Annotated in this window: 41 protein-coding genes and 1 pseudogene (1 of these 42 running past the window's edge); 27 read left to right on the top strand and 15 right to left on the bottom strand. The window is 70.7% G+C overall.

What is annotated here, in order from left to right; translation table 11 throughout:
• Positions 1-2,607, top strand: the 3' portion of a protein-coding gene (locus J7E96_RS26695) for an NACHT domain-containing NTPase (protein WP_215134663.1). It extends 729 nt beyond the left edge of the window; the window shows 2,607 of its 3,336 coding nt (coding positions 730-3,336); its start codon lies off the left edge, out of view; its stop codon occupies positions 2,605-2,607.
• A gap of 6 nt (positions 2,608-2,613) precedes the next feature.
• Here J7E96_RS26695 and J7E96_RS26690 read toward each other — a convergent pair whose 3' ends face one another.
• Positions 2,614-4,389: an FAD-dependent oxidoreductase gene (locus tag J7E96_RS26690; protein WP_215134661.1), complete on the bottom strand. Its 1,776-nt coding sequence runs from the start codon at positions 4,387-4,389 to the stop codon at positions 2,614-2,616.
• Positions 4,390-4,546: 157 nt separating this feature from the next.
• Here J7E96_RS26690 and J7E96_RS26685 point away from each other — a divergent pair, with 157 nt between their 5' ends.
• From J7E96_RS26685 to J7E96_RS26655, 7 genes and pseudogenes are all read left to right on the top strand, one after another.
• Positions 4,547-5,008 (top strand): YchJ family protein, encoded by a 462-nt coding sequence (locus J7E96_RS26685; protein ID WP_215134659.1) that lies wholly within the window; start codon positions 4,547-4,549, stop codon positions 5,006-5,008.
• A 100-nt stretch (positions 5,009-5,108) separates the two neighbouring features.
• A complete protein-coding gene (locus tag J7E96_RS26680) occupies positions 5,109-5,450 on the top strand; it encodes a DUF3140 domain-containing protein (protein WP_251070474.1) in 342 nt (113 codons plus the stop codon).
• Positions 5,447-6,151, top strand: coding sequence for an endonuclease (locus tag J7E96_RS26675; RefSeq protein ID WP_251070473.1), 705 nt, complete (start codon positions 5,447-5,449; stop codon positions 6,149-6,151). The genes J7E96_RS26680 and J7E96_RS26675 overlap by 4 nt, the downstream gene beginning before the upstream one ends.
• 86 nt (positions 6,152-6,237) lie before the next feature.
• Positions 6,238-6,438: a hypothetical protein gene (locus tag J7E96_RS26670; protein WP_215134656.1), complete on the top strand. Its 201-nt coding sequence runs from the start codon at positions 6,238-6,240 to the stop codon at positions 6,436-6,438.
• A 33-nt stretch (positions 6,439-6,471) separates the two neighbouring features.
• Positions 6,472-6,744 (top strand): hypothetical protein, encoded by a 273-nt coding sequence (locus J7E96_RS26665; RefSeq protein WP_215134654.1) that lies wholly within the window; start codon positions 6,472-6,474, stop codon positions 6,742-6,744.
• Positions 6,745-6,980: 236 nt separating this feature from the next.
• Positions 6,981-8,952, top strand: a pseudogene (locus tag J7E96_RS26660) (NAD-binding protein).
• Between the two features lie 270 nt (positions 8,953-9,222).
• The gene (locus tag J7E96_RS26655; RefSeq protein ID WP_251070472.1) at positions 9,223-10,266 is read left to right on the top strand and encodes a helix-turn-helix domain-containing protein; all 1,044 of its coding nucleotides are present in this window, start codon (positions 9,223-9,225) and stop codon (positions 10,264-10,266) included.
• Positions 10,267-10,330: 64 nt separating this feature from the next.
• On the opposite strand, the gene J7E96_RS26650 is transcribed toward J7E96_RS26655, so the two are convergent.
• Positions 10,331-12,415: an MDR family MFS transporter gene (locus J7E96_RS26650; RefSeq protein WP_215134650.1), complete on the bottom strand. Its 2,085-nt coding sequence runs from the start codon at positions 12,413-12,415 to the stop codon at positions 10,331-10,333.
• 154 nt (positions 12,416-12,569) lie between these two features.
• On the opposite strand from J7E96_RS26650, the gene J7E96_RS26645 reads away from it, so the two are divergent.
• Positions 12,570-13,982 (top strand): NAD(P)-binding protein, encoded by a 1,413-nt coding sequence (locus J7E96_RS26645; protein WP_215134648.1) that lies wholly within the window; start codon positions 12,570-12,572, stop codon positions 13,980-13,982.
• Here J7E96_RS26645 and J7E96_RS26640 read toward each other — a convergent pair.
• Positions 13,969-15,045: an ATP-dependent DNA ligase gene (locus J7E96_RS26640; RefSeq protein WP_215134647.1), complete on the bottom strand. Its 1,077-nt coding sequence runs from the start codon at positions 15,043-15,045 to the stop codon at positions 13,969-13,971. The two genes, J7E96_RS26645 and J7E96_RS26640, sit on opposite strands and share 14 nt — an antisense overlap.
• Positions 15,046-15,140: 95 nt before the next feature.
• Between J7E96_RS26640 and ligD the strand changes: the two genes are divergently transcribed.
• Both ligD and J7E96_RS26630 read left to right on the top strand, forming a co-directional pair.
• Positions 15,141-16,154 (top strand): non-homologous end-joining DNA ligase, encoded by a 1,014-nt coding sequence (ligD, locus tag J7E96_RS26635; RefSeq protein ID WP_215134645.1) that lies wholly within the window; start codon positions 15,141-15,143, stop codon positions 16,152-16,154.
• A 7-nt stretch (positions 16,155-16,161) separates the two neighbouring features.
• Complete coding sequence (locus tag J7E96_RS26630; RefSeq protein WP_215134643.1) at positions 16,162-17,247, top strand: ABC transporter permease; 1,086 nt, start codon at positions 16,162-16,164, stop codon at positions 17,245-17,247.
• Between the two features lie 7 nt (positions 17,248-17,254).
• On the opposite strand, the gene J7E96_RS26625 is transcribed toward J7E96_RS26630, so the two are convergent.
• The gene (locus tag J7E96_RS26625) at positions 17,255-19,414 is read right to left on the bottom strand and encodes an OmpL47-type beta-barrel domain-containing protein (protein ID WP_215134699.1); all 2,160 of its coding nucleotides are present in this window, start codon (positions 19,412-19,414) and stop codon (positions 17,255-17,257) included.
• Positions 19,415-19,474: 60 nt separating this feature from the next.
• Positions 19,475-21,970 carry a ThuA domain-containing protein gene (locus tag J7E96_RS26620; protein ID WP_215134641.1) on the bottom strand — a complete coding sequence of 832 codons (2,496 nt, stop codon included), beginning with the start codon at positions 21,968-21,970 and terminating at the stop codon, positions 19,475-19,477.
• Between the two features lie 174 nt (positions 21,971-22,144).
• Between J7E96_RS26620 and J7E96_RS26615 the strand changes: the two genes are divergently transcribed.
• The 4 genes from J7E96_RS26615 to J7E96_RS26600 all read left to right on the top strand — a co-directional run bounded on the left by J7E96_RS26615 (position 22,145) and on the right by J7E96_RS26600 (position 28,671).
• Entirely contained in the window at positions 22,145-23,122 is a 978-nt protein-coding gene (locus J7E96_RS26615) for a multicopper oxidase domain-containing protein (protein ID WP_215134639.1), read from the top strand.
• Positions 23,123-23,220: 98 nt separating this feature from the next.
• Positions 23,221-23,466, top strand: a complete 246-nt coding sequence (locus tag J7E96_RS26610; protein ID WP_215134637.1) for a WhiB family transcriptional regulator — start codon at positions 23,221-23,223, stop codon at positions 23,464-23,466.
• Between the two features lie 80 nt (positions 23,467-23,546).
• Positions 23,547-25,157 carry a GMC family oxidoreductase gene (locus tag J7E96_RS26605; protein ID WP_215134635.1) on the top strand — a complete coding sequence of 537 codons (1,611 nt, stop codon included), beginning with the start codon at positions 23,547-23,549 and terminating at the stop codon, positions 25,155-25,157.
• Positions 25,158-25,266: 109 nt separating this feature from the next.
• Positions 25,267-28,671 carry a hypothetical protein gene (locus J7E96_RS26600; protein ID WP_251070471.1) on the top strand — a complete coding sequence of 1,135 codons (3,405 nt, stop codon included), beginning with the start codon at positions 25,267-25,269 and terminating at the stop codon, positions 28,669-28,671.
• A 17-nt stretch (positions 28,672-28,688) separates the two neighbouring features.
• Here the strand turns inward: J7E96_RS26600 and J7E96_RS26595 are convergent, their stop codons facing one another.
• The 3 genes from J7E96_RS26595 to J7E96_RS26585 form a co-directional block, all read right to left on the bottom strand.
• Entirely contained in the window at positions 28,689-29,666 is a 978-nt protein-coding gene (locus tag J7E96_RS26595) for an acyl-ACP desaturase (protein WP_215134633.1), read from the bottom strand.
• A gap of 173 nt (positions 29,667-29,839) precedes the next feature.
• Complete coding sequence (locus tag J7E96_RS26590; RefSeq protein WP_215134631.1) at positions 29,840-31,501, bottom strand: ABC-F family ATP-binding cassette domain-containing protein; 1,662 nt, start codon at positions 31,499-31,501, stop codon at positions 29,840-29,842.
• Positions 31,502-31,762: 261 nt separating this feature from the next.
• Positions 31,763-32,179: an SsgA family sporulation/cell division regulator gene (locus J7E96_RS26585; RefSeq protein WP_215134630.1), complete on the bottom strand. Its 417-nt coding sequence runs from the start codon at positions 32,177-32,179 to the stop codon at positions 31,763-31,765.
• Positions 32,180-32,321: 142 nt separating this feature from the next.
• Here J7E96_RS26585 and J7E96_RS26580 point away from each other — a divergent pair, with 142 nt between their 5' ends.
• Complete coding sequence (locus J7E96_RS26580) at positions 32,322-33,425, top strand: oxidoreductase (protein WP_215134628.1); 1,104 nt, start codon at positions 32,322-32,324, stop codon at positions 33,423-33,425.
• Between the two features lie 391 nt (positions 33,426-33,816).
• Here J7E96_RS26580 and J7E96_RS26575 read toward each other — a convergent pair whose 3' ends face one another.
• Complete coding sequence (locus tag J7E96_RS26575; RefSeq protein ID WP_215134626.1) at positions 33,817-34,116, bottom strand: YciI family protein; 300 nt, start codon at positions 34,114-34,116, stop codon at positions 33,817-33,819.
• A 33-nt stretch (positions 34,117-34,149) separates the two neighbouring features.
• Here J7E96_RS26575 and J7E96_RS26570 point away from each other — a divergent pair, with 33 nt between their 5' ends.
• Together J7E96_RS26570 and mmpA are read left to right on the top strand one after the other, a co-directional pair.
• Entirely contained in the window at positions 34,150-34,851 is a 702-nt protein-coding gene (locus tag J7E96_RS26570; RefSeq protein ID WP_215134623.1) for an endonuclease V, read from the top strand.
• 51 nt (positions 34,852-34,902) lie between these two features.
• A complete protein-coding gene (gene mmpA / locus J7E96_RS26565) occupies positions 34,903-35,115 on the top strand; it encodes a morphogenic membrane protein MmpA (protein ID WP_215134621.1) in 213 nt (70 codons plus the stop codon).
• A gap of 16 nt (positions 35,116-35,131) precedes the next feature.
• Here mmpA and J7E96_RS26560 read toward each other — a convergent pair whose 3' ends face one another.
• Complete coding sequence (locus J7E96_RS26560; protein ID WP_215134620.1) at positions 35,132-36,319, bottom strand: trans-acting enoyl reductase family protein; 1,188 nt, start codon at positions 36,317-36,319, stop codon at positions 35,132-35,134.
• 132 nt (positions 36,320-36,451) lie between these two features.
• Here J7E96_RS26560 and J7E96_RS26555 point away from each other — a divergent pair, with 132 nt between their 5' ends.
• From J7E96_RS26555 to J7E96_RS26540, 4 genes are read left to right on the top strand one after another with little or no spacing between them, the layout of a single operon-like run.
• Positions 36,452-37,600 (top strand): CaiB/BaiF CoA-transferase family protein, encoded by a 1,149-nt coding sequence (locus tag J7E96_RS26555; RefSeq protein WP_251070470.1) that lies wholly within the window; start codon positions 36,452-36,454, stop codon positions 37,598-37,600.
• Between the two features lie 28 nt (positions 37,601-37,628).
• A complete protein-coding gene (locus tag J7E96_RS26550; RefSeq protein WP_215134617.1) occupies positions 37,629-38,771 on the top strand; it encodes an acyl-CoA dehydrogenase family protein in 1,143 nt (380 codons plus the stop codon).
• A gap of 55 nt (positions 38,772-38,826) precedes the next feature.
• A complete protein-coding gene (locus J7E96_RS26545; protein ID WP_215134615.1) occupies positions 38,827-40,041 on the top strand; it encodes an acetyl-CoA C-acetyltransferase in 1,215 nt (404 codons plus the stop codon).
• Between the two features lie 36 nt (positions 40,042-40,077).
• Entirely contained in the window at positions 40,078-42,252 is a 2,175-nt protein-coding gene (locus J7E96_RS26540) for a 3-hydroxyacyl-CoA dehydrogenase NAD-binding domain-containing protein (RefSeq protein ID WP_215134613.1), read from the top strand.
• A gap of 197 nt (positions 42,253-42,449) precedes the next feature.
• Here J7E96_RS26540 and J7E96_RS26535 read toward each other — a convergent pair whose 3' ends face one another.
• The 3 genes from J7E96_RS26535 to sph form a co-directional block, all read right to left on the bottom strand.
• Positions 42,450-43,178 (bottom strand): MerR family transcriptional regulator, encoded by a 729-nt coding sequence (locus J7E96_RS26535; protein ID WP_215134611.1) that lies wholly within the window; start codon positions 43,176-43,178, stop codon positions 42,450-42,452.
• 168 nt (positions 43,179-43,346) lie between these two features.
• Complete coding sequence (locus tag J7E96_RS26530) at positions 43,347-44,330, bottom strand: cation diffusion facilitator family transporter (RefSeq protein WP_215134609.1); 984 nt, start codon at positions 44,328-44,330, stop codon at positions 43,347-43,349.
• Positions 44,331-44,382: 52 nt separating this feature from the next.
• Positions 44,383-45,372, bottom strand: a complete 990-nt coding sequence (gene sph / locus J7E96_RS26525) for a sphingomyelin phosphodiesterase (protein WP_215134607.1) — start codon at positions 45,370-45,372, stop codon at positions 44,383-44,385.
• A gap of 240 nt (positions 45,373-45,612) precedes the next feature.
• On the opposite strand from sph, the gene J7E96_RS26520 reads away from it, so the two are divergent.
• A complete protein-coding gene (locus J7E96_RS26520) occupies positions 45,613-46,482 on the top strand; it encodes an oxygenase MpaB family protein (RefSeq protein WP_215134604.1) in 870 nt (289 codons plus the stop codon).
• A gap of 200 nt (positions 46,483-46,682) precedes the next feature.
• The gene (locus tag J7E96_RS26515) at positions 46,683-49,454 is read left to right on the top strand and encodes a glycosyl hydrolase (protein WP_215134603.1); all 2,772 of its coding nucleotides are present in this window, start codon (positions 46,683-46,685) and stop codon (positions 49,452-49,454) included.
• A gap of 45 nt (positions 49,455-49,499) precedes the next feature.
• Here J7E96_RS26515 and J7E96_RS26510 read toward each other — a convergent pair whose 3' ends face one another.
• Positions 49,500-50,531: a LacI family DNA-binding transcriptional regulator gene (locus tag J7E96_RS26510; protein WP_215134602.1), complete on the bottom strand. Its 1,032-nt coding sequence runs from the start codon at positions 50,529-50,531 to the stop codon at positions 49,500-49,502.
• 155 nt (positions 50,532-50,686) lie between these two features.
• Complete coding sequence (locus J7E96_RS26505) at positions 50,687-52,198, bottom strand: M1 family metallopeptidase (RefSeq protein WP_215134600.1); 1,512 nt, start codon at positions 52,196-52,198, stop codon at positions 50,687-50,689.
• Between the two features lie 164 nt (positions 52,199-52,362).
• On the opposite strand from J7E96_RS26505, the gene J7E96_RS26500 reads away from it, so the two are divergent.
• The 3 genes from J7E96_RS26500 (at position 52,363) to J7E96_RS26490 (ending at position 57,479) form a co-directional block, all read left to right on the top strand.
• Complete coding sequence (locus J7E96_RS26500) at positions 52,363-54,378, top strand: Xaa-Pro dipeptidyl-peptidase (protein ID WP_215134598.1); 2,016 nt, start codon at positions 52,363-52,365, stop codon at positions 54,376-54,378.
• The gene (locus tag J7E96_RS26495) at positions 54,378-55,658 is read left to right on the top strand and encodes a M14 family metallocarboxypeptidase (protein WP_215134596.1); all 1,281 of its coding nucleotides are present in this window, start codon (positions 54,378-54,380) and stop codon (positions 55,656-55,658) included. The genes J7E96_RS26500 and J7E96_RS26495 overlap by 1 nt, the downstream gene beginning before the upstream one ends.
• A gap of 81 nt (positions 55,659-55,739) precedes the next feature.
• Complete coding sequence (locus tag J7E96_RS26490) at positions 55,740-57,479, top strand: BCCT family transporter (RefSeq protein WP_215134594.1); 1,740 nt, start codon at positions 55,740-55,742, stop codon at positions 57,477-57,479.
• Positions 57,480-57,671: the final 192 nt, after the last annotated feature.

Below are 57,671 nucleotides of genomic sequence, written 5' to 3'. Positions count from 1 at the left end.
TCCGCCCTCGCCGGCCTGACCACCGTACGCCCGTTCAGCCACGCCGCCGCAGCCCTCGCCACCGGCTACCGGGCCGCCCTGCCCCGCCCCATCCTGGCCGAGGGCGACGCGCCGACGGGCGTGTGTCTGCCCACTCTCGGCGAGGGGTACGTCGACCCCGACTTCCGCGTCCGGGCAGTGACGGAAGGCCCCCACGGGCCCGCCGAAGAGGAGTGGTGGGAGACCGTGCCCGTACGGTCCGACCTCACGGAGTACCTCGCGGGCGCCCTCACCTCGGTCGCCTCCACTACCGCGCCCCTGGTCGTCCTCGGCCAGCCGGGTGCGGGGAAGTCCGTGCTGACGAAGATCCTCGCGGCCCGGCTGCCCGAGGCGGGCTTCCTGCCCGTGCGGATCGTGCTGCGCGAAGTGCCGGCGGACGCCGACGTACAGGACCAGATCGAGTACGCCGTCCGGGCGGCGACCGGCGAGCGGGCCACCTGGCCGGAGCTGGTCCGGGCCGCCGAAGGGTCCGTACCCGTCCTCCTCTTCGACGGCTTCGACGAGCTGCTCCAGGCCACCGGCGTCAGCCAGTCCGACTACCTGGTACGGGTAGCCCGCTTCCAGCAGCGCGAGGCGGACCAGGGGCGGCCCGTGCTCGCGCTCGTCACCAGTCGCACCGCCGTGGCCGACCGCGCGAGCTACCCGGAGGGCGCGGTGGCACTGCGCCTCGAACCCTTCAGGAAGCAGCAGGTCGAACGCTGGCTCGACCTGTGGAACCACCTCAACGAGCCGTATCTCACCGCGAACGGGCTGCGCCCCCTGCCCGCTGCCGTCGCCGCACGGCACCAGGCACTCGCCTCCCAGCCGCTGCTCCTGCTGATGCTCGCCCTGTACGACGCCACAGGGAACGCGCTGCAATGCGGAGCCGGAAACGAAGAGCCCCTGGGTGAGGCTGAGCTGTACGAGGAACTGCTGGCGTCCTTCGCCGTCCGGGAGGTGGGCAAGTCCGCCACAGCGCTGACGAAACAGCAACTGGCCGACCGCGTCGAGCAGGAACTCCAGCGGCTCTCCTTGATCTCCTTCGGCATGCTGAACCGGCACCGCCAGTGGATCACCAGCGCCGAGCTGGAGCAGGACCTTACGGCGCTTCTCGGCCGCCCCCAGTCACATCAGGCCGCCGGCTTTCGCGCGCCCCTCGATCAGGCGGAGATCGCACTCGGCCGGTTCTTCTTCGTCCAGCGGGCCCAGGCGCTCCGCGATGACCAGCGGCTGGCGACGTACGAGTTCCTGCACGCGACCTTCGGCGAGTACCTTGCCGCCCGTCTCGCCGTACAACTCCTCAGCGGACTGCTCGACCAGCGCCCGGCGCTCTCCCTCGGCCGGGCGGGCGTGGACGACGATCTGCTGTACGTCCTGCTGTCCTACGCGCCGCTCTCCTCCCGCCAGATGCTCCGCTTCGTCGGTGCCCGCATCGGCCTCATCCCGCCGGAGGACCGTGAACGGCTCGGAGAGCTTCTCGTCACCGTGATGGCCGACCACCGCAACCGCACCGAGCACCGGTTCTCCGAATACCGGCCGACCGTCCGCGCGACATCGTCGCGGCACGGCGTGTACGGCGCGAACCTGATGATGCTGACGGTGCTGGTCAGGGACGGCGTTAAGGCGAGCGAAGTGTTCCCCGGAAGGGCTAATCCGGCCGGGGTCTGGCATCGGTACGTGCTGTTATGGCGGTCGGCCTTCACCGAACCGGAGTGGACGGACTTCGCGATCGCGCTCGACCTCCGCCACATCTGGACCGACGGCAGGCGGGACCTGGACATCCTTCCGGCGGAAGGCCTCCTCGGCGTGGAACCGGTGGACGCCTTCTGGCTCTACGGCCGTCCACCGGGTCACGGGGACCGCACCAGCAGGGTCTGCTGGTCCCGCCCTTACCCGGAACAGATCCGGCACAAGATGGCGGTGTCCGGCGGAACCAACGACGCTATCGTCCTGCACGCCGTGGATCCCGTCTTCCGCTGGATGGGATCCGCCGTCACTACTTTCGTCGGTACGCCGGACGGCACGGCCACTTCCCTCGCCCACAGCCTGACCGACCTGTGGCTGGCGAGCGGTCTGGGCGTCGCCTCGGACGCCGACCTGGCCGTCCTGTACGAGCGTTGCGGCACGTTCCTCGAACCATCCTCCGGTCTCGATCACGTCATCCGGCGCGGCGCGATCCTGCTCGTCCTGGGGCAACTGGTCAACGACGCGGGCCGCCTCCCGGCGTCTGTGGTGACGGGTGTACTGGACGCGCTGATGGAGTATCCCGGCCTTGACGTGCTGGAGGTGATGGCGCGGTCGGCGATGACGGCACTGGAGTCGGGCGCCACCGGCGCGGACCGCGCCGCGCTCCGGCGGTACTGGGAGCTTGCCATCGACGTTCACCTGGAGAACGGCGCCTTCGGCCGCGTGCTGGCCCTGTCGGCTCAGGCCGGCGAATGGCAGTGGGCCGACGGGCGGTTCGGCGCCGCTGCCCGGGAGGCGTTGGACCGAGTGACCGACGACCAGTTGCGCGACGTCCCGCCGGAAACCCTCGCCCGGGTGCGCAGCCTGGTCGCCGCGTACCCGGGCCAGGACGGTCGGCCCTGACCGTCGTCACCCCACATCCAGCGCGTTCCGCAGCCCCAGCCGGTACCGCGTCAGGTCGTGCCGCTTCAGGGCGGCGAGCTCCGGCGGGCGGAACAGCGGCGTCACCGTGCACCGTGGCGCCGTCGAACCGACCCGGTCCAGCAGGGCGTTGACCGCCGCGCGGGCCGACGCGTTCGCGCCTTCCATCGTCGCCAGATCGATGTCGACGGAGACGTAGTCGCCCGCCAGGAAGAAGTTGGGGATCTTCGTCGCCGCCGCCGGGCGGTTGTGGAGCGTACCCACCGGGTGGATCAGCAGCTCGTCCTCGTTCGTGGGGTTGGGGGTGCCCGTGCCGTCCACGCCCGGGTCCAGGAACCACGAGTGCAGTGTGCTGTCGCGCAGCACCGTCTTGCCCGTGTCGTTGAGCGCCGCCTTGAGCTGCGCCCACACCTCGCGCGCGATCTCCTCGCGGGTGCACTGTTTCGCCGTCTTCCCGTACAGAATCCCGGGCTTGTCCCATTCGGAGATGTCGACCGAGAGGCAGTCGGCCGCCGTGCCGTCGCCGTAGTCGGCGGGGAAGTCGCGGTCCGGCCAGTGCTGGGCCTGGGCGATTGCGGTCAGGGACCAGGGCGAGTCGATGAGGTTGACGTGGCCGTGCAGGATCGGCGTACGCTCCGTCAGGTAGAACTGGATGCCCGTCATCCAGTCAGTCCTGAGCCGGTCGCACCGCGCCAGCTGCGGGTCGGCGGCGCGCATCGCGGCGCTCCAGGTGGGCCGGGCGTGCTCCACCGGGAGGGCGCAGACGTACTGGCCGGCGGTCACGGTCCGGCGTACGCCGTCGGGGTCCTCGATCATCGCCGCCGAGATCTTCCCGTCGGCGTACCTCATCTCCCGTACGGTCCAGCCGATCCGGAAGTCGACGCCCAGGCCCCGCAGATGGTCCACCCAGGGGTCGATCCACGCCTCGTTGGTGGGGGCGTTGAGGATGCGGTCCGGCGGGCCGTCGGCGCCCCGGCCGAGCGCGTTGAGTACGAAGGCCTCGCCGAGCGTGCCGACCGTACGGGTGCTGGCTTCCTCGGCCTTCGTCGCGACGATGTTGCGGGTGACGCCGATGGCGAGGATGCGCTGGTAGTCCTTGGACATGCGCTCGGCCCGTACGAAGTCCCACCAGGGCGTCCGCTCCCACGTGTTGTCGCGCCGCTCGTCGCAGCTGGTCAGGAAGACGAGCGCGCGGTTGACGAAGTACGCCGTCTCGTGCGCGGGGAGGTTGGCGGCCGTTTCGAGGAGCCCGGTCAGGGCCCGGCGGAGGTCGTCGAGGGTGAGGTCGGCCGGCTGGTGGCCGGGCCAGGGGATCGGCATGCGGAGGTCTTCGCGGCCGCCCGTGCGCGCGAACATCATTTCGCGCGGTGCGACGAGGTTGTCGTGGACGCCGTTGGCGTTGCCGGGGAAGGGGATGCGGCGCATCGTGTCCGGCAGGTTGTGGTAGATGCCGGGGATGAACCGGAAGCCGTGTTCGGCGGGCAGCGGCCTGCGGCCGCCCTTCGCGCTGTCCGGTACGTCCATGCTGCGGGCCTTGCCGCCGAGCGCCCGTCTCTCGTACACCGTGACCGCGAATCCCCGTTCGGCGAGCTCGTGCGCTGCCGTGAGGCCCGCGACGCCGCCGCCCAGCACGGCGACGGATTCCTGAGCCGTACGCCGGACACCGGCCGCCGTCGCGGGCGCCGCTCCCAGCGTCATTGCTCCGGTCGCTGCCGCTGCCACGGCCGCTGCCCCTGCCACGAACGTGCGTCTGGAACTGCCCATGCCCGTCCCCCTTGTCGCCTTACCGGCGGTAACTGTCGCGTCAGGCCCAGGAGACTAAGGCCGGCCCCCACGACCCGGAAGGCACGTGCGGGCTCCTGTGTCCATCGGCCGCACATTGGCGCGAAAGAGCCCCATCCGACACAGGCACAATGGGGACATGTCCCGACGCAGTTCACGCGGTACGAGCCGCCGCCCCCGGAGCCGGTCCGTTGCCGCGCCCCCCGCGCCCCTCTCCGCCGCAGCACCCTGCCCCTGCGGACTCCCCGCCGCCTACGGCGAATGCTGCGGACGCTTCCACTCCGGCGAGGCCGCCGCGCCGACCGCCGAGCTCCTCATGCGCTCCCGCTACAGCGCGTTCGTGGCCCAGGACGCGGCGTACCTGCTGCGCTCCTGGCACCCCGACACCAGGCCGCAGACCCTCGACTTCGACCCGGACATGCGCTGGCAGGGCCTGGACATCCTGGCCACCGCCGACGGCAGTGCCTTCCACACCACGGGAACGGTCACCTTCCGCGCCCACTACACGCACGAGGGCGAGCCCGGCGAACTGCACGAGCAGAGCCGTTTCGCGCGGCACGAGGGCGCTTGGGTCTACCTGGACGCTGTCTTCACGCGCTAGTAGCCGTGCTCGGCACGCCTTTCATCCCGGTCTGGGAGAGTTTCGGCCCACGTCGCAGGGGTACTGCGGACGGGACCCCAGAACCACCGGGAGGCACACCATGGAAGGCATCACCGACCTGGAACTCGAAGCGCTCTGGGACGATTTCCACCGCGTGGTGAACATGACGTCGCAGGAACTGGGCACCTGGCTGCGCACCAGTGGCGCCGGTGAGCATACCGAGCCGCTGCCCGAGCGGGCCGGGACCCAGACCGGGCGGCAGGTGCTCGCGATCCTGGGCAAGCGGCGCACGGATCTGACGGAAGACGACCTCGCGGTCATGCGGCAGGTGGTGGAAACCGTCAGCGCACAGCGGCGCACCGACCTGGAGCCGATGTCGGGGGACGGCGTCTGGCGACACCGGCTGATGCTGCTGGGCCACGACCCGCTCAAGCCGGCATGACCGCCGGCACCCGGACCCGCTCCGGCTCCGGCGCCCGCTCCAAGGGCGGCCAGGACGAGCGCACCGTCCGGGCACTCCTGGACGCGCACGGGCGTACGTACACCGCCGAGGCCGGCATCCGGCTGCGCGACACCCCGCAGCCGCTCTACCGCCTTCTCGTCCTGTCCCACCTCCTGAGCGCCCGGATCCAGGCCTCCATCGCCGTGGCCGCCGCCCGCGCGCTGCACGACGCGGGAATGCGCGACGCGCGCCGCATGGAGAGCGCCACCTGGCAGCAGCGGGTCGACGCCCTCGGCGAGGGCGGCTACCGCCGCTACGACGAACGGACCGCCACGCAGCTCGGCGACGCGGCGCGGCTGGTCCTGGACAAGTACGGCGGCGACCTGCGCCGCATGCGCGATGCCGCCGACGGCGATACGGAGGCGCTGCGGAGCCTGCTGCGCGAGGTCCCGGGACTCGGCCCCGCCGGTACGGACATCTTCCTGCGCGAGGCACAGGCCGTATGGCCGCAGGTCGTGCCGTACCTGGACGGCAAGGCCCTCCAGGGCGCGGAACGGCTCGGGCTGCCGACGGACCCGGCCAAGCTGGCCGGCCTCGTCGACGAGGGCGAGGTCGCCTCGCTGGCGGCGGCGCTCGTACGGGTCGCGCTCGACCGGCATATCGCGGAGGAGCTGCGGGACGAGCTGCGGGACGAAGGCTGATCCCGCGCGACCCGCGACGGGGCCGTTACGGCAGGGGCGCATGGGGTACGCGAGGGGCGGCGGGACCTACGAGAGAGGTAAGCACTGTGCCCGAGCCAGGCAGCAAGAAGTACGACACGAAGCGGGCCCGGCTGCGGAAGGAGGCCGAGGACAGCGGCGTACCGGACAAGCACGCCAACGAGCAGGCCAACGAGAACCTCCAGGCCGACCCGCACTACCGGAGCAGCGGCCCTCGCACCGAGCGCGGCAGTGGCCCCGAGAGTGAACGCTCCGAGCGGCCCGACTGACGCGGTGGCCGCCGCAGGAGAGGAGCGCAGGCGATGAAGCGCCAGGAACGCGACGACGGTTTCGAAGGCCGCGAGGAGCGGCGCGGACCGCGCCCCCCGCTCGGCAAGGGCGACACGGACGCCGTCGCGGGCAGCGACGTACAGCAGCCGGAGGTCGCCGAGGGCCCCGTCGAGGGAATCCAGCCCGGAGAGCGGGTCCAGCGCGGGCCGTGGCAGCCTCCGGTGGAGGCCGATCCGCCGACGGGCAGCGGCGCCTCGGGAGACCGCGAAGCCGTACGGGAGCAGAAGAAGCGAGGCGGCCCTTAAGAAGCCGACCCGGCAGCAGTCGCCCCCGGAGCCCCGGAGCCCCGGAGGCGGCGGCAGGGGTGAAGGGCGCTGACGTATCGTCAGCCCTCGGTGGCCGCCAGTCCGTTACGAGCCCCGGCGTCCGGCGCCCCCCGCCTCAGACCCAGGGCCGCACGCACCGGTCGCGGGCCGCAAGGCACCCTAGGAGCGTGACCTCACTTCCCCGGCAGGGGCAACACGGCCCCCGCGAGCACCACATGATCGTCAGTGGCGACGACGCACTCGCTCACCGGCTGGCCGCCGAGCTGCGCGAGGTGTACGGGGAGCGGGTGACCCTCGTCGTACCGCCCGCCCGCGAGTCGCGCCACGCGCCCGCGGGACGCCCGGTCCGCGTTCCGGACCGGGCGTCCCGCGGGCTTCGGGCGGGTGTCGGCGGTCATGGGCCGGACCGGCGCCACGGCCCCGGGAGCCACGGGCGCGGCCGACCGGGACGACCGGCCCGCAGACGCCGTACGTATCGTCGAGGCGTGGGAACTCGACGACCTCGTACTGGCCGAGGCCGGCGTCGAGCGGGCCGCCGCGCTCGCCCTCGTCCACGACGACGACGAAACCAACATCCGTGCCGCGCTGACCGCCCGCCGCCTCAACCCCCGTCTGCGCCTGGTCATCCGCCTCTACAACCGCAAGCTCGGCCAGCACCTCGAAGAACTCCTCGACCAGGCCGCCGCCCTCGCTTCGCCCGGACTCGACGCCGCCGCCCTCGACGCCGCGACCACCGTGCTCTCGGACGCCGACACCGCCGCCCCCGCCCTGGCCGCCACCGCGGTCGCCGGCACCAGCAAGGTCGTCCAGGCCGACGGACTGCTCCTGCGCGCCGTCGAACGCAACCCGCCCGCCTGCGGCGAGGTCGCCGACCCCGGACTCTGCACCCTCGCGCTGCTCTCCTCCACCACTAGCAACCCCGCCGGCGCCGAAGGTTCCGACCGCAGCGGCGAGGAGGCGCCGCGCCTGCTGCCGGACGACCGCAGCGTCGCCGCAGCCACGGGCCGGGGCACCATTGTGCTCGAAGCGATCTCCCACACGGGTACGATGCCGCCGCCGGGTCGGCTCGCAGGCCGCGGCCTCCCGCTCGCCCAACTCTTCTCCCGCCGCCTGCGGTGGGCGATCGCCGGCATCGCGACCGCCGTACTCGGCCTCGCCGTCGCGTCCTGGCTCACCACCGGCGACCACCCCCTGCACGCCGCCTACGTCACCCTGCTCGACCTCTTCGCCATCAACGACCCCGCCGTCGACGCTCCCCTCGACCGTCAGATCCTCCAACTCCTCGCCGGACTGGCCGGGATGCTGTTGCTCCCCGTGCTCGTCGCCGCCGTACTCGAGGGCCTCGGCGCCCTGCGCAGCGCCTCCGGACTGCGGCGCCCGCCGCGCGGACTGTCCGGCCATGTCGTCCTGCTCGGCCTCGGCAAGGTCGGCACGCGCGTACTGGCCCGGCTGCGCGAACTCGACATCCCCGTGGTGTGCGTCGAGGAGGACCCGGAAGCGCGCGGTATCGCGCTCGCCCGCCGCCTGCGCGTACCGACCGTGATCGGCGACGTGACGCAGGAGGGCGTACTCGAAGCCGCCAAGATCCACCGGGCGCACGCCATGCTCGCCCTCACCAGCGCCGACACGACGAACCTCGAAGCCGCCCTGTACGCACGCTCCGTCAAGTCCGACCTGCGCGTGGCTCTGCGCCTGTACGACGACGACTTCGCCACCGCCGTCTACCGCACCCTGCGCGCCGCCCACCCCCGCGCCCTGACCCGTAGCCGCAGCGTCTCGCACCTCGCCGCGCCCGCCTTCGCCGGGGCGATGATGGGGCGCCAGATCCTCGGCGCCATCCCCGTCGAACGTACGGTGCTCCTCTTCGCCGCCGTCGCGGTGGCGGGCCTGCCGCAGCTCGAAGGCCGTACGGTCGCCGAGGCCTTCAGCTCCGGCGCGTGGCGCCTCCTCGCCCTGGACACCGCGACCCCCGGCGACCGCCGCGACGACCTGAGCGCGGCCCGCGCCGCCGACGAGGACGGCGGCGGCAGGCGCGCAGGCGATCCGCCGCGCCTGGTGTGGGACCTGCACCCGGGCTACGTTCTGCGCTCCGACGACCGCGTCGTCCTCGCGGCCACCCGCCGCGGCCTCGCCGAACTCCTCGGCCGTACGCCCGCGCCCCGCGCCGACGCGCCACCGACGGGCTGACTGCGGCGGCGACACCGAGCCGGTCACCTTCGGCCTGCCGGGCCTCGGCAGGTACGGCACATCCGCCTCCCGCACCCGCCACCCGGGGGATCTGACGGTCTGCCCCGGCCCGGAGCTGACGACCCCTGTACGGCAGCTCCGGGCCCGCCCATCGTTTCAGGGAGGCAACTCCCGGCGTATTTCCGGTTTCCGGCAATCTTTATGCTCTGTTAATGCCGAAGGGCTTCAGGAAGCATCAAGGATCCGGGGAAGCGCGTGACAGAGCCTGAAATGTCCGAAGAGTATCTGGACGGCTATGCCCAGATCCTGGCGGAGGTCTCCGTGACCGGCCGCCGTCTCACCAGGGACGAGCTGGACTCCCGCCGCGCCCTCGGGGAACAGGCGGCCGAGGCCGGCCACGGCCTGCGCGCCCTCGTCGGCCGGCACCTGGCCGCCACCCGCGCCGCCTGGCCGGGCGCGTCCGCGGCGCCGGACCGGGTCCTGGCGGCGGTGGAACAGGCCGTCGACGCCTTCGCCGAGGGGTACGAGCGGGCCCAGCGGCTGGCCGTACGCCAGGAAGAGGCGGCCCGCCGCGAGTTCATCGACGACCTCCTCCACGGGCGCAGCGACCTGGGCCGCCTCGCCGCCCGCGCCGAGCGCTTCGGCCTGCGGCTCTCCCAGGCCCACGCCGTCGCGGTGGCCGAGGGCGCCGAGGCGTACGAGGACACCGACCACGTCACGCGCCGGGTGGACCGCGAACTCGTCGGCCGCTTCGGCGACCGCCGCATCCTCATCGCCACCAAGGACGGCCGGCTGGTCTGCATCGTGCCCGGCGACCAGGCCGACGTGCTCACCCACTTCGCCAAGCAGGCCCACGCCGCCACGGAGGGCGGCCGCGTGGCGATCGGCCGTGCGCATCCCGGCGCGGGCGGCGTGGTCCATTCGTACGAAGAGGCCCTCAGCGCCCTCGAACTGGCCGACCGCATGGCGCTCGACAGTCCCGTGCTGCGCGCCGCCGACCTGCTGGTCTTCCCGGTCCTCACCAGGGACCGGCAGGCGATGGCGGACCTGGTGCTCAGCGCGCTCGGCCCGCTCCGACGGGCGCGCGGCGGAGCCGAGCCGCTGCTGGAAACCCTGCGCGTGTACTTCGACGCCGGCTGCGTCTCCGCCGAGGCGGCCCGCCGCCTGAGCCTGAGCGTACGGGCACTGACTTACCGCCTTCAGCGCATCCACCAGCTCACCGGTTCCGACCCGGCCGACCCGATGCACCGCTACACCCTCCAGACGGCGGTGATCGGCGCACGACTGCTGGAATGGCCCGCCAAGGCGATCTGACGCGGTGGCCGGTTCTCCGCCGTCACGATCGTCGGCGACCTGGTGTTCCTGCCGACCCAAACGATCAACGGCGGCCGGCCGGCAGGCTCTCGCCCTGCGCGAGGTCCTCGGCGAGCAGCCGCTTGGCGATCGCGTCGATGGCGGCCATCAGCTCCTCGTTGCCCGGCCGCCCGCCGTCCATCTCCAGCTGGTCGCCGATCCAGCGCGCCCACGCCGCACCGATCACCTCGGCCTCGCGCTCGCCCGCCGGGGTGTGCGAGAGCAGGTTGCGGTCGCGGGTGAGGAAGCCCTCGTCCACCATCCGGTCGAAGACCGGCAGCAGGACCTCGGGCGGAACGTTGCGACGGGCGGCGATCAGCCCGAGGCTGGCGTGTCCGACGATGCGGGTCAGCAGCGCGACCTGCATGACCGCCCACGCGCCCGCGATGTCGAGACGGGTGTCGGAGCCGCTGACGATCCACCGCGCCGTGTCGGGGCCCTTGGCGCGGAGGATCTGCCCGACGGCCAGCTCCAGCAGCTTGGCCGAATCGCTCGACATGGGCGACGCGAACCCCTCACCCATGTCGGTCGAGCCCGCGCGGGCGGCGTCGCGCAGCTTGACCTGCTTGAGGAACAGCGACACGACGAAGCCCACGATCGCGACCGGGACCGTCCACAGGAACACCGTGTGCAGCGAGTCGGCGTACGCCTGGACGATCGGCCCGGCCTGCGCGGTCGGCAGCGCGTGCAGACCCTCCGGGCTCTGCGCGGCCCGCGCGAGGGCCGCGGGATCCGCCCCGCCGGCGCCGGCGGCCTCGGTGACGCCGGCGGTGAGGTTGGGGCGCAGCGAATTGGCATAGATGGTCCCGAAGACGGCGGTGCCGAAGGACATGCCGAGCGTACGGAAGAAGGTGACACCGGAGGTGGCCGTGCCGAGGTCCGTGTACTCCACGGTGTTCTGTACGGCGATCGTCAGGACCTGCATGCACAGGCCGATGCCGAGGCCGAGGACGAACATGTAGAGCGACTCCACCCAGGTGCCGGTGCCCGTGTCCATCAGGGACAGCAGGAACAGGCCGATGCCCATGACGAGCGAGCCGATGATGGGGAAGATCCGGTACGTGCCGGTCTTGCTGACGACGTTGCCGCTGAAGACGGACGCGATGAGCAGGCCGACGATCATGGGGAGCGTACGGACGCCCGAGACGGTCGCGGAATCCCCGTCGACGTACTGGAGATACGTCGGCAGGAAGATCATCGCGCCGAGCATCGCGAAGCCGACGACGAAGCTGAGGATCGAGCAGACGGTGAACACGGGGTTCGAGAACAGCCGCATCGGCAGCATGGGCTCGGCGGCGCGCGTCTCGGCGTAACAGAACAGGGCGAGCGCGATCAGGCCGCCCGCGAAGAGACCGACGATGACGCTCGAACTCCAGGCGTACTCGTTGCCGCCCCAGCTCGTCGCCAGGATCAGCGCGCTCGCGCCGAGCGCGACGAGCGCGATGCCGAGGTAGTCGATGACGGGGCGGGTCGCCGAGCGTACGGACGGGATGTTGCGGGCGGCGGCGATGACCACGAGGACCGCGATCGGTACGTTGATGTAGAACGCCCAGCGCCAGGTCAGGTGGTCGGTGAACAGGCCGCCGAGCAGCGGTCCGATGACCGTGGCGATGCCGAAGACGGCCCCGATCGCGCCCTGGTACTTGCCGCGCTCGCGCAACGGGATGACGTCGGCGATCAGGGCCATCGAAGTGACCATCAGGCCGCCCGCACCGATGCCCTGGAGGGCGCGCCAGGCGATCAGCTGGGTCATGTCGCCGGAGAGGCCGCACAGGAACGAGCCGGTGATGAAGACGATCGCGGAGACCTGGAAGACGAGCTTGCGGCCGAAGAGGTCGCCGAACTTGCCGACGAGGACGGTGGCTACGGTCTCGGCCAGCAGGTAGGCGGTGACCACCCACGACATGTGCTCGGCGCCGCCGAGTTCCGCGACGATCGTCGGCAGCGCGGTGCCGAGGATCGTCTGGTCCAGGGCGGCCAGCAGCATGCCGAGCATGATCGTCGCGAAGACGAAGTTGCGCTGCCGGCGGTCGAGCACCGGTGGGGCGGAGGCGGCCGCCGGTGCGGGTACCGGGGCCTTGGCCGGGCTGGACTCGCGGGTGGTGGTCACCCTTGCACCCTCACACCGGCGCGGGCGCCGCGCACGCGGTGACGTCCGTACGCCGTAGGGGCGGGTAGGGGAAAGGCCCCGCCAGGGGTCCCGGGTCGGGTCGCCCCGCACTGGGCAGGCTTCAGCGAGGATAATCCGGGCTGAAGGGGACGGCATGGCGGACTTCGCGGTGATCGGCGGCGGCATCGGCGGACTGGCGACCGCCCTCTTCGCGGCCAGACGCGGCCACCGCGTGGCCGTCTTCGAACGCGACGCCCGAGCCCCCCGCGCCGGCGGGTCCACCCTCGACGAGGACTTCTTCGGCTGGCGGCGCCCCGGCGTACCGCAGGCCGCCCAGCCCCACCTCATGCTCGGCGCCGCCCGCTCCGTGCTCCGCGCCGAAGCACCCGACGTCTACGACGCGATCATCCGGCTCGGCGCCCGCGAACGGCACGAACTCGACTGGTTCGAGCAACGGCCCCGCGCCCGGCCCGGCGACGAGGACCTGGTGATGGTCCAGGCGCGCCGCATCGTCGTCGAGACGGCGCTCACCGACGCCCTGCGCGCCGAGCCGCGCGCCGTCCTGCGCTACGGCGAACCCGTCACCGGCCTGCTCGTCGACCCGTCAGCCGCCCCGCCGCGCGTCCGCGGCGTACAGACCGAACGCGGGGCGTACGAAGCCGAGCTGGTGATCGACGCGGGCGGCCGCCGGTGCGCCTCGGGGCAGTGGCTGACCGTGGCCGGCTGCCGGCCCCCGGTGGTGGAGCGCCACCGTACCGGCATCGCGTACTTCTGCCGCTGGTACCGGCTGCCCGACGGGCGCGCGGACGGACCCGCCCGGCCCTGGACGGTGTCCGGTGGCACGTTCGCCGGGTGCGCCGTCTTCCCCGCCGACAACGGGTTGTTCGCCGTCACCCTCTTCGTCCATACCGAGGACCCGTCGCGCGGCGCGCTGCGCGACCCGGCCGTCTTCGAGGCGGCGGCCCGCACCTTCCCGCCAGGCGCGGCATGGCTGGAGCTGGGCGCGCGGCCGCTCTCCCAGGTGCTCGCGACCGCCGGACTCGACAACCGTTGGAGTGTCCTCGTCGACGAACAGGGGCCCATAGCCGCCGGCATGATCGGCGTCGGCGACGCCGTCACCCACACCAGCCCCACCCTCGGCCAAGGCATGTCGCTCGCCCTGTGGGCGGCCCGCCGGGCAGCCATGGAGACGGACCACGGAAGCAGCGGTGAACCGGGCTCGCCGGACTTCGTCGCCGAGCACTACGCCTGGGCGCTGCGCACCCTCAAGCCCTGGTTCGACTTCCAGGTCATGACCGACCGCGCGATCGGCGAACGCTTCGCCGTACGGGAGTTCAGGGCCGGACCCGCCCGCGAGACGGCGGCGCTCTTCGAGTGCGCCCAGGAAGACCCGGAAGTGATGCGGGCACGCGCCAGGGTCCGGCATCTCGCGGCGCCCCCGGCCGAGGCGTACGGCGCCCCGGAAGTCAGGGCCCGGGTCGCGGCCTGGCTGCTGGCGCACCCCGGCGACGTACCGAACACCGTGGGCCCCGACCGCAGGGAGTGGGAGAAGATCACCGCGCCCTGAGTACGTCGGCCAGGTCGTAGCTCACCGGTTCCTCCAGCTGGGCGTACGTACAGCTCTCCGGCGTACGGTCCTCACGCCACCGGCGGAACCTCGCCGTGTGCCGGAAGCGGTCGCCCTCCATGTGGTCGTACGCGACCTCGCACACCCGCTCGGGCCGCAGCGCCACCCACGACAGGTCTTTCTTCCCCGACCAGCGGCTCGGCGCGCCGGGCATCCGGGAACTCTCGTGCGCGGTGACGTCCGACCAGGCCGCCCACGGGTGACCCCCGGCTTCGGGCGACTCCATCCGCAGCGGACCCAGTTCGTCGATCAGCTCCTGGCGGCGGCGCATCGGGAACGCCGCGCACACTCCGACGTGCTGGAGCACGCCCGCGTCGTTGTAGAGGCCCAGAAGCAGCGAGCCGACGACGGCGCCGGTCTTGTGGAAGCGGTAACCGGCGACGACGCAGTCCGCCGTCCGCTCGTGCTTGATCTTGTACATCAGACGGGTGTCGGGGCGGTACGGCATGGACTCCGGCTTGGCCAGCACACCGTCGAGCCCCGCGCCCTCGAAATGCTGGAACCACTCCTTCGCCACCTCGATGTCGTTCGTCGCCGGCGCCAGGTAGACCGGGGGCGGGGCGCCTTCCATCGCCCCGGCCAGGGCGCTGCGGCGGTACACGAACGGGGCGTCGAGCAGGGCCTCGTCGTCCAGGGCCAGCAGGTCGAACGCGATGAAGCTCGCGGGCGTACGTTCGGCGAGCGTACGCACCCGGGAGTCCGCCGGGTGGATGCGCTCGCTCAGCCGGTCGAAGTCGAGCCGGCCGTCGTGGACGATCACGATCTCGCCGTCCACGACGCAGCGCGGCGGCAGTGCGGCGCGCAGTGACTCGACCAGCTCGGGGAAGTAGCGGACCAGCGACTTGCCCGTTCTGCTGCCGATCTCCATCTCGTCGCCGTCCCGGTGGACGATCGCTCGGAACCCGTCCCATTTGGCCTCGTACTGCATGCCGGGTCCGGGCGGGATGGTGGCCACGGCCTTGGCCAGCATCGGTTTCACGGGCGGCATCACCGGCAGATCCATGGATTGATTCTGCGACTTTCCGCGCGGGATCGCTCGATTTCGGGCTGTATGCGGCAAAAGTGCGCCAAAAGCCCGGCCCGCTTAGCGTGGCGGGCATGGGTGAAGCGGTGGAGCTGCATACCGGAGAGCGGACCGTACGGCTGTCCAGTCCGGACAAGATCTACTTTCCCGAGCCCGGCTACACCAAGTGGGACGTGGCTCAGTACTACCTGGCCGTGGGGGACGGGATCACGCGCGCCCTGCGCGACCGGCCGACCACCCTCGAACGCTTCCCCGAAGGCATCGGCGGCGAGTCCTTCTTCCAGAAGCGCGTCCCCAAGAACCTGCCCGACTGGATCCCCACCGCCCGGATCGCGTTCCCCAGCGGCCGCACCGCCGACGAGATGTGCCCCACCGAGACCGCCGCCGTGCTCTGGGCCGCGAACCTGGGCTGCCTCACCTTCCACCCCTGGCCGGTACGCCGCGACCGCCCCGAACACCCCGACGAGCTGCGCATCGACCTCGACCCGCAGCCCGGCACGGACTTCGGGGACGCGGTCAGGACCGCCCACGAACTCCACGCGCTCCTCGACGAACAGGGCCTGCGTGGCTGGCCCAAGACCTCCGGCGGCCGCGGTCTGCATGTGTACGTGCCGATCGAGCCCCGCTGGACCTTCACGGAGGTACGCCGAGCCGCGATCGCCGTCGGCCGCGAGCTGGAGCGGCGCATGCCGGGGCGGGTCACCACCGCCTGGTGGAAGGAGGAGCGCGGCGAGAAGATCTTCGTCGACTACAACCAGACCGCCCGCGACCGCACCATCGCCTCCGCCTACTCCGTACGGCCGCGCCCGCACGCGCCCGTTTCCGCGCCGCTGACCTGGGACGAGCTCGACGAGACCGATCCCCGCGAGTTCGACATCGCCACCATGCCGGTCCGGTTCGCGGAACTCGGCGACGTACACGCGGACATGGACGATCACGCGTTCCGCCTGGAAGGCCTGCTGGAGCTGGCCGAACGCCACGAACACGACCACGGGCTCGGCGACATGCCGTACCCGCCGGACTACCCGAAGATGCCGGGGGAGCCCAAGCGGGTGGCGCCGAGCAGGGCGAAGCGCGAGGGCGCGTGAACGCCGGATGAGCGAGGGCGTTGGCGAGGGCGCACCGCGCGGCCCGGCGCACGGCAGAGCGCCGACCCGCGCCGAGAAGTGGGCGGCGTTCAAGGAGTCGCCGTTCCTGCCCGCCCTCGTGCTGCTGTTCATCCTGGCAGCCGCCGCCGGCCTCTTCGCCGGCTCCTACACGTACACCATGGCCAACCCCACCCCGCACCGGATTCCCACTGCCGTGGTCGGCGACATGTCCGCACCGGACGGCCGGGCTTTCGTCACCGGCATGGAGAAGGCGCTCAACGCCTCGCTCGTCCTGACCCGTTACGACACCTACTCCGAGGCGCGCTACGCCGTCGACGAGCAGGAGGAGTTCGCGATTGTGCGGATGAGAGGCCGTGGCGTCGAGCTCGACGTGGCGGGGGCGTCGGGCGCCTCGGTCGCGCAGGTGCTCGCCGAGACGGGCGCGAAGGTCGGTAAACAGACCGGTGTACCGGTCGCGATCAGGGACATCAAGCCGCTGCAAGAGGGCGATCCGCGCGGACTCGCCCTCTTCTACATCTCGCTCGCCGCCGTCATCATCGGCTTCGTCGGGGCGATCCAGCTGAGCGTGCACGCCCGCGTGCTGAACCCCGCCGAGCGCATCGGCTTCACCGTTGCCTACTCACTCCTCGGCGCGTTCGCGATCGCCGCCGTCGTGGACTGGCTGCTCGGGGCGCTCGATCTGCCGTTCGTCGAGTCGTGGCTGATTCTGGCGCTCACGCTGTTCACGTCCGGGATGGTCTTCACGATGTTCAACACCCTGATGGGCCGGTGGGCGATGCTCCCCACCTGGGGGCTGATGGTGCTCCTGGGAAACCCGTCGTCGGGCGGGGCGGTGTCCTGGCCGCTGCTGCCGTCCGTACTCGGCCACATCGGTCAGTGGCTGCCGCCGGGCGCTTCGGTCAACGCCCAGCACACAGCCGTGTACTTCCAGGGGCACCAGCACCCTTTCCCGTTCGTGGTGCTGGCGGGATGGGTGCTGGTCTCCTCCACGGTCTTCTGGGTGTACCGGCACCGGCACCCCGGCGGACGCGACCGCGCGCCTGCGCACGCGGCCGCGCCCGCCGGGGCGTAGCACTCCGCTAAAGCTGCTTGATGCGGATGTCGCGGTACGAGATCACGTCGGTGGTCCCGTGCACCTGGAGGCCGATGTAGCCGGAGGCGTACCGCCGGCCGTCAGAGCCCGGGTCGTCCGCGCGCGGCGGGTAGAAGTCCTGCCCGCCGGTGTTGTCGAACTCGTTGATCAGGACACCGTTGCGGAAGACCGAGTAGTGCTGGCCCTCCACCCGGATCTCGTAGTCGTTCCAGGTGCCCTTGGGTGTGACGCCCGCGCTGCCCAGACCCACGCGGTCGAAGCCGTAGACCGAGCTCGTCTTGTACATGTCGCCGTCCGGGCGGTCCAGGATCTGCACCTCGTGCCCGTACTTGATGGCCACCCACTCCGGACGCGGCTCCTCCGGGTGGTCGTGGACCTGCGGGAAGCGGACGAAGACACCGGCGTTGGCGTTTCCCGTGCCCGGTGCGTCGTCGCGCCAGCGCAGCTTGAGGGAGAAGTCCTCGTACTTGCGCTCCGGGAACCACAGCATGCCCATGCCGGGCGTCGTGGTGCTGCTCGTCATCGAGCCGTCCGCGTTCAGGCCGAACGAACCGCCGCCCACCTGCTGCCACTTGGCGAAGGAGGACTGCGTACCGTCGAAGAGATCGCGGTAGCCGGCGGTCTGGCCCGGTTTGCCGATGCCGGACTGCTTGGCGGCGCGATAGATCTTGCGGTGCTCGCGCTCGTCGATGACACCGTCGTACAGCAGCTTGTCGATGACGGTGTCGACGTGCTTGAGGAAGAGGGCCTGAGAGGTCCACTCCCTCTCGTCCTCGATCAGCTCGTTTATTGTGCAGCGATTGCGCGTGACGCGGTTGGGTACGCCCGTGTCCACCGTGCCGACGATGACCGTCAGCCGCTCGTCGTGCTCGGGGCAGTTCGGCGCGGGTACGCCGCCGCCCTCCGCGATCGTGAACGCCACCTGCTTGGCGACGGACGTGTTGCCCGCCTTGTCGGTCGCCCGGTGGTCGACCGTGTGCCGGCCGACGCGGTCGACGATCACCGGTGTGGTGTAGGCGAGGTACGGGCCACCGTCGAGCGAGTACTCGATCTTGTCGACACCTGAGCCGCCCGCGTCCGTAGCGGCGAGCGTCACCTTGGCGCTGGTGATGTACGCGCCGTCGGCGTTCTTGTCGCCGGTCACCGTCGCGGTGGTCTGCGGCGGGGTCTTGTCGTCCGTCGGCGGCGCGACGACCGTGAAGTCGGCCGACTTCTCGGCGGCCGCGTTGCCCGCCTTGTCGGTGGCGCGATAGCGGACCTTGTGAGTGCCCGTCTCGTGGACCATGACCGGGCCGTTGTACGCCGTCCAAGCGCCGGACGCCCCGAGTGCGTACTCGATCGTGTTGACGCCCGAGCCGGTGTCGGACGCGGTGACCGTGACCGTCGCCATGCCGAGGTACTGGCCTTCCGCGTTCTTCTCGCCGCTGACGGTCACTGACGTCTCGGGTGGTGTCTTGTCGTCCGTCGGCGGTGCGACGATGGTGAAGTCGGCCGACTTCTCGGCGGACGTGTTGCCCGCCTTGTCCGTGGCCCGGTAGCGGATCTTGTGCGTACCGACCTCGTGGACCATGACGGGCGCGGTGTACGGCTGCCAGGCGCCGGCCGCCCCGACGGCGTACTCGATCCTGTCCACGCCGGAGCCCGCGTCGGTCGCCGCGACGCTCACCGAGGCGTGCCCGATGTACGCGCCGTCGGCGTTCTTCTCGCCGCTGACGGTTGCCGAGGTCTCCGGCGCGGTGGTGTCGTCGCCGCCTCCCTCGGTGACGGTGAGGATGCCCTGCATCGAGCCGTGGCCGGGGATGGTGCAGTGGTAGAAGTACCGGCCGGGTGTGAGGGTGACGGTGGCGGTGTGCTTGCCGCCCTGGGCGTCGCTCGGGTTGGCGAGGATGTTCAGCTGTACGTCGTTGTTGTACTCGGGGTCCGACACGTCGAACGTCAGCGTGTGTGGCATCCCGGTCGTGTTGCCGGTCGCCGCGCTGTTCTCGAAGACGATCGTCGTCTCGCCCGCCACCGCTGTTCGGGGGAAGGTCAGGTAGCGGTCGATGGGGTCGCCTGCGGTCCAGGTGAGGGTCTGGGCGGCAGCGGACCTGGCTGCGGCGTCGTCCCCACGGCCGTACGCCGCCGTCGACGTCAGGCCTAGGACCATCAGCAGGGTGACCGCGAGCACCGTCCACAGATGAGGAGCTCTTCGTTTCAGCTTCACTGCCTACTCCGCCTTCCTGGCCAGATCCGTGGCGGCCGGTGTCGGCTCGCCTCCCTTGTACGTCACGCGCCACAGCGCCGACTTGGCGTCCGAGGTGAAGAACCCGCGTCCGTAGTCGAGGACATAGAGCGAGCCGTCCGGCCCGAACTTCCAGTCCATGAGGTTGCGGATGCCGTCCGCGCCCACCGGGATGATCTTCTTCAGCGACTCGGCGTGCGTGGGCAGTCCGCCGTTGCCGACCGTCCTGGGGTCGGTCAGCACGGCGTGGCGCGGCTGGTCGCCGTCGTAGAAGTCCCCGACGAACCACTTGCCGTCCCAGTACGCGGGCCACTTGTCCGGGCTGTCGCTGGTCGCGTCATAGCGGTAGACCGGGCCGTTCATCGTCGCCTGGCCGCCGCCCTTGAGCCAGGGCAGGAGGATTTTCTGTTCCTCCTGCTTGTAGCTCGGCACGCCGTTGGCGTCGCGCGGGTAGTCGACGCCGCCGCCCTGGGGCGAGTACCAGATGGTGTTGGGCGTGATGGGCGGGAGCTTGACCAGGCCGTCGTTGTTGGGGGACTCGTTCTTGGGATGCGCGCAGTCGTACCAGCCCAGCGGCTTTGTCGGGTCGGGAAGGTTCCGGTCGCGGTACGGCTGGTTGTTGCCCATGCAGTACGGCCAGCCGTGGTTGCCCGGCTTCGTGATCGCGGCGAACGTGTCGTACTTCGCCGGGCCCCACGTGGTGCTCGGCGCCCCCGCGTCCGGGCCGACCCAGCCGGCGTACAGGATGTCGGTCTTCGGATCGACCGCGATGCGCGCCGGATTGCGCACGCCCATCACGTAGATCTCACCGCGCGTCTTGCCGCCGCCCTCGTCCGGCTCCTTGCCGGTGAAGAGATTGCCCTCGGGGAGCGTGTACGTACCGTCGTCCTCGGGGTGGATCCGCAGGATCTTGCCGTTGAGGTTGTTGGTGTTGCCGGCGGTACGGCGGGCGTCCGCGAAGGACACGCCCTTGAAGTTCGGCTCCGGGTTGTTGCCGGAGTAACCGTCGCTGAAGCGGGAGGAGTTGTTGTCACCCGTCGCGATGTACAGATTCTGCTTCGAGTCCCAGGCCAGGCCGCCGCCCGCGTGGCAGCAACTGTGGATCTGCACCGGCCACTTGAGCAGGACCTTCTCGGAGGCGAGGTCCAGTTTGTTGGTGGCGAGGTCGAGCGTGAAGCGGGAGACCCGGCGCTCGGCCATGCGCGTGTCGCGGTTGATCCGCGCGTGGGGTGTGTAGTGCAGGTACACCCAGCCGTTGGTGAGGAAGCCGGGGTCCGTCTCGACGCCGAGCAGGCCCTCCTCGTTCTTGACCAGCTCGTCGCCGCCGCCCTTGTTGCCGAAGACGGTGAGGGCGCCCGCGAGCGTGACCTTCTTGGTCTTCGGGTCGTAGACGTGGATCTGGCCCTGGCCCTTGCCGATGTCCGGGTTGTTCCAGTCGGTCACGACCGGCGCGTTGTTGTCGCCGCCGCCCCGGCCGATGTAGATGACCCGGCCGTCCTTGGCCGTCACCAGGCCGTGCGGCTCCCCGATCTGGTCGGACTGGCCCGGCTGGTTGGGCGCGGTGAGGCGCTCGGCCTTGTAGTTGGCGTTGACGCTCGCCTTGCAGTCGGCGCGAGCGAGGCGTGTCGTCCACTGGAGGGCGCCCCGGAGGTGGTCGCGGAAGTCCGTCTCCTGGAAGGACTCGGCCGTACCCCCCATGCCGGTGTAGAAGGACCGGCCACCGTCGTAGTCGCGGCACCAGGAGACGGGATGGTCCCAGCCGTTGGCGCTCGTGCCCGGCTTGTACGTCGCCTCACGGACGCGCGCCACGGTGTGGACGTCGCCGGACGGATTCTTCGACCAGTTGAGCCACTTGTCGGGGCGCTTCCACTGGAGCGGCAGGCCGGTGGTCGCGGGGTGCTGCCGGTCGCCGACCTCCACCGTCGCGCGCTGTACGTTCGTGGGTCCGCCGGCGGCGGGCCGCGCGCCGATCAGGCCGCCGAACCAGTCGGAGTACGGCTCGGTGCGCGCCGCGTCGTGGATGCCGAGGAAGCCGCCGCCTGCTTCCATGTACGCCTCCAGGCCCGCCTCCTGCTCCGGATCGAGCACATCGCCGCCGCCGGTGAGGAAGACGACGGCGTTGAACTTGCCGAGCTTGGCGGTGGTGAAGACGCTCGCGTCGTCCGTGGCCTCCACGCGGAAGCGCTGCGCGGCGGGACCGGACTGGCCGATCTTCTCGATGGCCTCGATACCGGCGTTGACGGTCGGTGGCTCGTCGGCGCCTGCCGATCCGTGGAAGACCAGCACGCGGACATTCGCGCCGCCGGGCGGAGACGGCAGCGCGGGGAGAGACAACGTTGTCGCGTCGGTTGGCGAGGGTTCCGGATACGGTTTGGCGGAGGCGGCCGTGCCGCCGAGCAGGCCGGATGCGACAACTCCGGCCGTCAGGGCCGCTGTCAGTGCGCGTCGGGGTTTTGACCGGTGATGTGGTGCGCGATGCATGTGTTCACCCATCCCTCAGTGGTCACAGGAACGGCGACGAAGCTAGACCTCTTTTCGCGACGCGCCAAGAGGTATGACCGGAATAGCGCGACCTTTGTCCTTGGTGTGGATGAACTGGGCTCGTCCCGCTACGGTGTGCCCGTCAATCTCCGTACGTGGGTGGGGAGTCAGGCAATGGACAGACGAAGCTTCAACCGACAGTTGCTGGCTGGCGGGGCGGTCGCGGCGACCGGCGTGACATCGTTGTCGCTCACCGAATCCGGCCCCTCCGCGGTGGCGGCCGAGGGCCCGCCGAAGACCGCGCCGGCCGGCGGCCGGATCCACCGGCTGAAGATGTACGCCGAGAAGCTGCCCGACGGGCAGCTGGGCTACGGCTTCGAGAAGGGCAAGGCGTCGGTGCCCGGGCCGCTGATCGAGATCGTCGAAGGCGACACCGTACACATCGAGTTCGAGAACACGCTGGACGTGCCGGTCAGTCTTCACGTGCACGGTGTCGACTACGACGTCGCGAGTGACGGCACGAAGCTGAGCCGAAGTCATGTCGAGCCCGGCGGGACCCGGACGTACACCTGGCGTACGCACGTCCCCGGGCGGCGCAAGGACGGCACCTGGCGGGCCGGCAGCGCGGGTTACTGGCACTACCACGACCACGTGGTCGGCACGGACCACGGCACGGGCGGCATCCGCAAAGGGCTTTACGGTGGGGTGATCGTACGGCGGAAGGGCGACATCCTGCCGGACAGGACCTTCACCATCGTCTTCAACGACATGACGATCAACAACAAGCCGGGTCACCGGAGTCCCAACTTCGAGGCCACGGTGGGGGACCGGGTGGAGATCGTCATGATCACGCATGGCGAGTTCTACCACACGTTCCATATGCACGGTCACCGGTGGGCGGACAACAGGACGGGGCTGCTGACCGGCCCCGACGACCCCAGCCGTGTGGTCGACAACAAGATCACGGGGCCGGCGGACTCGTTCGGTTTCCAGATCATCGCGGGTGAACACGTGGGCGCGGGCGCGTGGATGTATCACTGCCATGTTCAAAGCCATTCCGACATGGGGATGGCCGGGCTCTTCCTGGTCGCCAAGCCGGACGGCACGATTCCGGGGTACGAGCCGCACCATCCGGCAGGTCACGATCACTGAGGCGGGGTCCTTATTCCCGGCAATCCGGAGTTCGTGTGGTCGGTGGTGTTGAGCGGACGTTGATCGGACGTTGATCCCCGCGGGGCAGCGTGTGCGGCATGCCGACCAACATCACTGCCGAACGCGAACTCTCCTGGCAGGAGACAGCACTGTGCGCCCAGGCCGGGCCCGAGTTCTTCTTCCCGGCCCCCGGCAGCTCCACCCGCGAGGCCAAGCAGCTCTGCGGCGCCTGCGAAGGGCGGGTGGCGTGCCTGGAGTACGCGCTCACGAACGACGAGCGGTTCGGCGTCTGGGGCGGACTTTCCGAGAAGGAACGACTGCGCCTCAGGCGCGGCCCCCGCTGAGGGCTCTCATGCCCTCTGGCACGGCGGCGGGGAGCGGTCCATGCTGAGGTCCGCACCGTCAGCGAACAGGCCAGGGGGACATGTTGAGCAGCAGGCAGGCAACGACCGGGTACGACTACGTCATCGTCGGAGCCGGGTCGGCGGGCTGTGTGCTCGCCGCCCGCCTCTCCGAGGACCCCACGGTGCGCGTCGCGATCGTCGAGTCGGGCGGGAAGGACCGTAAGACCGAGATCCGCGTACCCGCGGCCTTCCCCAAACTCTTCAAGACGCCCTACGACTGGGACTTCAGCACCGCCAAGCAGACCGAGCTCGGCGGCCGCGAGCTGTACTGGCCACGCGGCCACGTGCTGGGCGGCTGTTCGTCGGTCAACGCGATGATGTGGGTACGCGGCCACCGCGACGACTACGACGCGTGGGGCGAGGCGGCCGGGCCCGAGTGGTCGCACGACGGGATCGTGCCCTACTTCCGGCGGGCGGAAGGGTGGACCGGCGCCGCGCCCGACGGTTCCGGCCGGCCCTCGGTGTACGGAACCGAGGGGCCGCTGTCCATAGCGCCGCCGCGCGATCCGAACCCGACCACGGCCGCCTTCCTCGAAGCCTGCCGGAGCACCGGTCTCACGGAGCTGCCGGAACTGAACGTCCCGGATCCCAGCGGCTTCTCCCTGACCCCGGTCAACCAGCGGGCCGGCCGGCGCTGGAGCACGGCCGACGGCTATCTCAAACCGGCCGCGCGCCGACCCAATCTGGACGTCATCACCGATGTCCGGGTACGGCGGCTCGCTTTCGAAGGCACGCGTGTGACGGGGGTGGTGACGGCCTCGGGGAACGTACTGCGCGCCCGCCGCGAGGTGATCCTCAGCGCGGGCGCCATCGGCTCCCCGCAGTTGCTGATGCTCTCCGGCATCGGAGACCCGGAGCATCTGCGGGAGACCGGAGTGGAGCTGCGGGCGGTCTCACCCGACGTGGGCCGGCACCTTCAGGACCACCTGTCCACGGCGGTGACCATGCGCTGCCCGCTGCCGGTCACGCTGACCGGGGCGGACACGCTCAGGAACGTGGGCCGCTTCCTGCTGTCCGGGCGCGGACCGCTCACCTCAAACGTCGGAGAGGCTGTCGCCTTTGTCCGCAGTACGCCGGAACTGGACGCGCCCGACATCGAGTTGATCTACGCTCCGGGGCCGTTCGTCCAGCACGGCCTCACGCCGCCGACCGAGCACGGTGTCACCATCGGTGTGATCCTGCTCCAGCCCGCGAGCGAGGGCCGCATCACCCTGACCGACGACCAGGCGACTTCGGCGCCGCGTATCGACCCCGGATACCTGACGGACGCCTCCGACCTGCGCCGCCTCACAGCGGGTGTGCGCCGGGCCGAAGCCCTCTTCGCGGACAGCGCGTTCGCGCCGTACACGGCGGGCCCGATGGCGCCGTACCCGGGGATCGTCGACGACGAGGCCCTGGCCCGGACGATCCGGGACTCCTGCGAAACGCTCTACCACCCCGTCGGCACCTGCCGGATGGGCACCGACGACGGGTCAGTGACGGACCCCAGGCTGCGTGTGAGGGGAGTGGAAGGCCTGCGCGTGGTGGACGCCTCGGTGATGCCCCGGATCACTCGGGGACACACGCAGGCCCCCACGGTGGCCATCGCCGAGAAGGCGGCGGAGCTCATCCGGGAGGACGCGCGCGTGTGACGCCGGCGCCGGCGCTCCCGGTCAGGAAGCGGTGTCGATGCGCGAGGGGCCGTGCAGCGACCCTCGAAATTCAGTGGGTGCCGCCGTCCCCGCCAGGCACAATCTCCCCATGGTTCATCCTCCGCAGCGTCAGGCCGACCGACTGCTCGACGCGCTCGACCCGCTGTCGTACCCGCGGCGCATGCGCCAACTGGCCGTTCGAGCAAGGGAGCTGGCTGCCGACGGTACGCTCCGGCCGGTCCTGGAGGAGCTCGACGGGCGCGGGCCGTACGAGCGGGGGATCGCCGCCGTCGCGGCCGCCGTCGGACGCGACGCCGACTGGGTCGCCGCACGGCTGGCGGACGCGGACGACTTCGTACGCGGCCAGGCCCTGCGGGTGGCGGGCAGGCTGGGCGTACCCGACGCGGCGTACGAGGCGGCGCTGGACGACGCACCCGCCGCCGTACGCCACCAGCTGCTGCGCGCGGTCGTCGGGGACGGCCGGAGCGCCCTGGCGGAACGCATCGTCGACGAGCTGCGTGACACCTGGGGCGACGCCGAGGCCGTGCGGCTGCTGCCCATCTGCGGCCACGAGACGGTGGCCCGGCTGCTGCCCGCCCTGTTCCACGCCGTACACAGCTGGAAGGCGCTCGGCGCCCGCCACCCCGCCCTGGTGCTCGACGCCGCCGAGGGCGAGCTCGCCGCGCTGCCCGAGGCCCTGCGTGACGGCTGGTGGCAGCGGAACGCCCACGCGGTGGCGTCCGCGCTCGACGCAGAACCGCTGCGCGTGCTCGGCCTCCTCGGCCGGTACGCACCCACCGCGCTGCCCCTCGCGCTGCACGGCCGCTTCGACGCGCTGGCCGCCGCCGACCCCGCGGGTGTGGTGCGGCTGCTCCTCGGACCCGGAGGACACGCGATCCGCCGCAGCGGGGCCCTGCGCCGCAGCGTTCTGTGCCGCCTCGCACGGAACGCCCCACGGGAGGCGGTGGTCGAGCTCGGGCGGGCCATGGGGCCGTACACCCACGACGTCGCCCGGCTAGCCATGGCTCTGCCCCCGGCGGAGCGAGGGCTCTTCTGGGCGTCCGTCGCGGAAGGGCAGGGGGAGGGCGGGTTCGGCACCGTCGACGCCGTGCTGCTCGATTCACTGCCGCGCGATTACGCCGCCCGGGAGGCGCGGCGGATGGCGGACCGGGCCAGGGAACACGGCGCGCGGTGGAACACGGTGCTGCTCGCCGAGTCGTACCTGCCCGTCGCCGAGGCGCGCCACCGGCTCGTCGAGGCCACCCGCCGGCCGACCGCCGGGGAACGCGCGGAGGCCTGGCCGCTGCTGATACGCAACGCGGGCCGCTCCGGCGACCCGGCCGCCGTCACCGCCGTACTGGAGGAGATGGCGCGGCTGCGCAACGAGCAGGACCCGGTGCGCTCGCCCGCCCTGCAGGCCCTCGCCGCGACGCATCCCGCGCTCTTCACCGAGGAGGCGGCGCCGCACCTGGAGCGCGTCACCACGGACGCCGTCGAGGCACGGGACTGCTGCCGGGACGCCCGGCAGGACCTGAGCAGCCTCGCCCTCGCCGTGCTCCGCGAGCACGCGTCCGAGCACGGGACGACCGGGCAGCTCGCCCTGGTGAACTGGGCGCTACGCACCCTGGCGCGCATCGCGGCGACCACCGGAGGCGCCGAACTGGGCCGGCTGGACCACACCCTGCGCCGCGGCCAGGAGCACCAGGTCTTCGACGCCCTGCGCCCCTGGCTGGACGCGGGCGCGAAGAAGGGCGACCACCGGCTCGCCTTCGCCCTCACACGCGCCCTCGGCAAGCGGGCCGCCGCGATGCCGGCACTCCAGGAACTCCTGTGGCAGGCCGTCCGCTGCGAAGACAACCGCACCGCGCGGAGCGCGATCGCCCTCTGGCTGGACCCGCCCGCCGGCCGCGACGAACGCGTCGAGCGCATCCTCGCCCGCGAGCCGTCGGCCGCCGTGCTGGACCCCGTCCTGCGCGTGCTCACCCGGCGGCGCACAGACCTGCTCGACCAGCTCCTGGGCGACACCCCGCCGTACGGCCGCTTCCTGGCCAAGGACCGCCCGTGGACCGTCCCCGTGGGGCCGGACGTACGCCGCTGGGTGCCGCGCCAGCAGCGCGCCGCCGCCGGTCTGCTGGCGCGCACGGCACGGGACGAAGAGCTGCCGCTGAACGCCCGCGCCACCGCCATAGCCCAGTCCGCGAACCTGCCCGGCACCGGCCTGGACGCGGTGCGGCAGTGGACCGGCGCCGGGGACGTGGTGCTCGCCGAGGCCGCCCTGGCTGCCCTGGCGTGGACCGACCGGCCCGCCGAGGCGGTCGCGGAGCTGCTGAGCCACGCCGGCGGAGACCGTGCGCGGGTCGCGGTGTACGCCGCCACGCGCGCCTCCCGGTACGTCCGGCCCTCGCTGCTCGGCGCGCTGCTGCGCGGGCTGGTGGCACCCGGCGAGGGCGCCGCGAAGGTCACCAGCCGCAAGGAGGCCGTGCGGCTCGCCGCGACCCGGCTGCCGCAGGCCGGGGCGGCGGAGCTGCTGGCCGAGGCGTACACGATGCCGGGCCAGCACCGCGACGTACGGGCCACCTGTGTGGCGTTCGCGGCGCCGCTGCTCGGCGACGACCGCGTCCGGCGCATGCTCCGGGACGCGGCGGCGGGGGAGACGGCCGTACGCACCGCCGTACTGCGCGTCCAGCCCATGGACCTGCCCGAGCCGCACCGGCCCGGCTACGCCCGGCTCGTCCAGGAGGTGTGCGCCACCGAGGACGACGACCTCGCCGGCCTCGCCCTGCGGGCACTGGCCGGGTGGATCCCCTGGGCGCCGGGCGCCCCGGCGGTCCTGGTGGCCGCGATCAGCGAGCTGGACCGCCGATCGGTCTGGCGGGGCGCCGCGTACGGTCTCACGTCCGCCGCCGCGACCGGCCCCGAAGCGGGCCTGGCCGTGGGGCAGGCACTGAAAGCCCTGGTCATCGCGGACGCGAGCGCGGAAGGGACGGCCGACGACGCGGGGACCGTACGGGATCGCCCGGCGCGTCGGCGGGCCGAGTCCCTCGTCACCGGGCTGATCACCGAGACCTGGCAGCGCCCCGACGCCGTACGCCCCGTGGCGTACGCCGCCGCCGGACTTCTCGCCGGCCACCGCGACTTCGTGCCGCAGGCCGCCGATCTCCTGGTGCACGCCCTGGATCTCGACGCCGGACCGGCGCAGCTGCGCGCCGCCCTGGTCCGGCTGGCCGGGCTGCACGACGGCCGTCCCGCCCTGGTGGTCCGTACCGCCGAAAGCCTGGAGGACCGGCTGGACTCGGCCGCCCGCCCCGGGGACACGGACGCCCTGCTCGCCCAGGCCGGGCTGCTGTGCGAGGACGGCTCTCACGCCGAGGGGCTGCTGGCCGTCACCCTCACCGACGTCGGCGGCAGGCGCACGGAATGGGCAGACCCGTGGCGCGAGATGCTGAAACAGCTGCGCCGCCACCCGGTACAGGACGTGCGTGACGCGGCCTGTGCCGTGGTGACGGCGGATTGAGAGCTGAGAGCAGGGGATCAGGCGGAGGCGGCGCGGGCTGCCATCCGGGCCTTGCGCGCGGCCAGCTTCTCGTCGAACTTGCTCGCCTCGGCGTCCAGTCCGTTCATGTACAGACCGAGCTCCTCCTGCGCCTTCAGACCCTCCGGGCCGAGCCCGTCGATCTCCAGGACCTTGAGGTAGCGCAGGACGGGCTGGAGCACGTCGTCGTGGTGGATGCGCATGTTGTAGATCTCGCCGATGGCCATCTGCGCGGCGGCGCGCTCGAAGCCGGGCATGCCGTGTCCGGGCATCCGGAAGTCGACGACGACGTCGCGCACCGACTGCATCGTCAGGTCGGGAGCGATCTCGAAGGCCGCACCCAGCAGGTTGCGGTAGAAGACCATGTGCAGGTTCTCGTCGGTCGCGATGCGCGCCAGCATGCGGTCGCAGACGGGGTCGCCCGACTGGTGGCCGGTGTTGCGGTGCGAGACGCGGGTCGCGAGCTCCTGGAAGGCGACGTACGCGACCGAGTGCAGCATCGAGTGGCGGTTGTCGGACTCGAAGCCCTCCGACATGTGCTGCATACGGAACGCTTCGAGCTTGTCGGGGTCGACGGCACGCGACGTGAGCAGGTAGTCACGCATCACGATGCCGTGCCGGCCCTCCTCGGCCGTCCAGCGGTGCACCCAGGTGCCCCAGGCGCCGTCGCGGCCGAAGAGGGAAGCGATCTCGTGGTGGTAGCTGGGGAGGTTGTCCTCGGTCAGCAGGTTGACGACGAGCGCGATCTTGCCGATGTCGGTGACCTTCGACTGCTCAGGCTCCCAGGCCTGGCCGTCGTCGAAGATGCCGGGGAAGTTGCGGCCGTCGGAGAACGGCACGTACTCGTGCGGCATCCAGTCCTTGGCGACCTTGAGATGGCGGTTGAGTTCCTTCTCCACCACCTCTTCCAGCGCGTACAGCAGTCGGGCGTCGGTCCACGCGTCCGAACTGCCGAGTTGGGGAGAGGTGATCGTCACTGGTGCTCCTGGGGACGGGGGCTGCGGGCATAAATTACCTACGGCTTCGTAGGTTACGAGACCGTAGGTTAAGGGCGTCGTAAGAGCTGAGCCAAGTCCCCGTTTGTAATGTCCCGTTACGATCTGTTATGCGTACAGGTCAGACGGCCGTATCGAGAGCCATGTCACTCAGACTACGAGCTTTGGTTCCCCTCCGTGTTCCCTGATGCATCCTCTTCATCCCTCTCGCTCACCTCATCCACGTCATTCCTCCCGAGTTCCAGCCGCCGGGTGATCCCGATCGACTCCAGGAACGGCTCGTCGTGGCTCGCCACGATCAGTGCGCCCTCGTACGACTCCAGAGCCTGTGTGAGCCGGCGCACACTCGCCATGTCCAGGTTGTTCGTCGGCTCGTCCAGCAGCAGGAGCTGCGGCGCCGGCTCGGCCAGCAGCAGCGCCGCCAGCGTCGCCCGGAACCGCTCGCCGCCCGACAGCGTCCCGGCCCGCTGATCAGCCCGCGCTCCCTTGAACAAGAAGCGTGCCAGCCGCGCCCGGATGGCGTTGTTGGTGGCCGAAGGCGCGAACTCCGCCACGTTCTCGGCCACCGTCAGCGCGTCGTCCAGTACGTCGAGCCGCTGCGGCAGAAAGCGCAGCGGCACATGCGCGAGCGCCTCACCCGAGACCGGCTCCAGCTCCCCGGTGATCGTGCGCAGCAGCGTCGTCTTGCCCGACCCGTTCCGCCCGACCAGCGCGATCCGCTCGGGACCGCGTACCTCGAACTCACCGGCGATCCCGGGCCCGTACCGCAATCGCAGATCACGCAGCGTCAGCACCCGGCGCCCCGGATGTACGGTCGTGTGCGGCAGTACGACGCTGATCTCGTCGTCGTCGCGCACCGCGTCCACCGCCCCGCTCAGCCGCTCCTTCGCCTCCGCCAGCTTCTCGGCGTGCATGATGCGGTGCTTGCCGGCCGACTCCTGCGCGGCGCGCTTGCGGAGGTTCATGACGGCCCTTGGCTCGCGCTTGTTGTCGTACATCTTCTGCCCGTACCGCTTGCGGCGGGCCAGCTTCACCTGTGCCTCGGCCAGCTCCTTCTTCTGCCGGTGTACGTCGGCCTCCGCGACCCGCACCATGCGCTCGGCCGCCTCCTGCTCGACGGCGATAGCCTCCTCGTACGCGGAGAAGTTCCCGCCGTACCAGCGGACTTCACCTTCGCGCAGCTCGGCGATCTGATCGACGCGCTCCAGCAGTTCGCGGTCGTGGCTGACCACGATCATCACGCCGGACCATGCCTCGACTGCGGCGTACAGACGCTCCCGCGCGCGGCGGTCCAGATTGTTCGTCGGCTCGTCGAGCAGGAGTACGCCGGGACGGCGCAGCAGCAGCGCGGCCAGCCGCAGCAGCACCGACTCGCCGCCCGACACCTCGCCGATGGTCCGGTCGAGGCCGATCCGGACGAGCCCGAGCTGGTCGAGGGTGGCGCGGGCGCGCTCCTCGACGTCCCAGTCGTCGCCGATGGCCGCGAAGTTCTCCTCCGTCGCCTCGCCCGCCTCGATGGCGTGCAGCGCGGCACGCGCGCCGGCGATGCCGAGGGCCTGGTCCACGCGCAGCGTGGTGTCGAGGACGAGATCCTGCGGCAGATAACCGACCTCGCCGACGACCTGGATCTTCCCGCCGGTGGGGGTGAGTTCACCGGCAGCCAGCCTCAACAGGGTGGACTTGCCCGACCCGTTGAGGCCGATGAGTCCGGTTCTGCCGGGACCGACGGCCAGTTGGAAACCGTCGAAGACGGGCGTTCCGTCGGGCCAGCCGAAGGAGAGCGCGGAGCAGCTGAGATGGGTGGGGACGGCAGACAAGGGGGCCTCCCGGTTGCTGAAGAACGAGCAAGGGCAACGGGTGGAGACACCGGGGGATGGCGTGGGTGCGGCGGAGCAGGGCCGGACGGCTCAAGTGCCGAGGTCGCACGCGGCGCGCACAGAGGAGAGAGTCAGTCTGCACGACACGGTGTCTCAAGACCTCAGACGAGCAACGTCCACTCCGATCGACGACAGCAGGGCCACGACCAAAGTACGTCGCGGCCCCTGCGTGGCCAACCGATTATTCGAGTCCGCGACCCGTCAGAGCGCGTCGCGCAGCAGTTCGGCCAGGTCGTGGTCGACATCGAGATGCAGATGCTCGCCGCCGGCGGGGACGAGCTCGTGGGTGCGTTTGAGGAAGCGGCGCAGATCCGACGTGCGGATGTGGACCATCGCGGTCCCCTCCACGGCATGGAATTCCAGCACGGTCCGCCCGTAACCGTACGGTCGCACGCGTACGTCGCCCAGGCCGGCCCGCCGGTCCGTGCCCGTGTCCAGCAGTTCACGGGCGAACGCCCAGGCCACCTCGATGCCCTCCAGGGTGGCGGCGGGCGGGAAGGCCATGCGTACGGCGAACGGGTCCTCGCTGTCGTACCGCAGGGTCGCCGGAACCGTCTCCATCCGGGGTGTGGAGGACACCAGACGGGTCTGCACGGCTTGCTCAATCACGGGAGACAAGGGCTGCTCCCTCTCACGGCTCGGGTTGATGCGTCCTGTCATAGGGACAGACGTAAGAACACGGGAATCCGTGCATGCGGGCGGGACGTGACGTGCGTCACCGTCTGGACGGTGGTGTCGCGGTGGGCTAGCTTCCAGCGCCATGAGGGGCATGGGGAAGACGCGACGAGTGGTGTCACTGGGCCTGTGTGGGGCGGCGCTGGCCGCGGCATTGTCGGCGCCGGTGTCGGCGCCGGCGCACGCGAACGTACAACCGAACGGAAACGCGCCTCGCTGGCAGCTGAAGGACACCGGCAAGAACGACGTACGTTTCCGGGGCCTGTCGGCGGTCAGCAGGAAGACCGCGTGGGTGGCGGGAGCCAAGGGCACGGTGCTGCGCACGTCTGACGGCGGCCGCACCTGGCGTGACGTCTCGCCGCCGGGGGCGGGGCAGTTGGAGTTCCGCGACATCGAGGCTTTCGACGGCCGGCGGGCGGTGGTGCTGGCGATCGGGGAGGGCGAGGTGTCCAGGGTCTTCCGTACGGCTGACGGCGGCGAGACCTGGACCGAGACCTTCCGCAACACCGACCCGAGGGCCTTCTACGACTGCGTCACCTTCTTCGACAGCCGCAACGGTCTCGCGATGAGCGACCCGGTCGATGGCAAGTACCGCATCCTGTCCACCGGCGACGGCGGCAAGTCGTGGACCGTCCTGCCGAACGCGGGCATGCCGGCTGCCGAGCCCGGTGAGGCGGCGTTCGCGGCGAGCGGCCAGTGCCTGGTCAGCGCCGGGCCGCGGGACGTATGGCTGGCCACGGGCGGCGGCGCCACGGGGCGGGTGCTGCACTCCGCCGACCGCGGCCTGACCTGGACCGCCGCGGATGCCACCATCCCGGCGGGCGACCCGGCGCGGGGCGTCTTCGGCCTCGCCTTCCGCGACCGCGACCAGGACCACGGCCTCGCGGTCGGCGGCGACTACCGCACGGGCCTGCCGTCGCCGGAGGCGGCGGCGGTAACCGCCGACGGCGGCACGACCTGGCACCGGTCGAAGACGCCACCACCGGCATACCGCTCGGGCGTGACCTGGCTGCCGCACACCAAGTCCGGCGCGCTGGCGGTCGGCCCCACGGGGACGAACCTGACGCTGGACGGCGGCCGCAACTGGCGGACGATCGACACCGGCTCGTACGACACGGTGGACTGCGCACCGGACTTCGGCTGCTGGGCATCAGGCGAAAAGGGCCGAGCGGCCCGCCTGGACTTCTGACCACCCCGCCGCCGCCTGGAGCTGGCACTCAACCGCCGGACGGGCTGGTTTCCGCACCGGCGGAGAGACCAGGCCGCCCCGCCGGTGCGGGGTGCTGCTGCGGGGTTCGGTCCTCAGCCGCTGGACCGGCTGAAATGTGAACACATGCGGACCGTTCAGGCCAAGCAGAGCCGGAGTCGCCGGGCAAGGCCAAGCAAGTCCTACCTTGCAAGGCCGCCTGCCTCGCCGGGCGAGGCAAGCCGCTTCCCGGCAGGTCGCGCATCCAGCGGCCAACGCCCTGCCTCTGGCGGGCATGGCGCAGCCCTGCTGGCGGATCAAGTCCTGGTCGGCACTATGAAGCCCGTCCGGCGATTGAGGACATAACGCCCCTAGGGCGTCCAAGGGGCCCGCTCTACGCCGGCGGCTGCTGCCGGTACGGGGCCAGCGCAGGTGCCGTCTTCGTTGCCACGAACTCCGTGATCCGGTACGCGCAAACCCCCGCCACCGTGAACGGATCCGCCGCCGCGATCTCCTCGATCCGCGCCCGGTCGTCCGCGACGGCCAGAATCACCCCGCCGTCACGCGGCTGCTTCCGCCCCGAGGCGATGAAAACCCCCGCCTCGTACTGCGCGTCCAGCCACGCCACATGCGCTTCCATCAGCTCGTCGACGCGCTCGACGGGTGCGGTGTAGGTCAACTCCAGTACGAACATGATCGCCAGGCTACCCCGTAGGCTCTGATCACTATGAAGAGCCTCCGTGCCCCCGCCGACGAAGCCGAAGCCCGGGCGATCCAGGACGAACTCCGCACCCGGGTCGTACTCGACGAGCCAGGCCCGCCCCCCGGCACCGGCCTCGTCACGGGCGTGGACGTGGCGTACGACGACGAGCGTGACATCGTCGCCGCGGCGGCCGTCGTCCTCGACGCCGCGACGCTCACCATCGTGGAAGAGGCCACGGCGGTCGGCCGCGTCGCCTTCCCCTACGTCCCCGGCCTGCTCGCCTTCCGCGAACTCCCGACGGTGCTCGCCGCCCTCGAATCCCTGACGGCGGACCCGGGCCTCGTCGTCTGCGACGGATACGGACAGGCTCACCCGCGCCGCTTCGGCCTGGCCAGCCACCTCGGCGTCGTGACGGGCCTCGCGACCATCGGCGTGGCCAAGAACCCCTTCACCTTCACCTACGAGCAGCCGGGCCCCCGCCGCGGCGCCCAGTCGCCCCTCCTCGACGAGGCGGGCGAAGAAGTGGGCCGCGCGCTGCGCACCCAGGACGGCGTGAAGCCGGTCTTCGTCTCCGTCGGCCACCGCGTGAGCCTGGACAACGCCTGCGCGCACACCCTGCGCCTCGCGCCCGGCTTCCGGCTCCCGGAGTCGACGCGCGCGGCGGACGCCCTGTGCCGCCGTGCCCTGCGGGAGGCGATTGATGCGGATTTCGGAACAACCACGTAACTGAGTATCTATACGGATGTTTGAACAGGCGCAATGGGACAAGGTGATCGTATGACTGCATACACGCGCCCTGAGCGCCTCGACCACCTCGACCACTTTGACCACTTCGACCACCCCACCCACCCCAGGCCGGCTGTCGAATCCGTAACCGTCCACCGCGCCGGCCGCCGTACGAACGTGGGCATCCTGGTCGGCGGCCTGGCCGCACTCGCGTGGACCGGCGGGATGATCTACACCATCGCGGGCTGGATCAGCGGCGGCTGAAGGCGCCTCGCCCGCGTCACTCCCGCACCGCCGCGACCCGGAACCGCACCCCCGCCGCCATCAGCCGCTCCAGCAGCGCGTCTCCCATCGCCACCGCCGTCGTCACCTGCCCCGACGTCGCCGGCAGCTCGTCGAAGGCCAGGCACAGCACCGATTCGGCCAGCATTTTCGCCGTCTCGTCGTAGCCGGGGTCGCCCCCCGACACCTCGGTGAACACCCGGCGCCCGCCGCCCTCGCCCACGAAGCGCACCGTGAACCAACTCCGGCCCCTGCGTTCCTCGTCGGGCCCCGAGCCCGCCGCGTACCGGCTCATCAGCCACGTGCGCGCCGCCGGGATCTGCGCCAGCGCGAACGCCGTCCCCACCGCCGCCACCCCGCCGACCGCGACCGGCAGCCACTTCACCGCTGCGTAGTGCCGGTAGCGGAAGTCCGGCCCGTACCGATCGAGTGCGGCCGCCGAACGGGCCACCACCTGCGGGTCGACGGTCGCCAGCGGCAGCGCCCACGTCCCCGTCTCGCGGCTGCGCCGCGGCGCACCGATCGGGGCCCGCGCCCGCCGCCCCACCAGCCTCGGCTCGGACAGCCGCCGCTCCTTCGCGGCCCGCAGCATCTGCCGCCCGCGCCCGAACGCGGTCATGGCGGAAGCGAACGTACCGCCCGAGAACATCGCGTTGGAGCGTACGAATCCGTCGACGCGCAGCGGTACGCCCTCGGGCAACTGCTTGACCGTGAAGTACACGCCGAGGTCGTGCGGGACCGAGTCGAAGCCGCAGGCGTGCACGATCCGTGCCCCCGTCTCCCGCGCCCGCGCGTCGTACGCCAGGTACATCCGGTCGACGAACTCCGGCTCGCCCGTGAGGTCCGCGTAGTCCGTGCCCGCGTCGGCGCAGGCGGCGACGAGCGCTTCGCCGTACCGGACGTACGGGCCGACGGTCGTCGCCACCACCCGCGTGCGGGCGGCCAGTTCGCGCAGCGATGCGGGGTCGGCCGCGTCGGCGTGCAGGATGGGGAGCGTCGCGCAGGCCGGATTGACGGCGATGAGCCGCTCGCGCAGCTTCTCCAGCTTCGCGGGGCTGCGCCCGGCTATCGCCCAACGGCAGTCGGCCGGTGCGTGCGCGGCCAGGTACTCCGCGGTCAGTTCCCCGACGAAGCCCGTCGCCCCGAAAAGCACGATGTCGTACGTGCGCCGAACCGTCTCGTTCATGGGGGCAGAGGGTAGCGGTGATCGCCGGTAAAAAGAACTAAGCGCTTGCTCGCCCCAAGGGCTTGTGCAGAGTGGAACACGTTCTTAGCATCATCGATGTTACATCAGTTGTGTCACAGTGCTGGGGGCTTGATGGCAGCGACAGGGAACGGCCCGCTCTCCGGAGTGCGCGTGGTGGAACTGGCGGGAATCGGCCCCGGCCCCTTCGCCGCCATGCTCCTCGCCGACCTCGGCGCCGACGTGGTCCGGGTGGACCGCCCGGGCGGCGCGGGCCTGGGCATTGATCCGGCGTACGACCTCACGAACCGCAACAAACGCTCGGTGATCGTCGACCTCAAGTCCGCCACCGGCCCGGCCCGGGTCCTCGACCTCGTCGAGCGCGCCGACGTACTCATCGAGGGCTACCGCCCCGGCGTCACCGAGCGCCTCGGCGTCGGCCCCGACGCCTGCCTGGCCCGAAATCCGCGGCTGGTGTACGGGCGGATGACGGGCTGGGGCCAGGAAGGCCCGCTCGCTCAGCGCGCCGGCCACGACATCGCGTACATCGCCCTCACCGGCACCCTCGGCATGTTCGGCAAGCCCGACGAGCCGCCCACCGTCCCCGCGAACCTCGTCGGCGACTACGCGGGCGGCTCGCTCTACCTCGTCATCGGCGTCCTCGCGGCGCTCCAGCACGCCCGTACGGAAGGCGGCGCCGGCCAGGTCGTCGACGCCGCGATCGTGGACGGCGCGGCCCATCTCGCCACGATGATCCACGGGATGGTGGCGGCCGGAGGGTGGCAGGACCGGCGCGCGTCCAACCTTCTCGACGGCGGATGTCCCTTCTACGGCAATTACGAGACATCGGACGGCCAGTACATGGCGGTGGGCGCGCTGGAGCCGCAGTTCTACGCCGAGTTCACCCGCCTCCTCGGACTCGACGAAGCCGAGGCGGACGCCCGCCACGACATGGCCCGCTGGGGCGAACTGCGCGACGTGATCGCGGCCCGCTTCAGAACGAAGACGCGCGACGAGTGGACCGCCGTCTTCGACGGCTCCGACGCCTGCGTCGCCCCTGTCCTCTCCCTGCGCGAGGCCCCCTCCCACCCTCACCTGGCCGCCCGTTCCACCTTCATCACCCACGGCGGCATCACCCAGCCCGCGCCCGCGCCGCGCTTCTCGGCCACGCCGGGGGCGGTGCGCGGCGGCCCTGCCCGGCCCGGCGCGGACACGGCCGAAGTGGCCCGCGACTGGGACGTACCAAGCATCGAGAAGGACAGCGAGAAGGACGGCGCCCAATAAGGGCTGGCTGCAGAGGCAGGAGACAGAGTTGAAGCGTCAGATCTTCACCGCGGAGCACGAGGCCTTCCGGGAGACGGTGCGCACCTTCCTGGCGAAGGAAGTGACGCCGTACTACGAACAATGGGAGACGGACGGCATCGTCAGCCGCGACGCGTGGCTGGCGGCAGGCAAGCAGGGGCTGCTCGGTCTCGCCGTACCGGAGGAGTACGGGGGCGGCGGGAACGCCGACTTCCGCTACAGCGCCGTACTGGCCGAGGAGTTCACCCGCGCGGGGGCCGCCGGGCTCGCGCTCGGCCTGCACAACGACATCATCGGCCCGTACCTCACCGGCCTCGGCACCGACGAGCAGAAGCGGCGCTGGCTGCCCGGCTTCTGCTCCGGCGAGACGATCACCGCCATCGCGATGACCGAGCCGGGCGCGGGCTCCGACCTCCAGGGCATCCGTACGACCGCCGAGGACCGGGGCGACCACTGGCTGCTCAACGGCTCGAAGACCTTCATCTCCAACGGCATCCTCGCCGACCTGGTGATCGTCGTCGCCAAAACCTCCCCCGAGGGCGGCGCCAAGGGCCTGTCCCTGCTCGTCGTGGAGCGCGGCGCCGAAGGCTTCGAGCGCGGGCGCAACCTCGACAAGATCGGCCAGAAGTCCCAGGACACCGCCGAGCTCTTCTTCAACGACGTACGCGTCCCGAAGGAGAACCTGCTCGGCGAGCTCGACGGCGCCTTCATCCACCTGATGACCAACCTGGCGCAGGAGCGCATGGGCATCGCGGTCGCCGGGATCGCCGCCGCCGAGTACCTGCTGGAGATCACCACGACGTACGTCAAGGAGCGTGAGGCGTTCGGGCGGCCGCTGTCCAAGCTCCAGCACATCCGTTTCGAGATCGCCGAGATGGCCACGGAATGCGCCGTCACGCGTACGTTCCTCGACCGCTGCATCGTCGACCACTCGAACGGCGAGCTCGACGCGGTCCATGCGTCGATGGCCAAGTGGTGGGCCACCGAACTCCAGAAGCGGGTGGCCGACCGCTGCCTGCAACTGCACGGTGGGTACGGCTACATGACGGAATACCGCGTCGCGAAGGCCTTCACCGACGGCCGTATCCAGACGATTTACGGTGGTACGACCGAGATCATGAAGGAAATCATCGGTCGCTCCCTCCTCGCCTGAACTCTCCCTGTTGTCAGGTCACTTCACGTCACGTAACCCTCGAAAGGCTGCTGTCTTGAGTACCGAAGCGTTTGTGTACGACGCGATCCGCACCCCGCGCGGCCGCGGCAAGGCCAATGGCGCCCTGCACGGCACCAAGCCGATCGACCTCGTCGTCGGCCTCATCCACGAAGTGACCCGGCGCTTCCCCGGCCTGGACCCGGCAGCCATCGACGACATCGTGCTGGGCGTCGTCGGCCCCGTCGGGGACCAGGGCTCGGACATCGCCCGTACCGCCGCGATCGCCGCCGGACTGCCGGACACGGTCGCCGGCGTACAGGAGAACCGCTTCTGTGCCTCGGGGCTGGAGGCCGTCAACCTGGCCGCCATGAAGGTACGTTCGGGCTGGGAGGACCTGGTCCTCGCGGGCGGCGTCGAGTCGATGTCACGCGTCCCGATGGGCTCGGACGGCGGCGCCTGGTTCGCCGACCCGATGACCAACTTCGAGAACGGCTTCGTCCCGCAGGGCATCGGCGCCGACCTCATCGCGACCATCGAGGGCTACTCGCGGCGTGATGTCGACGAGTACGCCGCGATGTCGCAGGAGCGGGCCGCCGCGGCCTGGAAGGACAGCCGCTTCGAGCGCTCCGTCGTGCCCGTACGGGACCGCAACGGCCTGGTCGTCCTCGACCACGACGAGCACATGCGCCCCGGTACGACGGCCGATTCGCTGGCGGCGCTGAAGCCGTCGTTCGCCGCGATCGGTGACATGGGGGGCTTCGACGCCGTCGCGCTCCAGAAGTACCACTGGGTCGAGAAGATCGACCACGTACACCACGCGGGCAACTCGTCCGGCATCGTCGACGGCGCGGCGCTCGTCGCGATCGGCACCAAGGAGGTCGGCGAGCGTTACGGCCTCACGCCCCGCGCCCGTATCGTCTCGGCGGCCGTCTCCGGCTCCGAGCCCACCATCATGCTGACGGGCCCCGCGCCCGCCACCCGCAAGGCGCTGGCCAAGGCGGGCCTGACCATCGACGACATCGACCTCGTCGAGATCAACGAGGCGTTCGCGGGCGTCGTCCTGCGCTTCGCCAAGGACATGGGGCTCTCCCTCGACAAGATCAACGTCAATGGCGGCGCCATCGCCATGGGCCACCCGCTGGGCGCCACCGGCGCGATGATCCTCGGCACCCTCGTCGACGAGCTGGAGCGGCAGGACAAGCGGTACGGCCTCGCGACGCTGTGCGTCGGCGGCGGCATGGGTATCGCCACCGTCGTCGAGCGTGTCTGACCGTCCCGTCCCCACCCCTTACGGAGAACCCACAGCATGAGCGAGTCCACCACCATCCGCTGGGAACAGGACGAGACCGGTGTCGTCACCCTCGTCCTCGACGACCCCAACCAGTCGGCCAACACCATGAACCAGGCCTTCAAATCCTCCATCGCGGCGATCGCCGACCGCGCGGAGGCCGAGAAGGACTCCATCCGCGGCATCATCTTCACCTCCGCCAAGAAGACCTTCTTCGCGGGTGGCGACCTCAAGGACATGATCAAGGTCGGTCCCGAGCACGCCCAGCAGGCCTTCGACACCGGTACGGCCATCAAGAACTCCCTGCGCCGCATCGAGACGCTGGGCAAGCCGGTCGTCGCCGCGATCAACGGCGCGGCCCTCGGCGGCGGTTACGAGATCGCCCTCGCCTGCCACCACCGTGTCGCGCTGGACGCGCCCGGCTCCAAGATCGGCCTGCCCGAGGTCACGCTCGGTCTGCTCCCGGCGGGCGGCGGCGTCACCCGTACCGTACGCCTCATGGGCATCGCCGACGCCCTGCTGAAGGTGCTGCTCCAGGGCACGCAGTACAACCCGCAGCGGGCTCTGGAGAACGGCCTGATCCACGAAGTCGCCGCCACCCGTGACGAGATGCTCGCCAAGGCGCGCGCCTTCATCGACGCCAACCCGGAATCCCAGCAGCCCTGGGACGTCAAGGGTTACAAGATCCCCGGCGGCACCCCTTCGAACCCGCGCTTCGCCGCGAACCTCCCCGCCTTCCCCGCCAACCTGAAGAAGCAGACAGCGGGCGCCCCTTACCCCGCCCCGCGCAACATCCTCGCGGCGGCCGTCGAGGGCGCGCAGGTCGACTTCGAAACGGCGCTGACCATCGAGGCCCGCTACTTCACGGAACTCGTCACGGGCCAGATCGCCAAGAACATGATCCAGGCGTTCTTCTTCGACCTCCAGGCCGTCAACTCCGGCGCCAGCCGCCCCAAGGGCATCGAGCCGCGCCCCGTCCGCAAGGTCGCCGTCCTCGGCGCCGGCATGATGGGCGCGGGCATCGCGTACTCCTGCGCGCGCGCCGGCATCGAGGTGGTCCTCAAGGACGTGACGCCCGAGGCCGCCGCCAAGGGCAAGGCGTACTCCGAGAACCTGCTCGCGAAGGCGCTTTCGCGCGGCCGTACGACCGAGGCCAAGCGGGACGTGCTGCTCGCCCTCATCACGCCGACCGCCGACGCGGCCGACCTGGCGGGCTGTGACGCCGTGATCGAGGCGGTGTTCGAGGACACGGCGCTCAAGCACAAGGTGTTCCAGGAGATCCAGGACATCATCGAGCCGGACGCGCTGCTCTGCTCCAACACCTCCACGCTCCCCATCACCGGCCTGGCGGAAGGGGTTTCCCGCCCCGTCGACTTCATCGGCCTGCACTTCTTCTCGCCCGTCGACAAGATGCCGCTCGTGGAGATCATCAAGGGCGAGCGTACGGGCGACGAGGCGCTGGCCCGCGCCTTCGACCTCGTACGCCAGATCAAGAAGACGCCGATCGTCGTGAACGACTCGCGCGGCTTCTTCACCTCGCGCGTCATCGGCCAGTTCATCAACGAGGGCGTCGCGATGGTCGGCGAGGGCATCGAGCCCGCGTCGATCGAGCAGGCGGCGGCCCAGGCCGGCTACCCGGCGAAGGTCCTCTCCCTGATGGACGAACTGACCCTCACCCTCCCGCGCAAGATCCGCAACGAGACGAAGCGGGCGATCGAGGCAGCGGGCGGCACGTGGCCGGGGCACCCGTCGGACGCGGTCATCGACCGGATGGTCGACGAGTTCGGGCGTACGGGCCGCAGCGGCGGGGCGGGCTTCTACGAGTACGGCGAGGACGGCAAGCGCACGCGCCTGTGGCCGGGGCTGCGCGAGCACTTCACGAAGCCGGGCGCGGAGATTCCCTTCACGGACATGAAGGAGCGGATGCTGTTCTCGGAGGCGCTGGACACGGTCCGCTGCTTCGAGGAGGGCGTGCTGACGTCGGTCGCCGACGCCAATATCGGCTCCATCATGGGGATCGGCTTCCCGGCCTGGACGGGCGGCGCGATCCAGTACATCAACGGGTACGAGGGCGGCCTGCCCGGCTTCGTGGCCCGCGCGCGCGAGTTGGCGACGACGTACGGCGAACGCTTCACGCCGCCGGCGCTGCTGGTGGAGAAGGCGGAGCGGGGCGAGCGCTTCAGCGACGCCTGATCCGCTGCGCGGGCCCCCAGGCCCCCGGACGGGCTGGAGGTGCTCCCGCACCCCTCCAGCCCCTCCGGCGTTTGAGGAGCGGGGTCTGGGGCAGCGCCCCAGTTCGGGAAGGGGCGGGTAGGGGAAAGCCTCGCGCAGCGGCACCCGGCACCCGCACTCGCACCGCAATCTGCACCTGCCCCGCAACCCGCGCCCCCTCACTCCGCCGTGAACGCCGCCCGCAACTCCTCCCTCAGCGACCGCTGAAACGCCGTCACCAGCGCCTGCATCACCATCGGCTGCATATGCGCCGACAGCGACTTCATCGCCTTCACATGCTCAGGATCCGACTCCCGCTCGCGGTAAGGACCCCACACCTCGTCCTTGAAAAGGTTCGTGAGCGCGTGCGCCACCGACCGGGCGTGCTCAAGCAGAATCGTCCGGGCGGCGAGGATCGTCTCGTGCGCTATCGGCACACCGAGCAGCTGTACGCCGAGCCCCAGCAGCCCGGGGTCGACACGGAACGTATCCGGCGCATCGGCCCGCTCCAGGACGTTCATCGCGGCGAGCCGGCCGATGTCCTCGTCCGAAAGCGGACGGCCCGCCCGCCGGTCGAGCTCCGCCCGAGTCGCGTCCTCCGCCGAGTCCGGCGCCCACGACGCCACCACCGCACGGTGGATCGCCAGATCGTGCGCGCTCAGGTCGGGCGGCAGCTGCTCCAGATAGCGCTCGATCGCGGCGAGCGTCATGCCGTGGTGCTGAAGCTCCTCGATGAGTGCCAGCCGGGACAGGTGGGCGGGCCCGTAGTGGCCGACGCGGCGCGGGCCGATCACGGGCGGCGGGAGCAGGCCGCGGGTGCTGTAGAAACGGACCGTACGCACCGTGACCCCGGCCCGCGCGGCCAGCTCGTCTACCGTGAGCGTCGGCTCCTCGGTGTCCGTCGTCATGACTGCGCCTCGCTTCCCAGTACTGCGCCGATACAGTGCAACAGTATTGCTGTCTCACCATTGTTGTGAAAGCGGTGCTGACACGCGGCATCGCGGTCACGGTCTACGACCACGACTGACCAGCCCGACCTCGCAGGGGTCGGGGGTCGTCCCCCCAGTGGGGAGCAGCTAGGCCCGCGGGGCGAAATGGTGGGCCAGCGGCGCATGCGGGTCCGGCGCCGACGCCTCGGGGGCGTGATCCACGTGGACCGTGGCCCCGGCCAGCCGGCCCACCGCGTGCAGCAGCGCGTGCTCCGCCGCGACCGCCACCGCGTGCGCCTGGACCACCGTCAGGCCGGGATCGACCACCACCGACGTCTCGGCGCGCAGACTGTGGCCCAGCCACCGCATGCGGACGGCGCCCACCGCCCGTACGCCCTCGACATGGGACAGCGCGTGCTCGGCCTCGTCCACCAGAGCCGGATCCACCGCGTCCATCAGCCGTTGCCAGATCTCCCGGGCCGCGCCACGCAGCACCAGCACGATCGCGGCCGTGATCAGCAGCCCGATCAGGGGGTCGGCGTAACGCCAGCCGAGCGCGGAGCCGCCCGCGCCCAGCAGCACGGCGAGGGAGGTGAATCCGTCGGTGCGGGCGTGCAGCCCGTCGGCGACCAGCGCGGCGGAGCCGATCTTCCTGCCGGTCCGGATACGGGCCCGCGCCACCCACTCATTGCCCGCGAAGCCGATCAGGCCGGCCGCGGCGACCGCAGGGAGGTGGCTGACCTCCTGCGGATCGAAAAGGCGCCGCACCGCCTCGTACCCCGCGAACACGGCCGAGGCGGCGATCACCAGCACCACGAACACGCCCGCCAGATCCTCGGCCCGCCCAAAACCGTAGGTGTAGCGGCGGGTCGCCGCGCGCCGCCCCAGCAGGAAGGCGACGGCGAGGGGCAGCGCGGTCAGGGCGTCGGTGGCGTTGTGGACGGTGTCGCCGAGCAGCGCGACCGAACCGGACAGCGCGGCGACGACCGCCTGGGCGGCGGTGGTCGCCGCGAGGACCGCGAAGGAGAACCAGAGTGTCCGCAGCCCGGCCGCCGACCCTTCGAGCGCGGAGTCGATCCGGTCCTGATGCCCATGGTGATGGTGTCCGTGTACGTGTCCGTGACCCGTCATGTTCACCACCGTGGCACACCGACTCCCCTGCAGCCACTGCCGAACCCCCGCGTCAGCGGCCGCTCGCCACCACCGGGTAGTGGTCGCTCAGATTCGTGTACGTGTACTGCTTGCCCCAGCTGGAGACGGTCCAGGGCGCGCTCTGCTCCTTGATCACCTCGTTCGTCCAGCCGGCCGGTTTGACGTGCCCGGCGCGGTGCAGGACGTAGTCGAGGTCTTCGCGCGGGTCGTTCGGGTAGCGCTCGGAGGCGATCGAGTTGTCGGCGGTGTCGAACGAGTACGGGTGGCCGGTGCGCGCGTCGTCGCCGGTCAGGCCGCCGTCGGCGAGCATCGTGGCGTACTCGGGGCTGTGCGAGTCGACGTTGAAGTCGCCCGCGACGATGACCTGCTCGGAGGCGGGGATGTTCTTGCCGTCGAGGAAGGCGTCGATCGCCTTGAACTGCCGGCTGCGCATCTGGGCGGCCTCGCCCGCGCCGCAGCCCGGGTCGGTGGACTGGGCGTGGGTGCCGACGACATGGACCTTGGTGCCGTTCACGTCGAGCACGGCGTACACGAAGCCCTTGTTGGAGTACCAGTCGGCGCCGCACGCGTCCTTGTAGACGTACTGCTCCTTGCGGACGACCGGCCACTTGCTGAGCACCGCGACCCCGCCGTCCTCGGGCGTCGTGGTGGAGTACGAGCCGCCGGTCGCGTCCCAGCCGGTCTTGCCGCGGCCCATCACCGGCGTCTGGTGCGGGTACTGCGCCGCGGCGTTGCTCTTCAGCGCGTCGGAGGCACTGTTGTCGAAGGCTTCCTGGACGACGACCACGTCGTTGCCCTGGAAGAAGGAGGCCGCCGGTATGGCCTTCGCGCGGTGGTCCTGGCCCCAGTTGGGGTAAAGGTTTTTGCTGAAAAGGAAGGCATTGTAAGACAGCACCTTCAGCGACGGCACCTCGCCGGAGGCAGCGGCGGAGGAGGACGGGGCCGTCGCGGCGAGTGCGGCGGCCGCCAGTACGGTGGCCAGGGCGGCGCCAGAGGTGCGGCGGAGCACGGAGTGCGGCACTGGGACTCCTGTTTCGAGTGGGGGGTAAGGCTCGGCGCGGCACATCAAACCAGCCCTAGTTACCTTCCGGTAGCCATTGGACGGCGAATGTCTTGCAGAAGGCACACGGTCTCCCCAACTCCCGCTGGCCGAGGGGCGTGAGCGGCAGGCCGAGGACCTGCGCGGGAGCCGGTCGGCCGCGTTCTCGGCGACCCCGGCCGCCGATCACCGACCACCGGCCGCCGGCCGTAGCCTGGAGGCATGAAGATCAGTGAGCAGGACCCCGCCCCGCCCCCTCCCGGCGGTGTCCTGTGGTCGGTCGCCGGTGACGTGCGCGGGCTGCTCATGCTGCCCGCCGCGCTCACCCTCCAGGTCGCCCGCCCGGCCGTCGGCGCGGGTGTCGACCAGCACTCCGTCTTCCGTACGGACCCGTGGGGTCGCGGCGAGCGGTCGCTGCGCTCCGTGCAGCTGTGGGTGTACGGGGGAGAGGCGGGCGTCGAGGAGGGCCGCAGGCTCCGGCAGCTCCACAAGAGCATCCAGGGCACCGACGCGCACGGCCGCCCGTACCACGCGCTCGACCCGGCCCACTATTCCTGGGTCCACGCCACCGGCTTCCCCTGCTACCAGCACGCACTGCGCTATCTCTGCCGGCGGCCGCTGACCGAGGCGCAGGAGCGGCAGCTGTACGCCGAGTGGCTCCAGGTCGGCCGGATCCTCGGCATCAACGACCGGGACATGCCGCAGACCGTCGAGGAGTTCTGGCCGTACTTCCGCAAGATGCTGGCCGAGGAGCTGGAACCGACCGTGGTGGTACGGGAACTGATCGCCACCGACAGCCCGGTTCCCGCCCCCGACCGCGGCCCGCTGCCGGTACGTCTCGTCCTGCGCGCCCTGTGGCCCGTTCTGCTGCCGCCGCTGGCCCGCTTCAGGGCGTTCGTGACCATCGGCTACATGCCGCCCGACGCGCGGGAGGCACTGGGGCTGGACTGGAGCGACGTACAGGAACGCAGGCTGCGCCGGTTCAGCCGCGTCGTACGCACCCTGGTTCCGCTGCTGCCCGAGCGGCTGCGCTATCTGCCCCTGGCGCGCGAGGCCAGGGCGCGGCACCGGGACCAGGCTTCCCAAAACTGACTGAGAGCGCTCTCGGAAATCTCCTCGCAGCATGCTCCCGCGCGCCTTCTCCGTCAACAGTTGAACGCACCGCGGTCAGGCCGTGCCCCAACTGCCGTCCGTGTCACATGTATTGACACTTCCATTTCAGGAGTTTTACGTTCCCTGATATCTGAGAGCGCTCTCGGACGCCCTTCCCCCACGACTCCGAGGTGCCGTCCATGCCAGCTCCTCCGTTCAGAACCGCGTCCGCACTGGTCCTCGTCTCCGCCCTGGCCGCCCTCGGCCTCGGCTCCGCCGCCTCACCCGCGACCGCCGCCACCATCCCCGTCGGGTCGGGCAGTTACTCCGATGTACGCCCCGCCGGAACCTCAGGCCCCACCACCAACACCGGCACACCCGTCACCCCCAAACTCACCCCCGCCGCGAAGGACAAGCCGCTCCCCACCAACGACTGGTGGTCCTCCCTCGCCTTCCAGCGATACGGTGACAACCCGCACTCCACCCCCATGTACGGGCACCCGCTCACCTACCAGGCCACCGCCGCAGGCCTCGAAGTCGGCTATCCCACAACCCCAGCGGTCGTCGGCGAGGGGCGGCAGTACGAGTACGCCCACAAGCGCGACCTCACGCTCGGCCTGACCGGCCTCAACTCGCCCGACACCAAGGCCGACAACTGGTCCGACTGGACCGTCACCCCGTACTGGTCCGACGGCGCCCGCACCCTGCGCACGACCATCGGTCACGGCCTGCCCTTCGTGTACGCCAAGGGCTCGGGCGCCGGCGCCCAGATCACCACGGCGGCGGCCCCCGCCGTCTTCGCCGACCAGGGCAACGTCCTCGGCATCACCGTCGCCGGCCACCACTACGCCCTGTTCGCCCCCACCGGCAGTGACTGGAACATCGCCGGATCCACGCTCACCGCCGGCCTCGGCGCCAAGGACTACTTCTCGCTCGCCGTGCTGCCCTCCACCGACGCCCTCACGACGTACAAGAAGTACGCGTACAGCTTCGTCACCGGCTCGAAGGCGAGCTGGAGCACCACCGGCGGCACGGTGAAGGCGACGTACTCCCTCACCACCGAGGCGAAAGAGGGCAGCGAGACCGGCACGCTCCAGGCCCTCTACCGCCACCAGTGGCTGCACACCGCCGACCCGCTCACCCCGTACACGTACATCTCACCGCGCGGCACGATGAAGGTCCGCGAGGGTACCTCCTTCACCACCAGCCGGCGCGCTTCCGGCGTGCTGCCCGCCCTGCCGCAGTCGAACGGGGTCGACAAGGCCAGGCTCAGGGGCTACCTGACCGAGGCCGCGAACGCCGCCGACCCCTTCTCCGGCGCCACCGACACCTACTGGACCGGCAAAGCGCTGGGCCGCCTCGCCCAGCTCGTACCCCTCGCCGACCACATCGGTGAGACCGCCGTCCGCGACAAGCTCCTCGGCCTGATGAAGGGGCGCCTCCAGGACTGGTTCACGGCGGGCGGAGCCAACGAATTCTCGTACGACAGGACCTGGAAGACGCTGACCGGCTATCCGGCGTCGTACGGCAGCGACACCGAGCTCAACGACCACCACTTCCACTACAGCTACTACGTCTACGCGGCCGCGATCGTCGCCCAGTACGACCCGGCCTGGGCCGCCGACTCCGCGTGGGGCGGCATGGTGAAGACGCTGATCCGCGACGCCGCCAACCCCAGCCGCACCGACACCGCCTTCCCCTTCCTGCGCGGCTTCGACGTGTACGCCGGCCACAGCTGGGCCTCCGGCCACCAGGGCTTCGCGGCGGGCAACAACCAGGAGTCGTCCTCGGAGTCCACCAACCTCAGCGCCGGCCTGGTGCTCTGGGGCGCGGCAACAGGCGACTCGGCACTCCGCGACCTCGGCACGTACCTCCTGACAACCGAGTCCGAGGCGATCGCCCAGTACTGGTTCGACGCCGACGAGCAGGTCTTCCCGTCCTCCTTCGGCCACGACACCGTCGGCATGGTGTGGGGCAGCGGCGGGGCGTACGCCACTTGGTGGACCGCCAACCCCGAGGAGATCCACGGCATCAACGTCCTTCCCGTAACCGGCGGTTCACTGCACCTGGGCGGCGAGAAGGCCGCCATCCGGCGCAACCTCGCCGAGATGGAACGCGAGAACGGCGGACCCGCCGTCGAATGGCGCGACATCCTCTGGGAGTTCCAGTCGCTGGCCGACCCGGCCGCCGCCAAGGCCAAATGGGACGCGGGGAACGCCGCTTACACCCCCGAGCAGGGTGAGTCCAAGGCACACACCTACCACTGGATCAACACCCTCGACACGCTCGGCGCCCCCGACGCGACGGTGAGCGGTGACATCCCGACGTCGGCCGTCTTCACCAAGGGGACGGTACGAACGTACGCCGCCCACAACCACACCTCCACCACCCGCACCGTGACCTTCTCGGACGGCGGGAAGCTCACCGTCCCCGCCCGCTCGACCGCCACGGGCACCGGCACGGGCGGCACCGACCCCGACCCCGAACCCCCCACCGGCAACACCTTCCAACTGCGCACAGGCGGCGCGCTCACCACCACCACAGGGACCACCGCCACCACCGACACCATCGCCTCGGCGGGCGGCGCCAACCACGACGGCACCCCGCACCAGCCGCTGACGTACACGGTCAAGGGGGTCAACGGCACGCTCAAGTCCGGTACGCCGACCACCTTCCGCCTTCAGCTCGACGCGGGCACGACGGTCGGTCTCGGCCAGCAGGCCCGGGTCAGCTACGACCTGACGGGCGACGGCACGTACGACCGGACGGAGACGTACCAGTACTTCGCTACCGACCCGGTGGCGGGCTGGGAGCAGTACACCCAGGCGCGCGGTCTCAAGTCGGCGACCGGCACGCCCGGCGACCTCAAGGGCGGCACCGTACGCCTCGAAGTGTGGAGCGCCATCGGCAACGGCACAGCCCAGCTCCGCACCGGAACGGGCGATTCGGTACTGGTGATTCCCTACCAGTAACGGAACGCACCGAACGCACCCCCACCGGCGGCGGGCCCCGGCCGATCAGGCCGAGGCCCGCCGCACCAGCTCGGTAGGCATGATCACCGAGGCCGGCGCGTCCCCTGCTCCAGCCACCTCGCTGCTCAGGACCCGCATCAGCAGCCGGACCATCAGCCGGCCCATGCCCTCGATGTCCTGGCGGACCGTGGTCAGCGCGGGATCCGCCGACTCGGCAACGCTCGCCATGTCGTCGAAGCCGACGAACGCGACGTCCTCCGGTACCCGCCGCCCCCTCTCCCGCAGGACCCGCAGCGCGCCCGCCGCCATGAGGTCGTTGGCGGCGAAGACGGCATCCAGGTCCGGCCGGCGCGCGAGCAGTTCCGCCATGGCGCGCCCACCGCTGTCCATGGTGAAGTCACCCTGCGCGGTCAGTGCGGGATCGGCGTCGAACAGTACGTCGCGGTAGCCGTCGGCGCGGTCGGTGGCGGAGGTCTGGTCGCGGGGGCCCGCGATGTGCGCGATACGCTCCCGGCCCAGGCCGACGAGATGGCGTACGGCCGCCCGGGCGCCGCCCCGGTTGTCGCAGTCGACGTACGGCACGGCGGCCGACCCGCCGCCGGGCCGGCCGCCGAAGACGGCCGGGACCTTGGTGCCGCGGATGAGGGCGGGCAGTCCGTCGTCGTTGTGCAGCGAGAAGGCGAGCGCGCCGTCGACGTGGCCGCCGCCGAGGTAGCGGGCGATCCGGTCGTAGTCGCCCGGCCCCTCCACCCACAGCAGCACCAACTGGGCGTCGTTCGCCGTGAGTTCCCTGCTGATGCCGCGCACCTGCTGCTCGAAGAAGGGGTCCGAGAAGATCCTGAACTCCGGCTCCGCAATGACCACGGCGACCGCGCCGCTCTGGCGCGTGACGAGGGACCTCGCCGCGTGATTCGGGACGTACCCCAACTCCTCGACCGCCTCGCGCACCTTGTCGGCCAGGGGCTGCCGCACGCCCGCGCCGCCGTTGACGACACGGGAGGCCGTGGCCCGGGAGACTCCGGCGCGGGCGGCGACGGCTTCGAGAGTGGGGCGGGAACCGGCGGGCTGCTCGGGCAAGACGGGCGCTCCTCGGCGGCTCGGGACGGCAGCGGGGGAGAGGGCTGCCGAGACGGAGAATATCCGCGGCCAGGCCGTCGTGAGAGCGCTTTCAGCCCACTCACGACAACGTCGCCGTCCCCTCGCGAGGGGACGGCGACGCGGCGTACGACCGGTCAGTGGTGGTCGTGCTGGTGGATGGTGTTCGTCGCGGCGATCTTCTTCCACGACTTGGGCTGCACGGGCTTCGCACCTTCATCGGCGCCCGAGCGGGCGGTCCGCGACTCGACAGCCGACGGAGCACCCGGCTTCGACGGCTGGTACAGCCAGGTGTCGAAGAGCGCGGCGAGTGGCTTGCCCGAGACGCTCTCGGCGTACTTCACGAAGTCGGCCACACTCGCGTTGCCGTGGGCGAACTTGGCCGGCCACCCCTTCAGGATCTTGAAGAAGTCCTCGTCGCCGACCTCGTTGCGCAGCGCCTGCACGGCCAGCGCGCCCCGGTCGTACACGGCGATGTGGAACTGGTTGTCCGGCCCCGGGTCACCCGGCTTGACCGTCCAGAAGGGGTCGTCGGCCGCACGCGTCTCGTACACGTAGTCCGCGAGTTCCTGCGTCGTGCCCTCGCCCTCCTTCTCGGACCACAGCCACTGGCTGTAGCGGGCGAAGCCTTCGTTGATCCAGATGTCCTTCCAGCCCTTGACGGCGACGCTGTCGCCGTACCACTGGTGGGCCAGCTCATGGACGACGAGCGAGACATTCGCGCCGTTGGCGAACTGCCGCGGACTGTAGAACGGCCGGGTCTGAGTCTCCAGCGCAAAACCACTCGTCACGTTCGGGACGTAACCGCCGAGCGCGTTGAAGGGGTACGGGCCGAAGACCTCGGTCAGGTACTCGGCGACCTCGGCGGTCCGCTCGATGCTGGCGCGCGCGGCCCCGGCGTTGTCGCCGAGGTCCTTGCTGTAGGCGTTGAGCACGGGCAGCCCGTCCGCCGTCTTGTCCGTCGTGATGTCGAACTTCCCGACCGCGAGCGTGGCGAGATAGCTGGCCTGCGGCTTGTTCGAGCGCCAGTTGTAGCGGGTCCACCCCAGCTTCGAGCTCTGCGACTGGAGTACGCCGTTGCTGATGGCCTGCGTTCCGTCCGGCACGAGGACGGAGACGTCGTACGTCGCCTTGTCCAGCGGGTGGTCGTTGCTCGGGAACCACCAGACGGCCGAGTCGGGCTCCTGGGCGGCGACGCCGCCGTCCGGCGTACGGTGCCAGGCGGTGTAGCCGCCGATCTTCAGCTCGGAGGGCTTCCCGGCGTACCGCACGACGACCGAGACGGCCCGGCCCTTCTCCAGCGGTGCGACCGGAGTGACGACCAGCTCCTGATCCCCCTCCTTGGCGAACTTCGCCTTCTTCCCATTGACCCGCACCTCACTCACGCCGAGACCGAAGTCGAGGTTGAAGCGCGAGAGGTTCTGCGTGGTGGTGGCGAGGATCGTCGCCGTGCCCTCCAGCAGGTCGGTCGTGGGCTGGTACTTGAGGCGGAGGTCGTAATGCGCAACGTCGTATCCGCCGTTGCCACTGGCCGGGTAGTAGCTGTCGCCGATCCCCGGCGCGCCAGGACCAAAATTTGCTGCCGATGCCGGGATCGCCAGTAAGAGCGAGGCAGCCAGCGCGCCCGGGACGATCAGTCTGCGGTGCACGGATACTCCAAGTCGTCAGTCCGAAGGATCTGTTGGCAGCCTATTCAGCCCCAGTGCCACCAGTCATGTCCATGGTCGCTGCTGTCACACAACTGCCACCCGGCCGACACGCAGACCACTCCTGCCCTCTTTTGCACGGGAGTTGACCGGAGTACCTTCCGCCCATGCCGATACCTGCGCGGGGATCCCGCTTGAAGTGGCGAAGGCTCATTCCGGCGACCACGGCTGCCCTGGTGGCCGTCATGCTGACCCCGGCGGGCGCCCAGGGCGCCGCGACCGGTCAAGCCGAGAGCAGACCGGTCTACTCCTACGACAACGCCATCCGCGAAGCCGTATGGGTCGACACCAGAATGGACGGCGACGGCGACGGGAAGAGCGACCGCGTCGCCGTCGACATAGTCCGCCCCAGGGAACCGGCCGCACAGGGCCGGAAAATACCCGTCATCATGGACGCCAGCCCGTACTACTCCTGCTGCGGGCGCGGCAACGAGAGCCAGAAGAAGACGTACGACGCGGACGGCAACCCTGTCCAGTTCCCGCTCTACTACGACAACTACTTCGTGCCCCGCGGCTACGCCTTCGTCGCCGTGGACCTCGCCGGCACCAACCGCTCCGACGGCTGCGTGGACGTGGGCGGCCACTCCGACATCCAGTCGGCCAAGGCAGTCGTCGACTGGCTGAACGGCCGCGGCAAGGCGTACACCAGCCGCACCGGCACCAACCGCAGCAAGGCCGCCTGGTCGACCGGGAACACCGGCATGATCGGCAAGAGTTACGACGGCACCATAGCCAACGGTGTAGCGGCGACCGGCGTCGAGGGCCTCAAGACGATCGTCCCGATCGGCGCGATCTCCTCCTGGTACGACTACTACTTCGCCCAGGGCGCCCCGCTCTACGACAGCGGCCCCGAGTGGCTCTCCAACTACGTGGAAAGCCCCGACGCCCGCACCCGCTGCCAGGCAGTCCAGAAGCGCCTGGTCGACGAGGCCCCGCGCAACGGCGACTTCACACCCCTGTGGGCCGAGCGCGACTACGTACCCAACGCGGACAAGACGAAGGCCAGCGTCTTCCTCATCCACGGCATGCAGGACCTCAACGTCCGCGCCAAGCACTTCGGCCAGTGGTGGGACGCCCTCGCCGACGCGGGCGTAGACCGCAAGATCTGGCTCTCCCAGACCGGCCACGTCGACCCGTTCGACTTCCGCCGCGGCAATGGGGTCTCCCCTGCTCGAGCGGAGCCGAGAGCTTGGGGATGGGTCAAGACCCTCCACCGCTGGTTCGACCACGAACTCCTCGGCTACGACAACGGCATCGACCGCGAGCCGATGGCCGACATCGAGCGTGCCCCCGACCAGTGGTCCACCGACAAGGTCTGGCCGCCCCGCTCCACCGACGCCACCACCTTGCGCCCCGGCAAGGGGTCCGCGCCCGGCGTCGGCACCCTCTCCCTGAAGCCCGCCGCTCCCGGCGCCATGGAGACCTTCACCGACGACCCCAAGCTGAGCGAGAGCGACTGGGCCGCGCAGATCGACAAATCAACTCCAGCCAAGGCCGGCTTCACCACCAAGCCGCTGACCCGCGACCTGCGCCTCTCGGGCTCCTCCAAGGTGACCATCACCGCGACACCCTCCACCTCCACCGCGCACCTCTCAGCAGTCCTGGTCGACCTCGGCCCCGACACGATCCGCGACTACACCGCCGCGGGCGAAGGCATCACGACCCTCCCCAACCGCACCTGCTGGGGTCCGAGCACCACCGGTGACAGCTCCTGCTTCAAGGAGACGAAGGCCCGTACCGCGAACGTCGACTACACCGTCTTCAGCCGCGGCTGGGCCGACCTCGGAACCCACGCAGACCCGGACCGCGGCCGCCCGCTCACCCCGGGCAAGCGGTACACGATCACCCTGGACCTCCACGCGAGCGACCACGTCGTCCCCGCCGGACACCGTCTCGCGCTGATCGTCGGCGGCACCGACGCGGGCCTCATCGACCCGCCCTCCACCACCCCGACCCTCGGCATCGACCTTTCCCGTACGGCCGCGGAGCTGCCCATAGCAGGCGGCGCGCAGGCCTTCGCCCGAGCGACAACCGGTTCGTCGTACGCCGCCACACCGGGCGCCCGCCTCGACGGCGTGGCCGAGCCGCGTGACATCCGCCCGATTCCGGGAGCCACCCGCTGATGCACCGGCGTATCCGCGCACTCGTCATCGGCGCCGCGGCAGCGGCCCTGGCCGCACCCGCCACGACAACCGCCCAGGCGTCGCCGGCCCCACCCCGTACCGGCTTCGAGTCGAGCAACGGCGCCCGCTGGACAACCCAGGCCGAGGAACAAAGCTTCCTGAGCACAGTCGACCGCGCGAGCGACAACATCACACAATCCACCATCGGCACCACGAACCAGAACCGCCCGATCCAACTGGTACGCATAGGAACTCAGCGGCACCCTGCCACCACCATGCTGCTGATCTGCTCCCAGCACGGCGACGAACCGTCAGGCCGCGAAGCCTGCCTGACGACCATTCGGGACCTCGCGTACGCCAAGGACAAGAAGACCCTCGACTTCCTCGCCCGCACCACGGTCCTCGTCATCCCCACCGCCAACCCCGACGGCCGTGCGGCGGACACCCGTACCAACTCCGACAAGGTCGACATCAACCGTGACCACATCGCCCTGAAGACCGCCGAGGCCAGGGCGATGGCCGCGGTCATCCGCGACCACAAACCGGAGATCATCTACGACCTGCACGAGTACGGCGGCACCTCGCCGTACTACGACAAGGACCTCCTCTCCCTCTGGCCCCGCAACCCCAACACGCACCACCACCTGCACGCCGAGGCCCACACCCTCTCCGAGTCCTATGTACGCCCCCACGCCGAGGACGCCGGCTTCAGCAGCGGCATCTACGGCATCTGGACGGATCCCGTAACAAACGAGCCGGTCAAACAGGTGGCGGGCGACGGCCAGGAGCGCATCCTGCGCAACACGGCCGGGATCAAGCACTCGGCAGGCCTCCTGGTGGAAACCCGAGTAGACCCCCTGACCGCCGACGAAAGAAACAACCCGGCCCTGAACAACAAACGCCGAGTAGACACCCAACTAGCAGCCCTCACCGGCGCGTTCACGTTCACCGACGAGCGCAGAGGCCGCCTCAAGACCGCCACCACCCAAGCGCGCCACGCGGGCTTCGCGGACCGAGGCCCCATCCACCTCGGCGGCGCCGACAACGACCCGCCCGACCCCGCCGAGACAATCGACAATCCCCCCTGCGGCTACCACCTCTCCCCGGCGCAGTACGCGGACATCGCAGACGAACTGGCACTGCACGGCATCGTCTCCCACCCCCGCACCACAGGCGCCTACGTACCACTGCGCCAGTCCCAGCGCGCACTCGCCGCCCTCCTGCTCGACGACCGTGCGGCGTACCACCTCACAACCGGGAGGCCCGACACCACCTGTTAGACAGTTCTGACGTGCAACACATGTGGTAGGGGGTACGGGAGAGCGAAATCAGGCTCCCGCGAATTCCTGAAAGGTGCCCCTGTGTCGCACGAACAGAAACCGGCTCAACGGCTTCGGCTGCCGGTGAGGGCGGCTCTCCCGGGCCGCCACCCGCACGAGGACGAGACGCCCCAGACCGACCGGGTGGTGTTCGGCGTAACGGCCGTACTCACCGTGGCCTTCGTGGTCTGGGGCTCCGTCTTCACCGAGACGCTGGAGAGCGTCTCCGACAAGATGCTGAGCGGCCTGATGCACAACGGCGGCTGGGCCTTCGTCCTGGCCGCCTCCGGCTTTGTCGTCTTCGCTCTCTGGCTGGCCATCAGCCGTTACGGCAGGATCCCGCTCGGCCAGGAGCACGAGGGACCCGAATTCCGTACCGTCTCCTGGGTCGCGATGATGTTCAGCGCGGGCATGGGCATCGGCCTGATGTTCTACGGCGTCAGCGAGCCGCTCGCGCACTACACCACCCCGCCTCCGGGCACCGACCCCGCCGACTCGGCGGACGCCATGCAGACAGCCCTGGCCACCACCCTCTTCCACTGGACCCTCCACCCGTGGGCGATCTACGCGGTCGTCGGCCTGGCCATCGCGTACAGCACCTTCCGGCGCCGCAGGCGGCAGACCATCAGCGCCGTGTTCGTGCCGCTGATCGGCAAGAAGCGCGCCGACGGCGCACCCGGCCGGGTGATCGACATCCTCGCGATCTTCGCCACCCTCTTCGGCTCCGCGACCTCCCTCGGCCTCGGCGCCCTGCAGATCGGCAGCGGATTCCGGGAACTGGGCTGGATGGAGAAAGCCGGCACCGGACTCCTGATCTCCATCATCGGAGTCCTCACCGTCGCCTTCGTCTTCTCGGCCGTCACCGGTGTCGAAAAGGGCATCCAGTGGCTCTCGAACACCAATATGGTCCTGGCGGTCGTCCTCGCCCTCTTCGTCTTCATCGCCGGCCCGACGATTCTCGTACTGGACCTGCTCCCCACCTCCCTCGCCGCCTACATCGACGAAATCCCCCAGCTCGCCGGGCGTACCGAGGCGGCGACCGGTGGCGGCGAAGTCTCGGAATGGCTGAGCAGCTGGACGGTCTTCTACTGGGCGTGGTGGATCTCCTGGACGCCGTTCGTCGGCATGTTCATCGCGCGCATCAGCCGCGGGCGTACGATCCGTCAGTTCGTGGGCGGCGTCATCCTGGTCCCCAGCAGCGTCAGCCTGGTCTGGTTCGCCGTCTTCGGCGGTACGGCGATGAAGCTCCAGGAGCGCGGACAGCTAGCCAAGGAGGCGACACCCGAGGGTCAGCTCTTCGGCGTACTCCAGGAGTTCCCCATCGCCAGCGTGATGAGCCTCCTGGTCATGGTCCTGGTCGGCATCTTCTTCATCTCCGGGGCAGACGCCGCCTCGATCGTCATGGGCACGCTCTCCCAGCGAGGCACCTTCGAACCGGCCAGGTTCGTAGTCATCTTCTGGGGCGTGGTGACCGGCGCGGTCGCAGCCGTGATGCTGCTGGTCGGCGACGGCAAGGGAGACGCGCTGGCCGGTCTCCAGAACCTCACCATCCTCGTCGCGGCACCCTTCGTGCTCGTCATGGTGGGCATGTGCCTGGCCCTCATGCGCGACCTGCGCCAGGACCCGCTGATCGTCCGCGGTGAGATCGCCGAGGAGGCCGTGGAGAGCGCTGTGATCGCGGGCCACGAGAAGTACGCCGGCGAATTCGAGATCCGCATCGGCCCGGGCCCGGAGGCCGACGCCACCCCGGGCGAGGAAGACGAGCGCAAGAAGAACCCCTGAGGGAACGCCCCCGGCACCGTTTCGCGTTCCGCGGTGCCGCCCCGACGCGGCACCGATCCCAGCGCCCCGGGAGGGCCAGCCCGGCACCGTTTCGCGTTCCGAGGTGGCGGGAGGGGACGTGTCGGGGCGCTCCCCGCAGGGTGTCGAACGCAACCACCGCGAACGAAGACGGAGTACCCGAACGTTCGGCAC

Origin of the sequence: Streptomyces sp. ISL-96 (assembly GCF_018614035.1) — a bacterium.
Taxonomy (GTDB): Bacteria; Actinomycetota; Actinomycetes; order Streptomycetales; family Streptomycetaceae; genus Streptomyces.
Note: the sequence above shows the minus strand (reverse complement) of the source record. Positions and strands in the feature narration are given on the sequence as shown.

What these genes read in the sequence shown, in the direction of transcription:
- J7E96_RS26690 (WP_215134661.1), bottom strand. Translation starts at nt 4,389, where the DNA reads ATGGGCAGTTCCAGACGCACGTTCGTGGCAGGGGCAGCGGCCGTGGCA.
- J7E96_RS26685 (WP_215134659.1), top strand. Translation starts at nt 4,547, where the DNA reads ATGTCCCGACGCAGTTCACGCGGTACGAGCCGCCGCCCCCGGAGCCGG.
- J7E96_RS26680 (WP_251070474.1), top strand. Translation starts at nt 5,109, where the DNA reads ATGGAAGGCATCACCGACCTGGAACTCGAAGCGCTCTGGGACGATTTC.
- J7E96_RS26675 (WP_251070473.1), top strand. Translation starts at nt 5,447, where the DNA reads ATGACCGCCGGCACCCGGACCCGCTCCGGCTCCGGCGCCCGCTCCAAG.
- J7E96_RS26665 (WP_215134654.1), top strand. Translation starts at nt 6,472, where the DNA reads ATGAAGCGCCAGGAACGCGACGACGGTTTCGAAGGCCGCGAGGAGCGG.
- J7E96_RS26655 (WP_251070472.1), top strand. Translation starts at nt 9,223, where the DNA reads ATGTCCGAAGAGTATCTGGACGGCTATGCCCAGATCCTGGCGGAGGTC.
- J7E96_RS26645 (WP_215134648.1), top strand. Translation starts at nt 12,570, where the DNA reads ATGGCGGACTTCGCGGTGATCGGCGGCGGCATCGGCGGACTGGCGACC.
- J7E96_RS26640 (WP_215134647.1), bottom strand. Translation starts at nt 15,045, where the DNA reads ATGGATCTGCCGGTGATGCCGCCCGTGAAACCGATGCTGGCCAAGGCC.
- ligD (WP_215134645.1), top strand. Translation starts at nt 15,141, where the DNA reads ATGGGTGAAGCGGTGGAGCTGCATACCGGAGAGCGGACCGTACGGCTG.
- J7E96_RS26630 (WP_215134643.1), top strand. Translation starts at nt 16,162, where the DNA reads ATGAGCGAGGGCGTTGGCGAGGGCGCACCGCGCGGCCCGGCGCACGGC.
- J7E96_RS26625 (WP_215134699.1), bottom strand. Translation starts at nt 19,414, where the DNA reads ATGGTCCTAGGCCTGACGTCGACGGCGGCGTACGGCCGTGGGGACGAC.
- J7E96_RS26620 (WP_215134641.1), bottom strand. Translation starts at nt 21,970, where the DNA reads ATGCATCGCGCACCACATCACCGGTCAAAACCCCGACGCGCACTGACA.
- J7E96_RS26615 (WP_215134639.1), top strand. Translation starts at nt 22,145, where the DNA reads ATGGACAGACGAAGCTTCAACCGACAGTTGCTGGCTGGCGGGGCGGTC.
- J7E96_RS26610 (WP_215134637.1), top strand. Translation starts at nt 23,221, where the DNA reads ATGCCGACCAACATCACTGCCGAACGCGAACTCTCCTGGCAGGAGACA.
- J7E96_RS26605 (WP_215134635.1), top strand. Translation starts at nt 23,547, where the DNA reads ATGTTGAGCAGCAGGCAGGCAACGACCGGGTACGACTACGTCATCGTC.
- J7E96_RS26600 (WP_251070471.1), top strand. Translation starts at nt 25,267, where the DNA reads ATGGTTCATCCTCCGCAGCGTCAGGCCGACCGACTGCTCGACGCGCTC.
- J7E96_RS26580 (WP_215134628.1), top strand. Translation starts at nt 32,322, where the DNA reads ATGAGGGGCATGGGGAAGACGCGACGAGTGGTGTCACTGGGCCTGTGT.
- J7E96_RS26575 (WP_215134626.1), bottom strand. Translation starts at nt 34,116, where the DNA reads ATGTTCGTACTGGAGTTGACCTACACCGCACCCGTCGAGCGCGTCGAC.
- J7E96_RS26570 (WP_215134623.1), top strand. Translation starts at nt 34,150, where the DNA reads ATGAAGAGCCTCCGTGCCCCCGCCGACGAAGCCGAAGCCCGGGCGATC.
- mmpA (WP_215134621.1), top strand. Translation starts at nt 34,903, where the DNA reads ATGACTGCATACACGCGCCCTGAGCGCCTCGACCACCTCGACCACTTT.
- J7E96_RS26560 (WP_215134620.1), bottom strand. Translation starts at nt 36,319, where the DNA reads ATGAACGAGACGGTTCGGCGCACGTACGACATCGTGCTTTTCGGGGCG.
- J7E96_RS26555 (WP_251070470.1), top strand. Translation starts at nt 36,452, where the DNA reads ATGGCAGCGACAGGGAACGGCCCGCTCTCCGGAGTGCGCGTGGTGGAA.
- J7E96_RS26540 (WP_215134613.1), top strand. Translation starts at nt 40,078, where the DNA reads ATGAGCGAGTCCACCACCATCCGCTGGGAACAGGACGAGACCGGTGTC.
- J7E96_RS26535 (WP_215134611.1), bottom strand. Translation starts at nt 43,178, where the DNA reads ATGACGACGGACACCGAGGAGCCGACGCTCACGGTAGACGAGCTGGCC.
- J7E96_RS26530 (WP_215134609.1), bottom strand. Translation starts at nt 44,330, where the DNA reads ATGACGGGTCACGGACACGTACACGGACACCATCACCATGGGCATCAG.
- J7E96_RS26520 (WP_215134604.1), top strand. Translation starts at nt 45,613, where the DNA reads ATGAAGATCAGTGAGCAGGACCCCGCCCCGCCCCCTCCCGGCGGTGTC.
- J7E96_RS26515 (WP_215134603.1), top strand. Translation starts at nt 46,683, where the DNA reads ATGCCAGCTCCTCCGTTCAGAACCGCGTCCGCACTGGTCCTCGTCTCC.
- J7E96_RS26500 (WP_215134598.1), top strand. Translation starts at nt 52,363, where the DNA reads ATGCCGATACCTGCGCGGGGATCCCGCTTGAAGTGGCGAAGGCTCATT.
- J7E96_RS26495 (WP_215134596.1), top strand. Translation starts at nt 54,378, where the DNA reads ATGCACCGGCGTATCCGCGCACTCGTCATCGGCGCCGCGGCAGCGGCC.